This window comes from Protofrankia sp. BMG5.30 (genome assembly GCF_001983005.1).
In the GTDB taxonomy this organism is placed as follows: domain Bacteria; phylum Actinomycetota; class Actinomycetes; order Frankiales; family Frankiaceae; genus Protofrankia; species Protofrankia coriariae.
Genome location: NZ_MOME01000044.1, coordinates 1 through 56,624, shown reverse-complemented (window position 1 = coordinate 56,624; position 56,624 = coordinate 1). Strand labels below are relative to the sequence as shown.

General features: G+C 70.1%; 53 protein-coding genes and 1 pseudogene. 38 read left to right on the top strand and 16 right to left on the bottom strand.

What is annotated here, in order from left to right; genetic code table 11:
• Together BL254_RS20590 and BL254_RS20585 are read left to right on the top strand one after the other, a co-directional pair.
• On the top strand, positions 1-480 hold a 480-nt coding region (locus BL254_RS20590; RefSeq protein ID WP_217699335.1), incomplete at its 5' end, for an integrase core domain-containing protein.
• 9 nt (positions 481-489) lie between these two features.
• On the top strand, positions 490-1,254 hold the full coding sequence (locus BL254_RS20585; protein ID WP_254858344.1) for a hypothetical protein: 765 nt from the start codon (positions 490-492) through the stop codon (positions 1,252-1,254).
• A 107-nt stretch (positions 1,255-1,361) separates the two neighbouring features.
• Here BL254_RS20585 and BL254_RS20580 read toward each other — a convergent pair whose 3' ends face one another.
• Positions 1,362-1,736, bottom strand: coding sequence for a hypothetical protein (locus tag BL254_RS20580; protein ID WP_175648434.1), 375 nt, complete (start codon positions 1,734-1,736; stop codon positions 1,362-1,364).
• Positions 1,737-1,815: 79 nt separating this feature from the next.
• Between BL254_RS20580 and BL254_RS20575 the strand changes: the two genes are divergently transcribed.
• From BL254_RS20575 to BL254_RS28720, 6 genes are all read left to right on the top strand, one after another.
• Complete coding sequence (locus tag BL254_RS20575; RefSeq protein ID WP_047224702.1) at positions 1,816-2,295, top strand: MarR family winged helix-turn-helix transcriptional regulator; 480 nt, start codon at positions 1,816-1,818, stop codon at positions 2,293-2,295.
• A gap of 360 nt (positions 2,296-2,655) precedes the next feature.
• Positions 2,656-4,311, top strand: coding sequence for an AMP-binding protein (locus tag BL254_RS20570; protein WP_076844651.1), 1,656 nt, complete (start codon positions 2,656-2,658; stop codon positions 4,309-4,311).
• A 13-nt stretch (positions 4,312-4,324) separates the two neighbouring features.
• Complete coding sequence (locus BL254_RS26465) at positions 4,325-4,576, top strand: hypothetical protein (protein ID WP_139342422.1); 252 nt, start codon at positions 4,325-4,327, stop codon at positions 4,574-4,576.
• A 175-nt stretch (positions 4,577-4,751) separates the two neighbouring features.
• Positions 4,752-5,537 (top strand): enoyl-CoA hydratase/isomerase family protein, encoded by a 786-nt coding sequence (locus BL254_RS20565; RefSeq protein WP_013871926.1) that lies wholly within the window; start codon positions 4,752-4,754, stop codon positions 5,535-5,537.
• Between the two features lie 1,043 nt (positions 5,538-6,580).
• Entirely contained in the window at positions 6,581-6,802 is a 222-nt protein-coding gene (locus BL254_RS29630; protein ID WP_371391064.1) for a TM2 domain-containing protein, read from the top strand.
• A gap of 238 nt (positions 6,803-7,040) precedes the next feature.
• Entirely contained in the window at positions 7,041-7,337 is a 297-nt protein-coding gene (locus tag BL254_RS28720; protein ID WP_371391069.1) for a DUF2752 domain-containing protein, read from the top strand.
• 152 nt (positions 7,338-7,489) lie between these two features.
• Here the strand turns inward: BL254_RS28720 and BL254_RS20550 are convergent, their stop codons facing one another.
• A complete protein-coding gene (locus BL254_RS20550; RefSeq protein WP_076844638.1) occupies positions 7,490-8,239 on the bottom strand; it encodes a questin oxidase family protein in 750 nt (249 codons plus the stop codon).
• 230 nt (positions 8,240-8,469) lie between these two features.
• Here BL254_RS20550 and BL254_RS20545 point away from each other — a divergent pair, with 230 nt between their 5' ends.
• Positions 8,470-8,922 (top strand): MarR family winged helix-turn-helix transcriptional regulator, encoded by a 453-nt coding sequence (locus tag BL254_RS20545; protein ID WP_047224699.1) that lies wholly within the window; start codon positions 8,470-8,472, stop codon positions 8,920-8,922.
• A 168-nt stretch (positions 8,923-9,090) separates the two neighbouring features.
• Here BL254_RS20545 and BL254_RS20540 read toward each other — a convergent pair whose 3' ends face one another.
• From BL254_RS20540 to BL254_RS20530, 3 genes are all read right to left on the bottom strand, one after another.
• Positions 9,091-10,455 (bottom strand): MFS transporter, encoded by a 1,365-nt coding sequence (locus BL254_RS20540; RefSeq protein WP_076844636.1) that lies wholly within the window; start codon positions 10,453-10,455, stop codon positions 9,091-9,093.
• A 199-nt stretch (positions 10,456-10,654) separates the two neighbouring features.
• A complete protein-coding gene (locus BL254_RS20535) occupies positions 10,655-11,923 on the bottom strand; it encodes an ATP-binding protein (RefSeq protein WP_076844634.1) in 1,269 nt (422 codons plus the stop codon).
• A 168-nt stretch (positions 11,924-12,091) separates the two neighbouring features.
• Complete coding sequence (locus BL254_RS20530; RefSeq protein WP_047224697.1) at positions 12,092-12,499, bottom strand: YccF domain-containing protein; 408 nt, start codon at positions 12,497-12,499, stop codon at positions 12,092-12,094.
• Positions 12,500-12,590: 91 nt separating this feature from the next.
• Here BL254_RS20530 and BL254_RS20525 point away from each other — a divergent pair, with 91 nt between their 5' ends.
• Positions 12,591-13,772 (top strand): epoxide hydrolase family protein, encoded by a 1,182-nt coding sequence (locus BL254_RS20525; protein WP_047224696.1) that lies wholly within the window; start codon positions 12,591-12,593, stop codon positions 13,770-13,772.
• A gap of 14 nt (positions 13,773-13,786) precedes the next feature.
• Here BL254_RS20525 and BL254_RS20520 read toward each other — a convergent pair whose 3' ends face one another.
• The 5 genes from BL254_RS20520 to BL254_RS20500 form a co-directional block, all read right to left on the bottom strand.
• The gene (locus BL254_RS20520; protein WP_047224695.1) at positions 13,787-14,062 is read right to left on the bottom strand and encodes a type II toxin-antitoxin system RelE/ParE family toxin; all 276 of its coding nucleotides are present in this window, start codon (positions 14,060-14,062) and stop codon (positions 13,787-13,789) included.
• Positions 14,059-14,340 carry a type II toxin-antitoxin system Phd/YefM family antitoxin gene (locus BL254_RS20515; RefSeq protein WP_076844632.1) on the bottom strand — a complete coding sequence of 94 codons (282 nt, stop codon included), beginning with the start codon at positions 14,338-14,340 and terminating at the stop codon, positions 14,059-14,061. The genes BL254_RS20520 and BL254_RS20515 overlap by 4 nt, the downstream gene beginning before the upstream one ends.
• A gap of 286 nt (positions 14,341-14,626) precedes the next feature.
• Positions 14,627-15,013 carry a type II toxin-antitoxin system VapC family toxin gene (locus tag BL254_RS20510; protein ID WP_047224693.1) on the bottom strand — a complete coding sequence of 129 codons (387 nt, stop codon included), beginning with the start codon at positions 15,011-15,013 and terminating at the stop codon, positions 14,627-14,629.
• A complete protein-coding gene (locus BL254_RS20505) occupies positions 15,010-15,261 on the bottom strand; it encodes a type II toxin-antitoxin system CcdA family antitoxin (protein WP_235433774.1) in 252 nt (83 codons plus the stop codon). Before BL254_RS20505 ends, BL254_RS20510 begins: the two co-directional genes overlap by 4 nt.
• A gap of 80 nt (positions 15,262-15,341) precedes the next feature.
• A complete protein-coding gene (locus BL254_RS20500; protein WP_076844630.1) occupies positions 15,342-17,582 on the bottom strand; it encodes a protein kinase domain-containing protein in 2,241 nt (746 codons plus the stop codon).
• Positions 17,583-18,624: 1,042 nt separating this feature from the next.
• Between BL254_RS20500 and BL254_RS20495 the strand changes: the two genes are divergently transcribed.
• The 4 genes from BL254_RS20495 to BL254_RS20480 all read left to right on the top strand — a co-directional run bounded on the left by BL254_RS20495 (position 18,625) and on the right by BL254_RS20480 (position 24,188).
• Positions 18,625-20,256 carry an ABC transporter substrate-binding protein gene (locus tag BL254_RS20495; protein WP_076844628.1) on the top strand — a complete coding sequence of 544 codons (1,632 nt, stop codon included), beginning with the start codon at positions 18,625-18,627 and terminating at the stop codon, positions 20,254-20,256.
• A gap of 161 nt (positions 20,257-20,417) precedes the next feature.
• Positions 20,418-21,377 (top strand): ABC transporter permease, encoded by a 960-nt coding sequence (locus tag BL254_RS20490; protein ID WP_047224691.1) that lies wholly within the window; start codon positions 20,418-20,420, stop codon positions 21,375-21,377.
• 19 nt (positions 21,378-21,396) lie between these two features.
• Positions 21,397-22,320, top strand: a complete 924-nt coding sequence (locus BL254_RS20485) for an ABC transporter permease (RefSeq protein ID WP_047224690.1) — start codon at positions 21,397-21,399, stop codon at positions 22,318-22,320.
• Positions 22,317-24,188, top strand: a complete 1,872-nt coding sequence (locus BL254_RS20480) for a dipeptide ABC transporter ATP-binding protein (protein WP_371391057.1) — start codon at positions 22,317-22,319, stop codon at positions 24,186-24,188. The genes BL254_RS20485 and BL254_RS20480 overlap by 4 nt, the downstream gene beginning before the upstream one ends.
• On the opposite strand, the gene BL254_RS20475 is transcribed toward BL254_RS20480, so the two are convergent.
• On the bottom strand, positions 24,137-25,234 hold the full coding sequence (locus tag BL254_RS20475) for an LLM class flavin-dependent oxidoreductase (protein WP_076844626.1): 1,098 nt from the start codon (positions 25,232-25,234) through the stop codon (positions 24,137-24,139). The two genes, BL254_RS20480 and BL254_RS20475, sit on opposite strands and share 52 nt — an antisense overlap.
• 449 nt (positions 25,235-25,683) lie before the next feature.
• Here BL254_RS20475 and BL254_RS29625 point away from each other — a divergent pair, with 449 nt between their 5' ends.
• From BL254_RS29625 to BL254_RS20440, 9 genes are all read left to right on the top strand, one after another.
• Entirely contained in the window at positions 25,684-25,806 is a 123-nt protein-coding gene (locus BL254_RS29625; RefSeq protein ID WP_371391055.1) for a putative leader peptide, read from the top strand.
• Between the two features lie 280 nt (positions 25,807-26,086).
• Positions 26,087-27,508, top strand: a complete 1,422-nt coding sequence (locus tag BL254_RS20465) for an NtaA/DmoA family FMN-dependent monooxygenase (protein ID WP_047224687.1) — start codon at positions 26,087-26,089, stop codon at positions 27,506-27,508.
• A complete protein-coding gene (locus tag BL254_RS20460) occupies positions 27,505-28,689 on the top strand; it encodes an LLM class flavin-dependent oxidoreductase (protein ID WP_076844624.1) in 1,185 nt (394 codons plus the stop codon). Before BL254_RS20465 ends, BL254_RS20460 begins: the two co-directional genes overlap by 4 nt.
• Before the next feature lie 28 nt (positions 28,690-28,717).
• The gene (locus tag BL254_RS20455) at positions 28,718-29,851 is read left to right on the top strand and encodes an LLM class flavin-dependent oxidoreductase (protein ID WP_047224685.1); all 1,134 of its coding nucleotides are present in this window, start codon (positions 28,718-28,720) and stop codon (positions 29,849-29,851) included.
• Positions 29,848-30,000, top strand: a complete 153-nt coding sequence (locus BL254_RS27395) for a hypothetical protein (protein WP_157180605.1) — start codon at positions 29,848-29,850, stop codon at positions 29,998-30,000. Before BL254_RS20455 ends, BL254_RS27395 begins: the two co-directional genes overlap by 4 nt.
• The gene (locus tag BL254_RS20450; protein WP_076844622.1) at positions 29,997-30,737 is read left to right on the top strand and encodes a GNAT family N-acetyltransferase; all 741 of its coding nucleotides are present in this window, start codon (positions 29,997-29,999) and stop codon (positions 30,735-30,737) included. The genes BL254_RS27395 and BL254_RS20450 overlap by 4 nt, the downstream gene beginning before the upstream one ends.
• Positions 30,738-30,840: 103 nt before the next feature.
• Positions 30,841-31,029, top strand: coding sequence for a hypothetical protein (locus BL254_RS27890; protein ID WP_052914890.1), 189 nt, complete (start codon positions 30,841-30,843; stop codon positions 31,027-31,029).
• Complete coding sequence (locus BL254_RS27885) at positions 31,016-31,222, top strand: helix-turn-helix domain-containing protein (RefSeq protein WP_052914889.1); 207 nt, start codon at positions 31,016-31,018, stop codon at positions 31,220-31,222. The genes BL254_RS27890 and BL254_RS27885 overlap by 14 nt, the downstream gene beginning before the upstream one ends.
• Before the next feature lie 70 nt (positions 31,223-31,292).
• On the top strand, positions 31,293-32,060 hold the full coding sequence (locus tag BL254_RS20440; RefSeq protein ID WP_047224683.1) for a hypothetical protein: 768 nt from the start codon (positions 31,293-31,295) through the stop codon (positions 32,058-32,060).
• Between the two features lie 28 nt (positions 32,061-32,088).
• Here BL254_RS20440 and BL254_RS20435 read toward each other — a convergent pair whose 3' ends face one another.
• Together BL254_RS20435 and BL254_RS26455 are read right to left on the bottom strand one after the other, a co-directional pair.
• Complete coding sequence (locus BL254_RS20435) at positions 32,089-33,135, bottom strand: bifunctional lytic transglycosylase/C40 family peptidase (RefSeq protein WP_052914888.1); 1,047 nt, start codon at positions 33,133-33,135, stop codon at positions 32,089-32,091.
• 6 nt (positions 33,136-33,141) lie between these two features.
• Entirely contained in the window at positions 33,142-33,510 is a 369-nt protein-coding gene (locus BL254_RS26455) for a hypothetical protein (RefSeq protein ID WP_139342421.1), read from the bottom strand.
• Positions 33,511-33,764: 254 nt separating this feature from the next.
• Between BL254_RS26455 and BL254_RS20425 the strand changes: the two genes are divergently transcribed.
• From BL254_RS20425 to BL254_RS20385, 9 genes are all read left to right on the top strand, one after another.
• Positions 33,765-34,289: a hypothetical protein gene (locus BL254_RS20425; RefSeq protein WP_052914886.1), complete on the top strand. Its 525-nt coding sequence runs from the start codon at positions 33,765-33,767 to the stop codon at positions 34,287-34,289.
• The gene (locus BL254_RS20420) at positions 34,286-34,660 is read left to right on the top strand and encodes a hypothetical protein (protein ID WP_052914885.1); all 375 of its coding nucleotides are present in this window, start codon (positions 34,286-34,288) and stop codon (positions 34,658-34,660) included. The genes BL254_RS20425 and BL254_RS20420 overlap by 4 nt, the downstream gene beginning before the upstream one ends.
• Before the next feature lie 10 nt (positions 34,661-34,670).
• The gene (locus BL254_RS20415) at positions 34,671-35,408 is read left to right on the top strand and encodes a hypothetical protein (RefSeq protein ID WP_139342420.1); all 738 of its coding nucleotides are present in this window, start codon (positions 34,671-34,673) and stop codon (positions 35,406-35,408) included.
• Between the two features lie 6 nt (positions 35,409-35,414).
• Positions 35,415-36,899, top strand: coding sequence for a hypothetical protein (locus tag BL254_RS20410; protein WP_076844619.1), 1,485 nt, complete (start codon positions 35,415-35,417; stop codon positions 36,897-36,899).
• Positions 36,896-38,377: an SCO6880 family protein gene (locus BL254_RS20405; protein WP_083731254.1), complete on the top strand. Its 1,482-nt coding sequence runs from the start codon at positions 36,896-36,898 to the stop codon at positions 38,375-38,377. Before BL254_RS20410 ends, BL254_RS20405 begins: the two co-directional genes overlap by 4 nt.
• A gap of 14 nt (positions 38,378-38,391) precedes the next feature.
• Entirely contained in the window at positions 38,392-39,912 is a 1,521-nt protein-coding gene (locus tag BL254_RS20400; RefSeq protein WP_076844644.1) for a hypothetical protein, read from the top strand.
• On the top strand, positions 39,909-41,732 hold the full coding sequence (locus tag BL254_RS20395; RefSeq protein WP_076844617.1) for a type IV secretory system conjugative DNA transfer family protein: 1,824 nt from the start codon (positions 39,909-39,911) through the stop codon (positions 41,730-41,732). Before BL254_RS20400 ends, BL254_RS20395 begins: the two co-directional genes overlap by 4 nt.
• Positions 41,729-42,247 carry a DUF4913 domain-containing protein gene (locus BL254_RS20390; RefSeq protein ID WP_047225041.1) on the top strand — a complete coding sequence of 173 codons (519 nt, stop codon included), beginning with the start codon at positions 41,729-41,731 and terminating at the stop codon, positions 42,245-42,247. The genes BL254_RS20395 and BL254_RS20390 overlap by 4 nt, the downstream gene beginning before the upstream one ends.
• 186 nt (positions 42,248-42,433) lie before the next feature.
• The gene (locus BL254_RS20385) at positions 42,434-43,003 is read left to right on the top strand and encodes a hypothetical protein (protein ID WP_175648433.1); all 570 of its coding nucleotides are present in this window, start codon (positions 42,434-42,436) and stop codon (positions 43,001-43,003) included.
• 109 nt (positions 43,004-43,112) lie between these two features.
• On the opposite strand, the gene BL254_RS20380 is transcribed toward BL254_RS20385, so the two are convergent.
• Positions 43,113-43,616: a hypothetical protein gene (locus BL254_RS20380; RefSeq protein ID WP_200902567.1), complete on the bottom strand. Its 504-nt coding sequence runs from the start codon at positions 43,614-43,616 to the stop codon at positions 43,113-43,115.
• A 345-nt stretch (positions 43,617-43,961) separates the two neighbouring features.
• Between BL254_RS20380 and BL254_RS25375 the strand changes: the two genes are divergently transcribed.
• Positions 43,962-49,580, top strand: coding sequence for a glycosyltransferase (locus tag BL254_RS25375; RefSeq protein WP_217699334.1), 5,619 nt, complete (start codon positions 43,962-43,964; stop codon positions 49,578-49,580).
• 63 nt (positions 49,581-49,643) lie between these two features.
• Here the strand turns inward: BL254_RS25375 and BL254_RS20360 are convergent, their stop codons facing one another.
• The gene (locus BL254_RS20360) at positions 49,644-50,372 is read right to left on the bottom strand and encodes a tyrosine-protein phosphatase (protein ID WP_076844640.1); all 729 of its coding nucleotides are present in this window, start codon (positions 50,370-50,372) and stop codon (positions 49,644-49,646) included.
• Positions 50,373-50,557: 185 nt separating this feature from the next.
• Positions 50,558-51,481, bottom strand: a complete 924-nt coding sequence (locus BL254_RS20355) for a CehA/McbA family metallohydrolase (protein WP_047225053.1) — start codon at positions 51,479-51,481, stop codon at positions 50,558-50,560.
• A 571-nt stretch (positions 51,482-52,052) separates the two neighbouring features.
• On the opposite strand from BL254_RS20355, the gene BL254_RS20350 reads away from it, so the two are divergent.
• The 5 genes and pseudogenes from BL254_RS20350 (at position 52,053) to BL254_RS20330 (ending at position 56,580) form a co-directional block, all read left to right on the top strand.
• The gene (locus tag BL254_RS20350) at positions 52,053-53,681 is read left to right on the top strand and encodes an ABC transporter substrate-binding protein (RefSeq protein WP_139342419.1); all 1,629 of its coding nucleotides are present in this window, start codon (positions 52,053-52,055) and stop codon (positions 53,679-53,681) included.
• A 26-nt stretch (positions 53,682-53,707) separates the two neighbouring features.
• A pseudogene (locus BL254_RS28715) lies at positions 53,708-53,926 on the top strand (ABC transporter permease); the annotation flags it as partial.
• Between the two features lie 55 nt (positions 53,927-53,981).
• A complete protein-coding gene (locus tag BL254_RS25370; RefSeq protein ID WP_139342418.1) occupies positions 53,982-54,788 on the top strand; it encodes an ATP-binding cassette domain-containing protein in 807 nt (268 codons plus the stop codon).
• Entirely contained in the window at positions 54,730-55,569 is an 840-nt protein-coding gene (locus tag BL254_RS20335; protein ID WP_052914959.1) for a DUF427 domain-containing protein, read from the top strand. The genes BL254_RS25370 and BL254_RS20335 overlap by 59 nt, the downstream gene beginning before the upstream one ends.
• Before the next feature lie 168 nt (positions 55,570-55,737).
• A complete protein-coding gene (locus tag BL254_RS20330; protein WP_254858340.1) occupies positions 55,738-56,580 on the top strand; it encodes a 2-oxoglutarate and iron-dependent oxygenase domain-containing protein in 843 nt (280 codons plus the stop codon).
• The last annotated feature ends 44 nt before the right edge of the window (positions 56,581-56,624 follow it).

The following is a 56,624-nucleotide window of genomic DNA, read 5'->3' as shown; positions in this document are numbered from 1 at the left end:
ATCCACCGGAACGGAATCCCACCCCGAGCAGTCCACGCGGACCGCGGCGGGGCGATGGTCTCCAAACCTGTGTCCGAACTTCTCGTCGACCTGGGCGTCCACCGGTCTCATTCCCGACCGCGGACCTCGAATGACAATCCCTACTCGGAGGCGCAGTTCAAGACACTCAAGTACACGTTCGATTTTCCGGAAAGGTTCGGGTCGCTGGCGGATGCCCGGGTCTTCTGCGAGGGGTTCTTCACCGCCTACAATCACGACCACCGCCATTCCGGGATYGGGTTCCACACGCCCGCCTCGGTGCACTTCGGTACCGCCAAGCAGCTCCAGGCCCACCGGCAGGCCACCCTCGACCGTGYCCGCGCAGCGCACCCCGAGCGGTTCGCGCGCCGGCCACGGCCACCCCGTCTACCCGAGACCGTGTGGATCAACCAGCCAGTCCCAAGCCAACCGAGTAACGACCAACTGTCTCATTTGACTTGACATCTACCGGTGCGCGGCAAGACGCATGGCTACTTCGACGGGTGGGGAGATGACGGCTGCTTCCACTACACAGGGGAAGGACAAGTCGGTGATCAGCAGATGGTTCAAGGTAACCTAGCCATCCTGCGCCACCAGGAAGATGGACGCGCACTTCGCCTTTTCCGTGCCGCACGAGACGGCGTCCAATACCTTGGGGCGTTCGCGATCRATCCCGATCGTCCGTGGTACACGAGCGAAGCCCCGGAAACCGGCGGCGGGCCGCTTCGCACGGTCATCATATTCCGACTCCGCCCCCAGGGGCCGATGCAGTCGTTCGAGGCACCTCTTCCATCAACCCCCATCATGACCAGCCGTATTACCTCCGTACCAGTAGAGGCATCGAATATCGAACAGTACAGTCTGACCAGCACGAGGGAACTGACCACTGCAGTCCGGCGAGAAGCCGCCCTTGTCCGCTCATACACCGAGCACCTTCGATCTCTTGGCCATGAGGTATGTCGAAAGCAGATCGTGCCTCCCAATGAGCTACGCCCACTCTTCACTGATCTCTACGACRCGACAGCCAGTGAGCTCATTGAAGCCAAAGGTACCGTCACTCGTGAGGCCATCCGCATGGGCATCGGTCAACTCCTCGACTATCGCCGTTTCATCGATCCGCCTCCGCGTCTGGTTCTCCTCGTTCCCTCAAGACCGCGTCCTGATTTGCTGCACCTGTGCGCCGCCGTGGGCGTCACGGCCGTGTGGAAGACCGGCAAAGACTGGCGGCGAACATGACGGTCTTTCCCGGACCGCGTTTTCATGGCCGCGTAGCGACCACCCTTCCGCGCGGACTTGTTCGACCAGGCATCTCGCCTGGCCAGCGGTGGGTGGGGTAGTGGGGCTTATCGTGAGGCTGCTGGTTCGGCGGCGGGCGAGGGATGGTGTGGGGACAGGGCGAAGGCCTGGGCGAGGAGGGCCTGGGAGTGTTGGCGGTCGGCAGGGTTGGCGATGAGGTCCTGGATCATCAGCTCGTCGGCGCCGCTTTCCTTGAGCATCTGCTCCAGCGTGTCGCGGACGTCGTTGGGGCCGCCGGCTATGAAGCGGGGCCATCGGCCGTCCACGATGGTGGTGGGTTCTTCTTTCTGGGCGTCTGTCAGTTCCCGGGCAGCCTCGTCGGCGGACGRCAGCGTCGCGGCGGCGCCGACGCGTCCCAGCCGGGCGTAGAAGCCCTTGGCTGAATTGACCAGGTGTTGGCCTTCGGCAGGCGTGTCACCCACGGTTACGTTGACGGCGAGAATGGCGCGTGGGGAGTCCAGCCCGAAACGATGTCAGGCTGCCGCTTCATAAGATGTGTGGGTGCAGGCGGACGTGACGGACGCGTCGACACTCACGGCCCTGGAGCGGTCCCTGGCCGCGGTGCTGCGGCTGCTCGCCGACCGCGCCATGACGGGTGACATCGCGCGGCGCTCCGGTTACGACCTGCCGCAGGCGTCCTGGTCGCTGTTGGAGCATCTCGACGCCCGCGGTGCGCTGCGGGTGTCCGACATCGCGGCCTGCCACGGCGTCGACATCTCCTCGGTCACGCCCCGTCTCAAGAAGCTGGAACGCGCCGGCCTCATCGCGCGCGGAAGAGTGGCCACCGACGCGCGGGCCTTCCTCATCAGCATTACTCCGGAGGGTGTGCAGGCGCTGGAGAGCGTCCATGCGGCCCGCCGGGAGATCCTTGAGCGCGTCGTCGGCGGCACCGATCCGGCGCGGCTCGCGGCCACCGCCAATGTCCTCTCCTGTATCGCGCTCCGTTTGGCGGACGAGCCCGCGCCGGCCGCGGCGGACTGATCGGCGGCCAGCCGTTTCACCGCGCCGGAAGTCACGAAGCCGAAGAGCTCCCGCGCCGGCGTCTCGGAGCGGGAGCACGGCTCGGAGGAGGCCCCGCCGCGGGCGAGCGATCCTGCCGTTGAGTGACACCGCCGTTGGGCGGCCCTGCCGGAGGGGCTCGTGGGGCTGGGCGCGTGGCCGGGCGAACATGCTTGCCTGAAGCAACTATTTGGTCGAACCATTGAAAACATCGATCTTATGCCACTAAGATCCGGCCATGCTTGCGGCTGGCGTGAGCCACCTGTCGTTCGAGATTTCGGTCCGGCCCGTGCGACCGAAATGAATGTGCGTTCAGGTATCCACGACGAAGCGGAGGTTCTGATGGTCGGTGTGGAGACAGACACGGCTACGCTCACGGTCTACGATCGCTACGACGCTGAGTCGATCAAGAAGTTCCGGGAGAACGGTTGGTGGCAGGATGGCTCGGCCGCCGCCTTACTCGACCGGTGGGCGGACACGACACCGACTCGCCGGTTCGTCTCCGACGGCACCACCGAACTCGACTACGCCACGGTCCGTGAGCGTGCCCGTGGTCTCGCCGCCACGCTCGCGCGCCACGGCGTCCAGCCCGGCGACCGGGTGGCCGTCCAACTGCCGAACTGGGCCGAGTTCGTGGTCTCCTACCTCGCGCTCGCGCGGCTCGGCGCGGTCACAGTACCGATCATGGCAGTGTACCGGCACGCGGAGATCGCCCATGTCCTGCGCAACTCCGGCGCGGTCGCCGCGATCACCACCGGGGCCTTCCGCGGCTTCGACCACGCGGCGATGTTCCGCGCGCTGCAGGCCGAGGCCCCGGCCCTCAGGACCCTCGTGATCGCCCGTGGTGAGGCGGCCCCGGGCGAGCTCACGTTCGCCGAGGCCACCGCCACCGTACCCGGCCCGGACGAGCTGGGCCCGCACCCGGACCCGGACGCCCCGCACGTCATCGTCTACACCTCGGGCACCGAGTCCACGGCGAAGGGCTGCGTGCACACCTGGAACACCCTGGACTTCTCCGGCCGCGGCCTGGCCCACAACGTCTTCCAGCTCACCGCCGAGGACGTCATGTTCATGCCGTCGCCGGTCGCGCACGCCACCGGGCTGGTCGTCGGCGTGCTGGTCCCGCTGGCCGTCGGCGCCGAGACACATCTGCTCGACGTCTGGGAGCCGAACGAGGGCCTGCGCCGCATCGAGAAGTACCGCACCACCGCCACCGCGACCGCGACCCCGTTCGTCCGGATGGCACTGGACGCGGCGCCGGACGCGAAGCGGGACCTGTCGTCGATGCGGTTCTGGCTCTGTGCCGGCGCGCCGATCCCCGAGACGCTGGCCCTGGAGTTCGAGCGGACCTTCACCAACGGTGTGCTGATGCCGCTCTACGGCTGCAGCGAGCTGATGGCGGCGACCTGCTGCCACCCCGGCGACCCGATCGATCGCCGCGCCGGCTCGGACGGTTCCCCCGCGCTCGACGGCATCCGGATCAGGCTCATCGGCCCTGACGGCGAGGTCGGGCCTGGTGAGGAGGGTGAGATCACCTATTCGGGCCCGGGCGCGATCCTCGGCTACTGGCGTGAGCCCGAGCGGACCGCGGCGACGATCGACAGTGGGGGCTGRCACCACACCGGGGACCTCGGCCGATTCGACGCCGACGGCTACCTGCGGGTTACCGGGCGGCTCAAGGACATCATCATCCGCGGTGGTACCAACATCAGCGCCGCCGAGATCGAGGGATACATCCTCGCGCATCCCGATGTCTCCCAGGCTGCCGTCGTCGCCTACCCGGACGAGCGCCTCGGTGAGAAGGCGTGCGCCATCGTCGTCCCGGTCAAGGGAGCGGCACCCACACTGAAGGACATCACGGACTTCCTGCGCTTCGAACGCCGGATCGCCACGCAGAAGCTGCCCGAACGGCTCGTCCTGGTCGACGAGCTCCCGATGACCGCCACCGGCAAGGTCCAGAAGTTCCGGCTTCGCGAGCTGGCCCGGGGCGAGTCCTGAACCGTCCTGAACCATGAAGTTCGCCCTTTCCGACCACCAGCGGGAGGTGCCGGCGTCACGCCTGCTCGGAGCGGAGAGCCAGGGCCTGGCTCAGGTCACGCAGGGCTTCGGCTTCGGCTACCGCCGTGCCCTGCCTGGCCTGCCCTGGCCTGCCCTGTCTGCCCCTGCTCTGTCCGGCGGTCTGCGCGGCAGCCACTCGACGAGATCTGCGGTCCTACACGCGGACCCGGGCGAGTACGGGCATACCTCTGGAGTACGGGCGTAGCGCTGTGGGAACACCAGGGTGTGTCGTTCCCGCGGGCCGGGGCTGAAACCCAGCCGGTCGAGCTCCGGTCACTGTGCCCGCGGACGCTGTAGCCGACGGATCGTGGCCCGCCGCGTACCGCGGATGCCGCGACACGCAAGTGAGAAGTCGATCATTTTCGACGGAGGGTGGAACGATGAGCGGGTCGATCACGCTGCGGATCGCTGACGGGATCGGCCACCTCACGCTCACCCAGCCGGACCGTGGCAACCCGTTCGACCTGGCGTTCTGCACCGAAATGAGTCGTGCTGCCACCGAATGCGACGAGAATGACAAGGTCCGTGCGGTGCTGATCGACGCGCAGGGCCCCTACTTCACGGTCGGCGCGGACCTGAAGACCATGACACGCGACCGCGAGGCCCTGCCCCGCTTCATCAAGGACGCCACGGTCGGCCTGCACTCGGCGATCTCCCGGTTCGCCCGGATGCGGGCCCCGGTCGTCGTCGCCGTACACGCGCTGGCGGTCGGCGGCGGCGTCGCGCTCTCCGCCGCCGCCGACTTCTGCCTGGCCGCCCGCGGCGCACGGTTCTACGCCGCCTACACCGGGATCGGACTGCTCTGCGACGGGGGTGGTTCCACGTTCCTCCCTCGGCGGATCGGCGTCCGCCGCAGCGCCGAGTTCCTCATGCGCAACCAGACCTGGAGCGCCGAGGAAGCCCTTGGACACGGGCTGGTGAGCGAGGTCGTCGACGACGAGGAGCTGGAGAAGGCGGCGTGGTCGCTCGCCACCGAGCTGGCCGCGGGCCCCACCGTGTCGTTCGGTGAGATCAAGAACCTGCTGCTCTCGACGTGGGAGCAGCCCATCGAGGCGCAGATGGAGCTCGAGGCCCGCGCGATGGCCCGCGTCTGCCACAGCGATGACGCCTGGACCGGCGTCACCGAGGTCGCGGCCCACCGCAAGCCGATATTCCAGGGAAGATGAGGAGCCTGCCGGCCGGTATCGGTACGAGGCCGTCCGGTGGAACGGCTTCACGCGGAACAGCCGTCCGAGAACGCCCATCACTAACGGTGTCGACAGAGTTGCCCTGAGCGGCATTGTGAAACCGTCGCGCCGCACGGGCCATGCCGCCCCCCGCGCACCGGGCCGCCGAACGCGACGAGAGCGCGGTGGCGGCCTTCAAGGATCCATGATCACGTTGATATAGTGCCGTACTGCTATTTTGTTGCTTCCGCTGGCGGCTTCGGCTCGGCAGGGGTGCTGTTCGCACGGGGGAGTCAACCTTGCCTGACGAGTATCCGGCGCGAGCCGATGCGGCTGGTTCGATGATCAGACGCTGTTTGTTGGCCTTCCATTGGCCGGGTTGGTCGTCCGGGGTTCCGACGGCGGGCGTCGAGGGCATATACGAGGAACGGTCGCCTGCGGCGGATCCAACTTCCCCTGATTCGGATCGGTGACGCGACGGATGCGGGTGGAAGGCGTCCGGCATCCCGGCTGATCTCGTCGTCGCCGACCGAAATTATTTTGCTCAGTATTTCTGGCAGTGGCACAGGAAATACAAGGGACGGCCTGTCGTGCTGGTTTCAGTGATCCAGCGTCCGGGCCGGCATGTCAAACCCAGTTGTCCGGCGCGGGTAAACGCTGATTCCTTGGGGGAATCGATGACCACACCTGAGAAACCGGACGGTCAGCCGTGGAGTTATCCGGACCAACCCGGCGCGACCGGTCCCGGCTACCCGCAGGACCCCGGCTACCCGCAGGACCCCGGCTACCCGCAGGACCCCGGGTATCCGCCGGGCGCTGGGTATCCGCCGGGCGCTGGGTATCCGCCGGGCGCTGGGTATCCACCGGGTTCTGGTTACCCGCCCGGTCCCGGGTATCCGCCGCCCGGCTACCAGACCGGCCCCGGGTATCCGCCGGGCCCCGGCTATCAGGCTGCTCCCGGGTATCCGCCGGCGCCCGGTTATCCCGTGCCGGGCTACGGACAGGGGCCATACGATCCGGCGGCCCCGTTTGGGCGCCATCCGGTGACCGGAGAGCCATACTCGGACAAGCAGAAGCTGGTTGCCGGACTGCTTCAGATCTTCCTGGGTGGTTTCGGGGCCGGGCGATGGTATCTGGGCGATACCGGTATCGCACTCGCCCAGTTGTTCACCTGCGGTGGTCTCGGAATCTGGGCGCTGATTGATGGGATCATGATTCTCACCGGTAACGTCCGTGACAGTCAGGGCCGTCTGCTCCGTGACTAGTACGGCGGCCACATGTCTGCGTCGGATTTTTCGGAGGCCCGGTGGCCCGGATATCGCCGGGACGGCATCCGGGCCACCGGAATCATCTCCCCTGGGCCCGGTCGGCGCCGGCGTTCACCGCGCGGGGAGCCATGCGATCACGATCAGCGGCCGGCGACGGCTGATACTCGGCGCGTCGGTATGCGTGCTGGGCGTCGGCTATCTTGCCGTTGCCGACCCGCACGATCCCGATGTGCTCATGCCGATATGCCCGACAAAACTTGTCACGGGACTCGACTGCCCGGCGTGCGGAGGTCTTCGTCTGGTTCATGACCTGCTGCACGGCCAGCTGCGGGCCGCGGCTCATGACAACCTCTTCATGCTGCTCTGCAGCCCGGTGCTGGTGTATCTGATCTGGCGGCAGGCGCGCGCGATCGGCCGGGGAGAACATACGCGCGTTCCCGGTTCGCTCGCTTATGGCCTGGCCGGCGCCGCGCTCGTCTGGACGGTTGTGCGCAACCTGCCCGGATGGCCCCTGGCCCCGACATCCACCTGACCGGAGACATTCCAGGCCTCTCAATGTGTCGAACCCATCGCCAGCCTCTGGTCATCGAGCTGAGGGCCACCCCGAGAGCAGGGATGCTGTTGACGCGCGTACACGGATGGATCTGGACATAGATCTGTCCTGAACCGATCCCGTACGTGTATTCATGAGGGTTTTCCGCGGCGGGGGATGCGCTGCTGGACGGCGAGGGCGGCCGCCGGGTAGCGGGGGTCGGGGCGCAGCAGGTGCTCGCGCAGACAGGCGTCGGTGTAGCCGGGCTGGTCCAACAGGCTGCTCAGCCCGTCCCGCAGCAGAGCGGCCGGCGGCGTCGCCGGGTTGATCGGAGCGCGTGGAGCGGCGGCGACGRCCTCCGCGACGGTGCGCTGCCCGCCCAGGCTGGCCTGCCCGGGCAGGGTGGTGAACCGGGCGGCCCAGTAGGCGAGGCCGCGGGCGAGTTCGGTGATCTGCTGGGGGCTGGGGCTGCTGGTCGCCGCGACGCTGCGCACGGCGTGGGCGGTGCGGATCGGCCCGTGGGTCAGCCGGGAGAACAGGCCGGGCAGCAGGCGCGGCCACCATCGGACGAGCACGTCCCGCCACGGGGCGTCGGCCAGCTCGCGGCGGAACAGCGCCTCCCAGTCTCCAACCCAGTCGAAGGCGCCGAGCGCCGGCCGCCAGGAGGATTCCTCGGCCGGGTCGATGGCGAACCGCGGGCCGGGCGGGTCGTTGTGCGCGATGGCGTTGCGGTAGCCCGTCACCCAGGCGGGGATCGCCTCCGGATGGCCGAGCGCCGCCAGCGCCTCGGCGCCCCTCGGACCGTGATTGGCGAGATCCTGTCGTCCCGCCCGCTCGTACCCGAGATCGTCGAGACGGTCGAGCGCGTCGGTGACCGCGTCGCTGTAGGTGATCGATGTCATGCCCTCACATCCCTTCCGGGCAGACAGTTCAGATCAATTTGTGCCAGCGAATATTTTGGATACACAAACTTTACTAGGATTGTAGCGTGCTGTACGACCAGCAGGTGAGCGCGACCGCGCCCGGGCGGGCAGAACCGGCATCATCACCGGCCTCGGCACCGGCACGTCCGACCGAGCCGCCGCCAGGGGGWGCACAGCCGCCAGAAGGCGAGCCGTCGCCAACGGGAGCGGTGTCTCCGACGGAGCAGGATCTCGAGATCCTGCTGTACGTGCCGTTGCTGTCGGCCTACTTCCAGCGCGCCCGCTCGGAGATGCCGCCCGCGCTCCAGGGGATCTTCAGCGAGCATCGGCTCACCGCCCGCCACGGCGCGGTCCTGACCCAGTTGCTGACCGGGCATCAGCTCAGTGTCACCGAACTGGCGGGGCGGCTGGGCGTGACGCTGTCGACCGCCAGTGAGCTCGTCGGCAACCTAAGCGACGCCGGCCTCGTCGACCGTCAGGAGGACCCGGCCAACCGTCGCCGCACCCTGGTCTCCCTCCGCGAGGAGCACCGGCCGGTCGTTCTGTCGTTCATCGCCATCCGCGCGGCACCGCTCCTGCGTGCCATAACCAGCCTCTCCCCCCGCGACCGCGCCGGTTTCGTCGCAGGCCTGGCCGCCTGGAGCCGCGAGGCACAGCCCTGATCCACCGTCGCCAACAGCTCCGGTCCGCACCGCCGGCCGTTTCCCGCGGCCGCGCCACTCGAGATGGCTCCGAAGAAGACGGCCGTCATGGTCGGCGAGAAATATCCGCGGATCGTCAGGGACAGGGTGGCCGGCGGAAGCCGGCCTGAAGCAGCACGATGGTTGTTTCTATGAGGGAAGCGGATCTGCGGACGCCTGTTTGTGGATGTGGGTGGCGGTGGCGGCCTCCGCGTCGGCGATCGCTTTCTGGGCGTCGTATCTGAGCAGGGCCGGGGCGATGGCGGTGGCGACCAGGACTCCGCCGACGCAGACCAGGCCGCCGCTGACGACGGARAAGGCCGGTGACACCAGGGCGGCGGCGCTGCCCGCCTCCAGGTCGCCGATCCGGGGGCCGCCGGCAACGACGACCAGGAACACGCCCTGTAGTCGGCCGCGCATCGCGTCCGGGGTGGCGACGTTGAGGATGGCGGTTCGGAAGATCGCGCTGACCATGTCCGCGGCACCGGCCAGGGCCAGCAGCGGTACACCGACGGCGAGGCTGTGCGTGAGCCCGAACCCGGCGATCGCCCCGCCCCAGACGACGATCGCCACCACCACCGCCCGGCCCTGACGGTTGACCCGGCCAAGCGGACCGGACAGGCCGGCGCCGAGCAGCGCTCCCGCCGCCACCGCCGAGTACAGGACGCTGGCCGTGGTGGCCCCGCCGCCGAACTGGGTCCGGGCCAGTTCGGGGAACAGCGCCCGCGGCATTCCGAAGATCATGGCGATGATGTCTACGACGAACGTCATGAGCACGACCGGCTGCCCGGCGAGGAAGACAAGCCCCTCCCGGACGCTGGCTGTCCCGGCAGGCCGCCCGCCGCCCTGCGGCGGCATCGGTGGGAGCCGGGCCAGCCCGTACAGCGCCGCGGTGAAGGTGGCCAGGTCCAGCGTGTAGGCCAGCACGTAGCCGCCGGCGGCCACGCTCACCCCGGCGATGAGCGGGCCGGCGGTCAGCGCGGTGTTCCAGCCGATCTGCTGGAGGGCGGTGGCCGCGGGCAGTTCTCGCAGCGGCACCAGGTTCGGGATCATCGCCCGCCGTRCCGGCCCGTTGACCGAGACCAGCGCGGACTGCACCGCGATCAGGCCGAACAGCGGCCAGATGGCGCCGGAGCCCGCGCCGGTGGCGTCGACGACGAGCGCGAACAGCAGCAGCCCGGCCGACACCGTGGCCAGCCCGCCGGAGGTGAGCAGGGCGAGGCGCCGCCGGTCGACCGCGTCGGCGATCGCACCGCCGAGCAGCCCACAGGTGATCAGCGGGACCAGCGCGACCAGGCTGGCCAGGCCGACCTGGAAGGACGAGCCGGTGATGTCGTAGACCTGCAGCGGGACGGCGGTGGCGGTGATCTGCGCACCGAGCGCGGAGATCGTGTCGCCGGCCCAGATACGCCGGTAGGCCGGATAGTCCCGCAGCGGGGAGACGTCTGCCAGCAGTTTCCGTGTGACGAAACGTAGCGTGAGCTGAGGTCTGCGGGCCAGCCCACATGCCCTCACCCGGTCTCCTTACTTAGGGTCGCCATTTTTGGTCCGCCGACCGGGCGCGGGCCCTCGGCTGCCGTCGATGACCTGTATACCGTGTCCTGACCCGCGATCCGCTTTCTTGATCATTCCGGATCGATGGATCGGCGCCGGTTTTCGGGGTCGAACCCGGTGTCCAGCACTTCGATCATCCTTTCGGGGCCGTTCACGGTGATCATGGGCCAAACAGTGCCAACGGTACGACGGCAACGCCGTCACGCCTGCGGTAGGCACGCTCGCCCGCGTAGATGACGACGGCATCGATCAGGTCTTTTCCGATCCGGTCGTGAAGCCACCGGAGGTGCCTGGTGTCGGCGTCCTCGACCCGGTCGGCCAGCTTGACCTCGATCCCCACTACTCGGCCGTCCGCATGCTGGACTATCAGATCCACTTCGTGGTCGTTGTTGCGGGTGCGTAGGTGTCCCACGCGAGCCTCGGCGGCCTCGGCGTAGGTGTGGATGCTGAGCGCGGCAAGGTGCTCGAACAGCGCACCGAGGATCGTGCCCGCTGACAGCTCTGTGCTGCCCTGCTCGRCTCGCAGCAGCGCGGCGGTATCGAGTCCGAGCAGTCGTGCGGCCAGAGCGGGGTCGGCCAGTTGGTGCTTGGGGGACTGGCCGAGTCGGTCCAGGTGGTTCCGACTGGGGATCCACGGCGGTATCGCATCGAGCAACCACAATGAGGACAGAGCGTCGCGATAAGCGAGCGTCGTCCCTCTGGCTGGCTTGTTCGCCAGCCCAGCGGTAGCCGCGTCGAGGATCTTCGAGTAGACCGTCGTTGTCGAGGTCGCGGCGGCGTAGGCGGCCAGCCAGGCACGCAGCACCGCCGGCCGGCGGACCGGGTAGCCCTGTTCGGGGAACTCCCGTTGCACGACATTGTCCAGGTACGCGTCCAGCTCCGCCCGACGCACGCGCGAGGGCAGGCCGCGGATGGCGGGAAAGCCCGATGCCGTGATCTCCTCGACGTAGTCCGTCAGGCGGAGCGCGGTGCTCCCGCCGAGATCTCGGTTCCCGTCGAGGAGCGCGGCCAGGCTCATGGTCGGCGTCTCGATACCCCGCTCCGCGATACTCAACGGACGCATCCGCATCGGTACGATCCGTCCGGCGCCCGAGTGGATCACCGCCCCTCGCGGTGCGGAGCTGCCGGCGACGATGAAGTGACCGGGCGGCGAGCCGGCGTCGACCGCACGGCGTACGTGGTCCCACATCTCGGGAAGGCGCTGCCACTCGTCCACCAGCACCGGCCCGGGCAGACGGGTCAGAATCGACGGGTCGGCGGCCACGATCTCACGCTGAGCGGGAAGGCTGAGGTCAATGACCGATGCGGCGCGCCGCATCGCGGTCGCGGTCTTGCCGACCCCCTTCGGCCCATGGATCGACAAGGCGCGAAGATGCGGCTGAAGCTCATCCAACGTGTTGTCGATGATTCGACGCCGATAGTCGATCACGCGACTACTCTACCAATTGCACACCGTCTAGTCTCCCGATCGCACGGCTCCTAGTCTCCCGATCGCAGGGTCGAACCTGGCCCACCTGGCTCGACCCTGCCCGATCCCGTGCTGTCGGGCGTCTGATCGGAGACCTCGCCGAGCCATCGCCAGGAGACAGCGAGATGCTCAGCGGAAGGCGAGGCGGTCGGAGCCGTAGGGGTCGTCGATGCGGACGATCTCCCGGCCCAGCGGCAGCAGCGAGACCGGGATCAGTTTGAAGTTCGCGAGCCCCAGCGGGATACCGATGATCGTCAGGCACAGCAGCAGGCCGGTCGCCAGATGGCCGAGCGCCAGCCACCAGCCCGCGAACACGATCCATATCAGGTTGCCGAGCAGCGACGGCGCGCCCGCGTCACGGCGGTCGATCACTCGGCGGCCAAACGGCCACAGGGCGAAGCTGGCGATACGCAGCGAGGCGATCCCGAACGGGATAGTAATGATCAGAATGAAGCAGATCAGTGCGGCGACGGCGTAACCCAGTGCCATCCAGAACCCACACAGCACCAGCCATATCAGGTTCAATATCAAACGCATACGTCTCATCCTCCTCCTTGAATCCGGGACCGCACGATCGAGTAGCGGACACTTTCGGYACGGGCGGGCCGACGAAGGGACTGGAAATCTCATGGCCGAGGTGACCCCGTACCGTGTCGAGATCCCGGAGGCCGACCTGGACGACCTGCGCGACCGGCTCCGCCGGACCCGCTGGCCCGACCGCGAGACCGTCTCCGACTGGTCCCAGGGCATCCCGTCGGAGTACCTGCGCGACCTGTGCTCCTACTGGGAGCGGGAGTACGACTGGCGGGCGCTCGAACGCAGGCTGAACGCGTTCAACCAGCTGAAGGTGCATGTCGGCGGGCTGGGCGTGCACGTGCTGCACGTGACCTCGCCGCACCCCGGCGCGGTGCCGCTGGTGATGACGCACGGCTGGCCCGGGTCGGTCGTGGAGTTCCTGAACGTCATCGGGCCGCTGACCGACCCGGTCGCGCACGGCGGCTCGGCCGCCGACGCGTTCCACCTCGTCATGCCGTCCCTGCCGGGATACGGGTTCAGCGACAAGCCGACCGGCACCGGCTGGGGGGTGCCGCGGATCGCCGACGCGTGGGCGGAACTGATGACCGCGCTCGGCTACGACCAGTATGCGGTGCAGGGCGGCGACTGGGGTGCGAGGGTGTCGACGGAACTGGCCATCCGCCATCCGGACGCCGTGCTCGGCCTRCACCTGACCCTGCCGCTGGTGGACGTCCGCGCGGCCACGGCCGAGCTGGGGGAACTCGACGAACGGGACACCGCGTCGCTCGCCACGCACCGGCGCTTCCGGTGGGAGGAGGCGGGCTACTCGACCCAGCAGTCCACCCGGCCGCAGACCGTGGGGTACGGCCTGGTGGACTCCCCGGCCGCGCTCGCCGGCTGGATCGTGGAGAAGTTCCACGGCTGGACGGACTGTGACGGCCATCCGGAGAAGATCCTTACTCGGGACCAGTTGCTCGACAACGTGATGATGTACTGGCTACCGGCGGCCGGCGCGTCCGCGGCCCGGTTGTACTGGGAGAGTTTCCGCAGCCGCCCGCAGGGGGTGGTGACCGTACCGACCGGATGTTCGCTCTTTCCGCGGGAGCTGTTCCGGCTGTCCCGCAGCCTGGTCGAGACCCGTTTCCGGGACCTTCGCTACTGGAGCGAGCCGGACCGCGGCGGCCACTTCGCAGCCTTCGAACAACCAGCCCTCTTCGTCGACGAACTCCGCGCCTTCTTCCGCCTGCTACCGCCGCGGGTGGCTTGTGACGATGTACCTGGCGGGCCGCGGTGAGCGCTGGCCAACGTTCAGGTGTGGTAAGCGTCCCTGCGATGGCGGATCGCGGTGACCTCGACGACATGCTTGGTGTCGTCGATGAGGTAGATGACCCGATAGGGCCCGCGTCGTGCCGACCGCAGTGGCGCGAGCGGCGGGTCGAGGGGTTTGCCGACCCGGTGCGGGGCGTCGAGCAGAGGTCCGGTGACGAACTTGTGGGCGGCGGTCGCGACCTTTTCGGGCAGCGTTTCGGCGATGGCGCGGGCGGCGCCCCGGGCGATTCGTAGCCGGTATCGGCCTGCCGTCACCCGCCGCGACCGTGGCGGCGAAGGTAGCCGGCCAGTTCGTCCTCGTTGAGGACGTCACCGGTGTGGAGCTGAGCAAGCCCTTCCGTGACGGCCTGCATGAGCTCGCCGTCGGCGAGGACCGCGATGGTCTCCCGCATCGCCTCGTAGTCGTCGGTGGCGACCAGTACCGCCGCTGGGCGTCCGTTACGGGTGATMTCGAAACGCTCGTGGGTGGTCTGCGCAGCAGCGACAAGCTCGGACAGCCGAGCGCGGGCCTCGGCAAGGGGAAGCGTTGTCATGTACAGAATTCTGGCTCATCTGGGAGTACCTGACTGGGTGAACCATGTCAGCCGCCTGTGGTCCGGCCGGATGGCGGGAAGCCCTTATGGGTGACGAGCCGGTGATATAAGACTTGTCTCTATGGGTCGGGGGGAACCTGATGATGAAACCTCACGACGTGACCAGATCATTAACGGATCATGAAAGCGAGGGGTAAGCGGTCGTTACGGCAGCCACTGGTGTATGCATTCCTGTGATCCGCAATGAGCGTGTGGGTGGTTGGGGGATGGTGCGGGGGTGCGAGGCTCACATGCTCGCGATGGTGACTGGTCGGGTTGCGTGAGCGGTGAGGGCGGTCAGATCCCTGGGGTCGCTGGTAAGGACAAGAGGCTCACGGCAGGTGGCGGCGAACGCTGCCACGATCGCGTCGGTGGCGGTGATGGTTCCAGCGCGTCCGGTCGCGGTGCGTAGTTTCGCTCCTTCGCGGGCAAGGGGGGCGGTGACGTCACGGATCTGGCAGGTGCGCAGTAGCCGGTTGGTGTGGAAGTCACGCCGATGGTCGCCGGTGAGGGCTTCCGCCAGCACGACGGCGGGAAGCTGCGCTGGCCAGCACCCGCGCTGTCGCAGTTCCGCCAGTCGGGCGCGTTGCCCCGCCAGGACGGACAGGCCACCGGCGTCCAGGATCAGGGTCATGCCGTGCGTGCTGTCGGGGCGGCAGGCAGGATCCGATCGGCCCACTCGCGGGCCGCGGCGGCCTCGTGAGCTGGAACGGGGCCGAGCTCGGCGTCCAGTTCGCTGAGGTAGGCGTCCAGCTCGGCGATCTTGGCGCGTCGGTCGAGTTCCTCGGCCAGCGCCGCCGAGGCGAGGCGGGAGATGTTCAGGCCGGCGGCCCGGGCGGACTCCATCAGCTCATCGGAGACGGTGATGTTCACTCTTGCCATGCGCATAATATACACACTCAGCATGAGGTGCTGAGTGGTTGCCCTGTGGTCCGTCCTGACAATCGGCCATCTCAACAGCACTAATAAACGGTGACTCGGCCGCCGGAGGTGCCGGCGGTGAAGATGGCCAGGCAGCGGCCGCTCGAGTTGGCGACGAGCCACAGGTGGTTGACGTAGGTGTTGCTCGAATAGGAGTTTCCCGGTGTCAGGGACGAGGCTGCGGCCACTCGGGAGCCGTCGAAGTCGAGCCAGTAGATCTGTACGGTTTCCGGGCTCTGGTTGCTGAACGTGGCCAGGACGCCGTCCGTGGTGCGGGCGGAGGCCAGGCGTCCCTCGTCCGCGCACGAGTACCGGGTCAGGTTCCCGGCGAAGCTGAACGTATGGGCGGCCGGTTGCTGGTTGGCCGGTGGCTGAGCCGCCGGTGGCTGGTTGGCCGGTGCTGGCGGTGGCGCGTTGTTGCCTGAGGAGCCACGGTTGGTGCCCGCTCCGGGCGCCACCTGCGCGGGCCGGCCGGCCGCTGGTCCGCCGCCCGTAACGGCTGGCTGCCCACCGTCTGCCGAGGCCTCCGGTGCGGTCCCTACTGCCGCGGGGATCTGAGCGGGCGCGTCGGTGGTAGTCGCTGACGGGCCTGGTGATGGGGCAGCGGCCGTCGAGGCAGGGCTCGCGGCAGGCGGTGCCGTGGCGTCGAGGCGTGCATCACCGGATGCCGTGGCCTGGCCACCGGGTCTGTTCGCGGCCGCGGCCAGGCCGATGACGACCGCGACAATGACGGCGGCGAGCGCCGCGGCCCCAACCGCCAGCGGAGCGCCACGCCGGTGCCTGCTCCGCGCCGCCGCCAGAGGCGCCGTGGTGGATCCATGCGTCACGGGCTGAGCGGCGACCGCTTCGTCCTGTTTGATGATCGTTTCGACCCGTGCTGTGATCAGTTCGGCCCGGACGGTGTCGGCTTCAGCGCCTGCGGCTACAGAGCCGGCTCGGACCATGGGCGCTTCGGCCTGGGCGCCGGCCGTGTCGACGACGCCAACCGCGTCTACTGGTGACCTGACGTCACCGGGGCCGAGGTGTGCGTGAGGGCCGTCGTCCGTTCCAGACGCTGGCACGGACGCGGCTGGTGCGGACGCGGGAGGTACGGCGGATCCGGCGGGGCTCCCGCCAGCCAGCGTGGACGTCAGCGCTGGCGCGGCTGCGGGGGGCGCGGCAGGCCCGGTGGGATCCCCACCAGCCGCCACAGGCACGGGTGTGAGCACGGGCGCTGGTGCGGTCGTGGTGGGTGTGGGCACTGGCGCGGCCGGGGCCGGGGCCGCGGGCACGGTGGCCTCCGCGGCCGCGTGTTCCCGCTCCCGATCGTCCCCGGAGATGGGAATGGCTGGCGCCGAGGCCGCGGCTACGGGCACCGCCGCGGGCGGCCGGCCGGCGTCGGGCGGCCGGTCCGTGCTGGTGGCTGCCGCGTGGGTGCGCAGCACGTCGGCCACCGGTGGTGGCAGCCAGCCCGGGCCGGGCCGCAGGAGGGTCGTTTCCTGATCCTGACCGGTGAGCCGGGCCAGCACGTCCGTCAGGGCCGGCCGGGCCGCGGGATCCTTCGCCAGGCAGGCGGTGACGAGTTCGCGCAGGTCGCCGCCGATGCCGTCGAGGGCCGGCTCGCTGTGGACCAGCCGGTAGACCAGCGCCGGGGTGGGGCCGGTCCCGAACGGCTCCCGGCCGGTCACGGCGAAGGCGATGAGCGCGCCGAGGGCGAACACGTCGCACGGTGAGCCGATCTCACCGCCGGTGATCTGTTCGGGTGCCATGAAGCCGGGTGAGCCCAGCACACCGCCGGTCAGGGTGAGCCCGGTGGCGTCGGCCGCGCGGGAGATCCCGAAGTCGATGACCCGCGGGCCGTCGGTGGCCAGCAGCACGTTCGACGGTTTGAGGTCCCGGTGGACGAGCCCGGCCCGGTGCACGGCGGCGAGCGCTTCGGCGAGGCCGGCGGCGAGCGTGCGCACCGACTCCTGGGGGAGCGGGCCCGTCCGGCGGATGGTCTCGGCGAGGGACAGCCCGGGCACGTAGGCGGTGGCAAGCCAGGGGCGCTCGGCCGTCGGGTCGGCGTCGATGACCGCGGCCGTGTACGCGCCGCTGACGGCCCGAGCGGCCTGCACCTCGTGGCCGAACCTGTCCCGGAACTGCGGGTCGTCGGCGAGTTCGGGTCGGACGACCTTCACCGCCACGGCGCGGCCGGCCGGTGAGCGGCCCAGGTAGACGCGGCCCATCCCGCCGGCGCCCAACCGTCCAACCAGCTTGTACGGGCCGACCTGGGCAGGATCGTCCGACCTCAGTGGCTGCATGGCTGGACTCCCACCCGGACCATGATCTGACGAATCCCCCCATGACCGGCGATCCGCCTCGTCCACTACAAGTAGCTGCCCACGGTCTCACGGCCGGGCGCCGTAACGGCCCGACAGTCCAGTCCCCGACAGCCCGTTCTCCGACAGCCCGTTCTCCGACAGAACTGCGTCACACCACGTTGCAACCTGACGCCACATTGCGATTTTCGGACGATCGCTGTCAGCGTTTCGAAAGAGGCCGCGGCGAAGGCGCGGCGGGCCGTCGGTACTGGTCTGGTGGAGTCGGCGCCGGCCCGTTTCGTCGGGCCTGCCGCTGCCGCTGCTGCTGCCGAGCCGGACCGGGCACGGGTCCGGTGGATCCTGGACCAGATGATCGAGGAGGCCGGTGGGCTGGGCGATGCCGCGCGTGACCGGGCACGACCGGTCCGGTCAGGCGATTTTTCACCTTGTCGGTCGACATTGACGGGTGATCTGTGGACGAGTAGCTTCTGGCCCCGAACGTCGGCGTCAAGTTCTGGCTCGCTGGCCGGCAGCCTTGTCCGCGGTCGGGCGCTCCAGATATGAGCCTGGCGCGACGAAGCGGTCGTGTGGGCGCGTGCGTGGTTGTAGGAGGAACCAGCGTGCAGCAGTCGCATGGCCGTGTCTGCGCTGTTTCGCCGTGCTGTGTCACTCCGGCGACGTTCTCACGTCGGCATATCGATCTGCAGYGGGTGACGAGCTGTCTGTGTCGTAGCCACCAGCGCCTGAGCTGATACCAGCTCCGCTCACCGTCGGCCGCGGATGGCCGTGTCCGGTGTTCCCGTGGCATCACCGTGTTGCCGAGCGTGACTCGCGGTGCGTCCTCACCGTCATATGCCGGCTCAATGTCCCTGTCCGTGGTGATCCCGACGTTGTGTGGGTCGGCGTCAGGTGTCCGTCATGCCACGCATTGTTCTGCTCGTCGTTTGTCCGGTGGCTTTGCCATGGTCCCCGGGATTTCAGGGATGCGGGCATACGGCCCCGCCGGTTGCCTCCCTCGGCTCCCTCGCAGGAAAGGACTGTTGTGAATAGATCATCCCGGTCTGGGCCCGCCCGGTGGGCGGTGGCTGTTGCCGCTTTCGCCGCGGCCGCGACGCTGGTGGGTGCCTGCGGTTCCTCCGATGGCGACGAGCCCGCCAGCGGCTCGAGCGCCGGCGCGCCCCGCCCGGGGGGCACGCTGACCTTCGCGGTGGGCTCGGACGCGGGATGTGTGGACCCGCAGCAGGCGGGCAGCAACGACACGGTCTACTCGCTGCGGCAGATCGTCGACTCGCTGACCGACCAGGATCCCCGGACAGGCGAGATCGTGCCGTGGCTGGCGGAACGCTGGGAGATCAGCCCGGACGCGAGGACGTTCACCTTCCACCTGCGGCCCGGCGCGACGTTCAGCGACGGGACACCGGTGAACGCGCAGTCGGTCAAGGACAACTTCGACACGATACCGAAGCTGGGCACGCTGGCCGTCCTGGGAACGGGCTACCTCAGCGGTTACGAGGGCACCACGGTGGTCGACGACCTCACCGCCGCGGTCGCGTTCAAACAGTCGAACGCCCAGTTCCTGCAGGCCACGTCGACGTTCTCGCTGGGGCTGGTGTCGGGGGCGAGCATCGCCAAAACCCCGCAGCAGCGGTGCAGCGAGGGTGTGATCGGGTCGGGTCCGTTCGTGCTGTCGAAGTACGAACCGGCCCAGGCGATCACGCTGACGAAGCGCGCCGGCTACAACTGGGGCTCGTCCCTGTGGACGAAGAAGGGCGAGGCGTATCTGGACACGCTCGCGTTCAAGGTGGTCCCGGAGGCGGGCGTGCGCAGCGCCAGCCTGACCTCCGGCCAGGTCGACGCGATCGGCAGCGTGAGCCGCGCCGACGAGGCGGCGCTCAAAGGCGGTGGCGCCAGCCTGCAGGCACGGGCCAACCCGGGGGTGGTGTTCAACCTGAGCCTGAACAACTCCAGGCCGATCCTGCAGGACCAGAAGGTGCGGCAGGCCATCCTGTTCGCCATCGACCGCAAGCAGGTCGCCGACACGGTGTTCCCGACCGACACCCACCCGGCGACGAGCATCCTGGCGCACACGACCCCCGGCTACAAGGACCTCAGCTCGGACCTGGCGTTCGACGCCACCCGGGCCAGGTCGCTGCTGGACGCAGCCGGCTGGGTGCCCGGCTCCGACGGGATCCGGCAGAAGGACGGCGTCCCGCTGCGCCTGACGGTGAGCTGGTTCGCCAACGCGGCCACCAACAAGCCGACCCTGGAGCTGGTCCAGCAGCAACTGAAGGCAGTCGGTATCGATCTCGTGTTGAAGGAGCTACAGATCGCGCAGGCGGCCCAGCTCCAGCGCTCGGGCGACTTCGACGTGCTGTGGGGCAACCTGACCCGAGCCGACCCCGACATCCTGCGCACCCTGTACTCCACGCAGCTGGCGAACGCGTACCGGCTGCCGCCCACCCAGCTCGACAACATCCTCACCGACCAGGCGGCCGAGCCGGATCCGGCCAAGCGGCGGGACCTGGTGGCCCAGGCCCAGCAGYTGATCGTGCAGAACGCCTACGCCATCCCGGTCGTGGAGCTGCAGACCGAGCTGGGTGTGTCGAAGAACGTCCACAACCTGGGCTTCGAGGCGTCCAGCCGGATTCAGCTGCACGACACCTGGAAGAGCTGACACGGCACCAGCCGGTGGCTGGACGGCAATCTGACCTACTGGAACAGGCTGGGCGGGTGTGCGGGCCCTCGCGCGAGAGATGTTGCGCGAGGGCCGGGACACCCGCGGGCCGTAAGGCATGAGGGCCGGGACACCGGCGTCGGTCGAGAGGAGGGCAGCGGATGCGACGTTACGTGATCAGGCGTCTCGCGCAGGCGGTCGGCGTGCTGTGGGCGGCCTACACGCTGTCGTTCCTGGTGCTGGACTACCTGCCCGGCGACCCGGTCTCGGCGATGGCCGGCGCCGGGATGGACTCCTCCGTCGTCGACCCGGCGCGGCTTGACGAGCTGAAGAAACAGTACGGGTTCGACAAGCCGGTGCTGGTGCAGTACGTCGACTATCTGAGCAGGGCGCTGCGCGGTGACTTCGGCAACTCGGTGTCCACCGGCCGGTCGGTGACCTCCGTGATCGCCGACGCGCTGCCGCAGACGCTGCAGCTCACCGGCATGGCGCTGCTGCTTGCGACGCTCTTCGGTGGCGGGCTGGCTCTGTTCGCGACCTACACCTCGCAGCGCTGGCTGCGGCAGATCCTGCTGTCGCTGCCGTCACTGGGAGTGTCGATCCCGACGTTCTGGATCGGTCTGATGATCGTCCAGCTGTTCTCCTTTCGGATACGGCTGTTTCCGGCCTTCGGCAACGACGGGCTGCGTGGCCTGATCCTGCCGGCGGTCACCCTGGCGATCCCCACCGGCGCGATGGTCGCGCAGCTGCTGGCCAAGAGCCTGCTCACCACGCTGGACGAGCCATATGTGCAGACGGCCCGGGCCAAGGGCGCCGGACGGGCCCGTATCCACCTCGGCCACGCGTTGCGTAACGCCTCCCTGCCAGCACTGACGATCATCGGTCTGCTGGTCGGGCAGCTGATGGCCAACGCCGTCGTGATCGAGACGGTCTTCGCCCGCAACGGCCTCGGCCGGGTCACCGCCGCCGCGGTCTCCATCCAGGACATCCCGGTGGTGCAGGGGGTCGTCGTCTTCGGCGCGCTGGTCTTCGTGCTGGTCAACCTGGTCGTCGACCTGATCTACCCGCTGTTGGACCCGCGGATCGTGGTAGCCGCCACCGCGCGAAGGAGTCCCGCGTGAGCGTGCGAAGGAGTACCCCGTGAGCCGGTCACTGGCCGCCGACCCGGCCACCCGGGCCGGGCTCGAACCACAGGTCGAAGCGACAGCGCCGACGCCGGGCCCGCGGCTGGGCGTGGACGTGCGGCGGCTGTCGCGGTTCTTCCTGCGCCGCCCCGGCCTGCTGCTGTCGCTGATCGTGGTGGCGCTGGTGGCGCTGGCCGCGTTCTGGCCGACGTTGTTCACCGGGCGTGACCCGCTGCTGGGGGTGCCGGCCGACAACTTCCAGCCGCCCAGCGCCCGCCACTGGTTCGGCACCGACGAACTGGGCCGAGACACCTACTCCCGGGTCGTGCACGGGGCGGCGCTGTCACTGAAGGCGACGCTGATCGCTGTCGCGGTTGCGTTCGTCGTCGGTGGGGCACTCGGGCTGGTCGCCGGATTCGTCGGCCGCTGGGTCGAGGACGTGCTGATGCGCTTCGTCGACGTGCTGCTGTCCATCCCGGCTCTGTTCCTGTCGCTGGCGCTGGTGACGGCGCTGGGATACGGCACGGTGAAGGTCGCCGTCGCGGTGGGGATCGCCAGCGTGGCCAGCTTCGCCCGGGTCATGCGCGCCGAGGTGCTCAGGGTGCGCCAGGCCGTCTTCGTCGAGGCCGCGCGTTCGTCGGGGACGCGCTGGTACAGCGTGCTCGGACGGCATGTGCTGCCCAACGCGACAGGGCCGGTCATCGTGCTGGCAACGCTCGACTTCGGGACCGCGGTGCTGGCGGTGTCCTCACTGAGCTTCCTCGGTTACGGCGCCGCGCCGCCGGCGCCGGAGTGGGGCACGCTCGTCTCCGACGGCCGCAACTACCTGGCCAACGCGTGGTGGCTGTCGACGCTGCCCGGCCTGACCGTGGCGGCGACGGTACTGGCGACCAACCGCATCGCCCGCGCACTGGACGGAGAATGGGCCAACCAACGATGACCGATCACCGCACCGACAGCCACGGCCGCACCGACAGCCACGGTGACGCCGACAGCCACGATGACACCTCCGCCGACGGTGCTGGCGGCATCCCCACCGACGGCCACAGCGGTGATCATGATGGTGGTCGCAATAGTGATCACTGTGGCGATCACGGCGGCACCGGCGCGGGCCTGCTCGCGATCCGGGGGCTGTCCGTGTCGTACCGCACCCGCACCGGGCCGTTGCCCGCCGTCCGGGGCGTCGACCTCGACGTCGAGCCGGGCGAGATCGTCGCGCTGGTCGGCGAGTCCGGCTCGGGCAAGAGCACGCTGGCGCACGCGATCGTCGGGCTGCTGCCGGCCGGGGGACACATCGACGCCGGCAGCGTCCGGTTCGGCGGCCACGACCTCGCCGCCCTGTCGGAGCGGGAACTTCGTGCCATCCGCGGTGCCCGGATCGGGCTCGTCCCGCAGGACCCCACCGTCTCCCTCAACCCGGTGAAACGGATCGGCGTCCAGGTGGCCGAGGTGCTGCGCATCCACCGGCTGGCCACCCGTCGTTCGGCTCCGCTGGAGGCGGTCGCGCTGCTGGAGCGGGCCGGCCTCGCCGAACCGGAGATCCGTGCCCGGCAGTATCCGCACGAGCTGTCCGGCGGCATGCGGCAGCGGGCACTGATCGCCATCGCGATCGCGGCACAACCCAAGATGATCATTGCTGACGAGCCGACCAGCGCCCTGGACGTCACCGTGCAGCGGCTGATCCTCGACCACATCCAGCACCTGGCCGACGAGTTCGGCACCGCCGTCCTGCTCGTCACCCACGACCTCGGTGTCGCCGCGGACCGCGCGCAACGCATCGCGGTGATGTCGCAGGGCCGGATCGTGGAGAGCGGGCCCACGGCCCAGATTCTCGACAGCCCCCGCGACCCCTACACCCAGCGACTGCTGCGCAGCGCCCCGAGCCTCACCGTCGTACACACCGCGCATACCGTGCCRCGGGCCCGAACGTCACCTTCGGTAGCTGTCGAACCTTCAGTCGTCGCCGAGCAGTCACTCGTCGTGGTCGACAACCTCGTCAAGGAGTTCCCRCTGCCCCGTACGGCGGGCGGCTCCGCCCGTACGCTACGCGCGGTCAGTGACGTCAGCTTCACCGTCAACCGCCACGAGACGTTGGCCCTGGTCGGTGAGTCGGGTTCGGGCAAGTCCACCACCGCCCGCCTCGTCCTGCGCCTGGTGGATTCGACCGCCGGCCGGATCGTGCTGGACGGTGACGACGTCACGGCCGCCAGGGGAGCGCGGCTGCGGCGGCTGCGCCGGCAGGCCCAGATCATCTACCAGAACCCCTACGCGTCCCTCGACCCACGGTTCTCGATCAAAGAGGTGATCACTGAACCGTTGCGCGCGTTCGGGGTCGGTGACCGGGCTTCCCGCACCGCCCGCGCCCGGGACCTGCTCGACCGAGTCGCGCTGCCGGCCTCGGTCCTCGAACGCAGACCCGCCGAGCTCTCCGGTGGGCAGCGGCAGCGGGTCGCGATCGCCCGCGCGCTGGCGCTGGCACCCCAGCTCGTCGTCTGCGACGAGCCCGTCTCCGCCCTGGACGCGTCCGTGCAGGCRCAGGTCCTCGAACTGCTCGCCGAACTGCAGGCCGACACCGGCGTGGCCTATCTGTTCATCTCACACGACCTGGCCGTCGTGCGGCAGATCGCCCACCGGGTGGCGGTGATGCGGGCCGGGCAGATCGTGGAGACCGGCCCGACGGACGACCTGTTCACCAGCCCCCGGCACGAGTACACCCGCGCGCTGCTGGAGGCGATCCCCAGATGGTCGCAACAGCGTCAGGCCGCCGCTTCGCCCAGCAGCGGACGCACGCCCTCGGCGAAGGCGTAGGCCTCCTCCAGGTGCGGGTAGCCCGACAGGACGAACTCCTCGACGCCGACGGCGCGGTACTCGGCGATCCGCTCGGCGACCTCCTCGTGGCTGCCGACCAGGGCGGTGCCGGCGCCGCCGCGCACCAGGCCGATGCCCGCCCACAGGTTCGGCCCCACGACCAGCCGGTCGCGGGAGCCGTCGTGCAGGTCGAGCATCCGCCGCTGGCCCACCGACTCCAGGGTGCGCAGCCGCCGCTGGCCGGCGGCGATCGCGGCGTCGTCCAGGCCGGCGATGAGCCGGTCGGCGTCGGCCCACGCCCGGGCGGCGGTGTCCCGGGTGACGACGTGGATGCGCAGGCCGAACCGTAGCCGCCGGCCCTGTTCCGCGGCCAGCTCACGCACCCGGTCGATCTTCTCGGCGAGCAGAGCCGGCGGCTCGCCCCAGCTCAGGTAGACCTCGGCCTGCCGGGCCGCGACGGCCATCGCGGCCTCGGACGAGCCGCCCAGGTAGACCTCTGGCAGTGGAGTCGGCGGGTCGCGCAGCACGGCGTTCTCAAGATCGTAGAACTTGCCGTGGTGGTCGAACTCGGCGCCGCTCCACAGCCGGCGCACGATCTGCAGGAACTCCTCGGCCCGCGCGTAGCGGGCGTCGTGGTCGAGCTGGTCGCCGTAGGCGCGCTGCTCGGCACCGCTGCTGCCGGTGACGACGTTGAGCTGCAGCCGGCCGTCCGAGAGCTGTTGGAAGGTCGCGGCCATGTGCGCGGCCAGCGCCGGTTCGATCAGGCCGGGACGGAACGCGACGAGGAACTTCAATCGGCGGGTCTGCGCGATCAGCGCCGCCGTCACGACCCAGGCGTCGGCGCAGTGCGCGCCGGTCGGGGTCAGCACCGCCTCGTAGCCGAGCGAGTCGACGGCCTGCGCCAGCTGGGTGAGGTAGGTCAGTGACGCGGGCCGGCCAGTGCGGGCGGGCTCCAACACCCCGCYGATGCCGAGCCCGTGCACTCCGGAGGCCAGGCTCCGGCCGTCACCCCCGGTTGGCAGGAACCAGTGGTAACGCGTGGTCATAGTACGACCACGTTCGGGCGGGCGTTCGGGGCGCGTGCGGTCATTGTGCTCATCCACCGATCCGATCTTCCGTCAGCCGTGCCCGGCGGAAGTCGATTCGGCCGCATGTCCGCGGCTCTCGTATTCCGCGCGGACGATCAAGCACGGGCGATCAAGATAATCGATCAAGATAATTGATCAGAACCGAATGATCAAACAATGCCAAGTATATCGATGGGAAATAGGCATTGCCGGTGGCTCACGGTGGTACCTTCGAGAAAGGTCATGAGTGTCGGCGGCGGGCTGTGGCCTCGCTGGCCGACGAGGTTCGCCGGCTGGCAGCCTCCCTCGCGGCGGGCGCCCCGAAGACGTGGGGCCGGCTGGGCGTTTCGGTCCACGGGCCGGGCGTCGGGCAGGGCCGGCCGGGCATCGATCGGCGGGAAGTATCGATCGACAGGAGGTGGCGGCGCATGCGGCTGATCCCAGGCCCGTCTGCCGTCCGCATATCCGGGCCACGACGTGGTGTGATCAGTTCGTTTCTGCGCCGGCACATCGATCTGTGCCGTGTCGCCGGCGCGCTCTGTCCACCCTGACCCGAGCCCCGCTGACCTGAGCATTCCTGACATACGCGCTGTCCGCCCGACCTGATCGGGTCCGGCCCGGATCCAGTTCGGGCCCGTCGTACCCGACGATCTGCCGCACTTGACGATCCGCCGCGCCCGACCTGGTCTGTCGCCGCCGACCCTACCGGCTCCCGCGCGTCGTGACCGGGTGGGCCTGTTCCCGCTCGCGCTGACAGCGCCGCTCGTGTTGACACCGCCGCGCCGCCGGCCCACGGCCGCGCCGGCAGCCGTCTGAAAGGGGTATCGGACGATGAGCAGGCCGATCAAGCAGATCCATCTCGCCGCGCACTTTCCAGGCGTCAACAACACCACCGTGTGGAGCGACCCAGCGGCGGGCAGTCATATCGAATTCGGCTCTTTCGTCCATTTCGCGCGGACCGCCGAACGCGGAAAGTTCGATTTCCTCTTCCTTGCCGAGGGGCTGCGGCTACGCGAGCAGAACGGGCTGATCCACGACCTCGACGTGGTGGGCCGGCCGGACACCTTCACGGTGCTGGCCGCGCTCGCCGCGGTCACCGACCGGCTCGGCCTGGCCGGCACGATCAACTCCACGTTCAACGAGCCCTACGAGGTGGCGCGGCAGTTCGCCAGCCTCGATCATCTCTCCGGCGGCCGGGCGGCGTGGAACGTGGTCACCTCCTGGGACGCCTTCACCGGCGAGAACTTCCGCCGCGGCGGCTTCCTGCCCGAGGATCAGCGTTACGCGCGGGCCAGGACGTTCCTGCGGACGGCCTGGGAGCTGTTCGACTCCTGGCGCGGTGACGAGATCGTCGCCGACAGGGAGACCGGGGTGTTCCTGCGCGACCCGCACCCGGGCAGGTTCACCCACCGTGACACGCATTTCGACATCGCAGGCCAGTTCAACGTCCCGCGCAGCCCGCAGGGACGTCCCGTCATCTTCCAGGCGGGTGACTCCGACGAGGGGCGGGAGTTCGCCGCCTCAGGCGCGGACGCGATCTTCAGTCGGCACGGCACCCTGGAGGCCGGGCAGGCGTTCTACGCCGACGTCAAGAGACGGCTGGCCCGCTATGGCCGTGCCCGCGACCAGTTGCTGATCCTGCCCGCGGCGACGTTCGTGCTCGGCGACACCGACGCCGAGGCCGCCGAGATCGCGCACGAGGTCCGGCTCCAGCAGGTCAGTGGTGGCACGGCGATCCAGTTCCTCGAGCAGCTGTGGAACCGTGACCTCTCCGACCACGACCCGGACGGGCCGCTGCCCGCCGTCGACCCCGATCCCGGGGAGCACACGGTCGCCCGCGGCCGGGCCAGCGTGCGCATGTTCGGGGACAGGCTGGCCACCGCGAACCAGTGGCGCCAGCTCGCCGAGGCGAAGAACCTCTCCACCCGAGAACTGATCATCGAGGTCACCGGGCGGCAGACGTTCGTCGGCTCCCCTGCGACGGTGGCCAGTGCGATCAACGATCTTGTGCAGGCCGACGCCAGCGACGGGTTCATTCTCGTCCCGCACGTCACCCCCGGCGGGCTGGACGGCTTCGTCGACACCGTGGTTCCGCTGCTGCAGGAACGCGGCGTGTTCCGTACCGAGTACGAAGGTATTACCTTGCGTGACCATCTCGGTCTTGCGCCGCTCGTCCCTGCCGTGTCAGGCACGTCCGACGCGTCCGGTGCGTCCCCTGCCGGGCCGGGGTCGGCGGCGAGGGCCGTGTCGTGAAGTTCCTGACCATCACCCTGATCGTGYACGCCCCGGACCCGGTCACCGGGGCGCGGAAGTCGACCGTCGACCGGTTCCGCGAGGTGATCGACAACGCGCTGCTGGCCGAGGAACTCGGCTTCGACGGCTTCGGGGYGGGCGAACGGCACGAACGGCCGTTCATCTCCTCCTCCCCGCCGGTGGTGCTCAGCCATCTGGCCGCGCTCACCAGCCGGATCCGGCTGTTCACCGCCGTCACCACGCTGAGCCTGCTCGACCCGGTGCGGGCGTACGAGGACTACGCCACCCTCGACCACCTCTCCGGCGGCCGGCTGGAGCTGATCATCGGCAAGGGCAACGGTGCMGCCCAGCGGGAGCTGTTCCACGTCACCCCCGACGACCAGTGGGACCGCAACGCCGAGTCCTACGAACTCTTCCGCCGGATCTGGCGGGAGGACAAGGTCACCGCCGACCCGCGGTTCCGCCCCGCGCTGCGGGACGCCGAGGTCTGGCCCCGGCCGCTGCAGCAGCCGATCCGCGTCTGGCACGGCAGCGCGACCAGCAGGGAATCAGTCGATCTGGCCGCCCGCTACGGGGACCCGCTGTTCTCGGCCAACGTCACCAACCCGATCGAGCCGTACGCCGAACTGGTCCAGTACTACCGTGAGCGTTGGGAGCATTACGGCCACGGCCCAGCGCTGGCGGCGGTCGGTGCCGGCACGGCCGGCTACTACGCGGAACGCAACTCCCAGGACGCCATCGCCGGCTACCGTCCGGTGTTCGAGGGGTATCTCGCCTTCCAGAAGCGGCTCGGTGTGGAACCGGTGTTCCCGACGTTGGAGGACTTCGTCGAGCGCAGCTCCGCGCTGATCGGCAGCCCGCAGCAGGTCATCGAGAAGGTGCACCGCTACCACGAGCGGTTCGGGCACAGCGTGCTGCACCTGCACGCCGACGCCGGCGGCCTCACCGACGCCCAGCACCGCGCCAGCCTGGAGCTGTTCCAGTCCGACATCGCCCCGGTGCTGCGCCGCGAGATCCCGGACCCGCCCTGGCCGTGGGCCCCGGTGCTCGCCGAGCCGTCCCCGTCAGCCCCGCCCTCCTCGTCGTCTCAGCCGTCCTCGCCGTCGCCGTCGTCACCGAACGCATCGTCATCCGCCGCATCGTTACCGACCGTGGACGGACCCGCGCCCGCCGCCGTCTAGGCCGTGTCTATGAGTAAGGAAGCCTGTCATGGTCACGACTCCGCTCGCCGTCCTGGACCTCGTCCCGATCCCCGCCGGATCGACCGCGGCGCAGGCGCTGCGCAACAGCATCGATCTCGCCCAGCGGGCCGAGCGGTTCGGCTACGCCCGGTACTGGTTCGCCGAACACCACCTCAACCCCGGCGTGGCCGGCACCTCGCCGGCGGTCCTGCTGGCGCTGACGGCCGCGGCCACCTCGACGATCCGGCTCGGCTCCGGCGCCGTCCAGCTCGGGCATCGCACCGCGTTGTCGACGGTGGAGGAGTTCGGGCTCATCGACGCCCTGCACCCCGGGCGTCTCGACCTCGGCCTGGGCCGTTCCGGCGGGCGTCCGAACGAGGTGAAGCGTGAGCCGGCCCTGCTCGGCGCCGGCACGGCCGTCGTGGACGGACGCGCGCCCAACGGGCTGCGCATCCCACCCCGGTTCTCCTTCGAGCATCTGCTCAACTCGCCGCGCTTCGAGCTGCAGAAGGGGCTCCTGCAGCTCCCCGGTGCGCAGTCGCAGAACTACACTGAGCAGATCGGCGATGTCCTTGCCCTGCTGGCCGGCACCTACCGTTCCGCCGAGGGCGAACAGGCTCACGTGGTCCCCGGGGAGGGCGCGCAGGTGCAGGTCTGGATCCTCGGCAGCAGCGGGGGCGAGAGCGCGATCCTCGCGGGGGAGAAGGGGCTGCGGTTCGCCGCGAACTACCACGTCAGCCCGGCCACCGTCCTGGAGGCCGTCGAGGCCTACCGGGCCGCGTTCCAGCCGTCCGACGAACTTGACCGACCCTATGTCAGTGTCTCGGCCGATGTCGTCGTGGCCGAGGACGCCGCCACCGCGCGGGAGCTGGCCGCCGGTTACGGGCTGTGGGTACGCAGCATCCGCACCACACTGGGGGCCATCCCGTTCCCGGCCCCGCAGGAGGCACGCCGGCACGTGTGGAGCGACGCCGACCGCGAACTGGTCGCCGACCGTGTCGAGACCCAGTTCGTCGGCTCGCCGGGGCAGGTCGCCGACCAGCTGGAACAGCTGCGCGACGCCACCGGCGCCGACGAGCTGATCATCACCACGATCACCCACGACCATACGGACCGGGTCCGCTCCTACCAGCTGCTGGCCCAGGAGTGGCAGCGCCGTTGACCACCCACGACCGTATGCGCGCCCGCATCCCCGGCGCTGCCGTTACCGGTGCCGGCGCCGTCGGGGCAGCCGCCGATGCCACCGCGATCGAGGCCGGCATGATCGATGCCGCCGCGATCGGGGCTGGTGTGATCGGAGCCGGCGCGTGAGCCGAATCCCCGCCAGCCGGCAGGACCCTGACCGGCGGCATCCACTGGACAACCCCGCCCGCTGGTCGCTGACCGGGGCGCACGCGCATCTCGCCGAACGGCGTGGCAACGTGCTGCGCTACCCGGTCGACGTCTCCCCGTTCGTGGCACTGCCCGAACAGCCCGACACCGCCGACTGGAACGACATGGCGGCCCTTGCCGGCCCGGGGGCGCTGGTCCCGCTCGCCGGGGTGTCGGTGCCGCCACCACGAGGGTGGGAGGTGGTCAGGCGCGGTGCCGGGGTGCAACTCGTCGGCGACGGTCTCGCTGCCGCCCTCGACGACGAAGCCGTCCGACTCCAGCCGTCGGACGTGCCGGAGATGCTTGCCCTGGTCGCCGCCACCAAACCCGGCCCGTTCCTGCCCCGCACCATCGAACTGGGCACCTACCTGGGCATCCGCCGCAACGGCGTGCTCGTGGCGATGGCCGGCGAACGGCTGCACCCACCCGGCTGGACGGAGGTCAGCGCTGTCTGCACCGACTCCGCCTTCCAGGRCCAAGGGCTGGCGACCCGGCTCGTGCGCGCGGTGGCCGCCGGCATCCGCGAACGCGGCGAAACCCCGTTCCTGYACGCGGCCGCAGACAACACCAACGCGATCCGGCTGTACCTCTCGTTGGGCTTCCGCTTCCGCCGCGAGGCGACCTTCCTCGCCGTCCGCGTCCCCGACCCCCTCCCCGAAAACGCCCCGGCCACCTGACCAGCGCGTGTGTTCTCGTTCCGAGAGTGGCATGAGGGGTGACCGCCCGTGCCGATCCGATGATCGACCAGTGGAAGCGCGAGACATCCTTCGAGGAGAAGCCATGACCGAGGACACCAGCCCGGGCCAGTCGAGGTTCGTCCGCGGTAACGGCCATCTCGACCGACTGCTGTCCGACCCCCAGCTTGCCGCCGACGTCGCCAAGGCGCACGAGGCAGCGGCGGAGGCGGACCGGGTCCACACGAATGAACCTCGCGATGATCCGCAAAGCCGCGCAGATGACGCAGGCTGAGGTCGCCAAGAAGCTCGGAGTCGGCCAGGCCGCCGTCTCTCGTCTGGAGAGCCGTGAGGACATGCTGCTATCGACTTGCTCTCGGCATTTCGCCACCGCCGTGGGGTCGGGGGTGGGCTTCCCCAGTTCCCGCCACATCTGGGCGTTCGCCCAGGCGAGCATCGAACCGAGAAGATCCTCGGCGACCTCGTAGGAGATGGCCTCCTCCTGGGACCACGTCTCCAGCCCGTGGTCCGGAACATCACCATGACAGGGAGACCTGCATGACATCGCCGCAGGGCGAAGGCGCCTATGCCGATCCGATCCTGGACGGCCTTGGCCGGCTTGACCAGGACGTCGCGCAGATCCTTGGGCAGGTGCAGAACGCGCTGCTGGTCGCTCAGCAGATCACCGTATGGGTCGCCGAGCGCCGCCGGCGGCAGATCGACCAAGTGCAGACCACCGGCCGGGTGGACGCGGGTCGCAGCCCCCATCGGGCCGGAGGAGATGACGCCGGTGAGACGGCTCGGCGTCGGGCGGTTGCCGAAGATGCGGTTCGCACCGTATTGGCCGGTGATCCTGCCCGCGCCGAGATAGTGATCAATTCAGAGGGATTCGGTACGGTGGTTCATCGGCTTCCGCAGGTATGCCGGACGCTGGGGCTGACATCGGTGGAGACTGTGGGCCGGGCGGTGTTCATGTTTAGTCAACCGCGGGGCTTGGGCGACGTCAGCACCGCTAATGCGGCAGCGGTGTTGCACGACCGGCTGGGTTGGCTGGTGGATTCCAGCGGTATTCCCGGGCGGCTGGCCGGGTATCGGGTCGATCCCCTCGTCCCGGCCGGTACAGGCAGGGACAGGTCGCAGCGCTCCCAGCCGACGTCCACGCAACGGTCGCCACGGGATCCGGATCCGGGGCAGGTGCGGGCCACGACCTACCCGGGACCTCCCCGCCCGGGAGCGCGGTCGCCGGGCGGGAAGGGAGCGCAGGCGCAGCCGGCGGCGGCGCCTGTCCGGCGGGCGTTGCCCACGACCGTCAGCCGGGGTCGCTGACTGTCAGCTGTCCGGGGCGGGGTGGGTTTTATGGTTCGTTGGGGGTGATTCTTCGGGTGCCGGCGTAGTGGTCGGTCCAGTAAGGGTCGGTCGTCCAGGCGACGGTTTCGACGGTTTTCCCGGTGCGGGGGGCGTGGATCATCTGTCCGTTGCCGAGGGCGATCGCGACGTGGCTGAGCGGTCCGTCGATGTGGAAGAAGATCAGGTCGCCGGGGTGGATGTCGTCGCCGGCGACCGGGGTGCCTTGCTGGTATTGGTCGCCGGTGTAGTGGGGGAGCCGGATCGTTCCGCCGCTGGCCTGGTAGACCGCGTACAGGGTGAGCCCGGAGCAGTCGAATCCGGCCGTTCCGGTGTCGGTGCCGGTGGTGGGGCCGAACTCGTTGCCGCCGCCCCACACGTACGGGGTATCGGTCCATGCCTGCGCGGCGGCGGCGACCCGCTCGCCGAAGCCGCCGCCGGCGGGCGGGGGAGTGGGGGCGGTGTAGTCGGCGACGGCGGCGGTGATCCGGGTGACGTAGTCGCGGGTTTCCCCGATGGCGGGGAGGCCGCCGGCGGCGCGCACGCAGCCGAGCCCGCAGTTGTAGGCGGCCAGCGCGAGGCTGACGGGGTCGCCGGTGAGGGTGCCGTCGGCGATTCCCGCGGTGGTGTCGGCGAGCAGCGCGCACAGGAACCGGCCCTGGGCGGTGATCGCGTCGGCGGGGTCGAACGGGCTGGCGACGCCGTTGCCGTCGGCGTCGATGGCCCAGGTCGGCCAGGTGCCGGGCATGAACTGGGCGATGCCCTGCGCGCCCGCGGCGGAGACCGCGCGGGGGTTGAAGCCGGATTCCTGGGCGAGTTGGGCGGCGAGCAGCGCCGGGCTGAGCTGGGGGCAGCGGTCGTCACCGGCACCGGCTCTGATGATCCAGTTCTGGTAGGTGTCGGGGACGGCGGTGGTGCGTAGCGGCCCGCCGGGGGTGGCGGTCGGGGTGTCGGTGCGGTCGTGCAGGACGGTGACGGCGAGCAGGAGCGTCAGCGGCAGGCCGACCAGCCCGGCGGCGCAGGCGACGGCGGCCAGGGCGAGGGCACGGCCGGGCATCGGCGGTCAGCCGCTGGTGGTGTAGGAGTCGACCCGCCATCCGCCGCTGTCGGCGGCCAGCCGGCAGAACACGATCCGGGTCTCGGGGATACCGGTCCAGCCGTCGGCGCCGTGGGGGGTGACGGTGACCCGGACCGCCCGGTGGGCGTCGACCAGGCTGTCGGGGGGCGCTTCCACGGTCAGGACCGTGGTGGTGACGGTGGTGGCGGCCCGGTGGGCGGCCCACTGGGCCCAGCGGGCGTCGACGTCGACACCGTTGATCGGTTGGGACAGGCGGGCGGTGACGTAGGGGCGGGCACGGTAGTAGGCGGCTCCGGGCCCGGCGTCGACGGCGGTGTCGACGGTGTGGATCGCGGTGGCGAACGCCGCGCACACGGCCGCGGGATCCCCCTGGGGCGGGGCTGGCGGGGTGCGTGCCGCTGTCGGAGCCGGGAACGCGGTCGGGGTGGGCGGGCGGCCGGTTCCGCCACCGCAGCCGACCACTACGGGAAGCAAAACAACAAACAAAAGCCGTGTTTTTCTCATAGAAAATCCAACTCTTGCCCCCTGTGTCGCTAATAGAAACAGTTTTTGTCTTTTCCCTTATTCTGACGGTACGTGTCGTGGCTAGCGCAAGGGGTGATCTTCACGTGTCGGTGCTGACACGCACCGGCCGTGCCCCACGGCCCCGTCACCGGCGGGCGGGCGCGGACGTTGTTCCCGTTCAGCCGCTGGTGGTGGTCGCTGGCTGCCACGGGGGTGCGGGAGCGACCACCGTAGCCGCGCTGCTGCAACCGGCGATCGACATCGGTGTGGTCACCGACTGGCCCCGGTACGCGGCCAACCGTGGGTTCGCCGGCCGGCCGCTGGTCCTGGTCGCCCGCGGCACCGTGCAGGCGGTGGCGGTGGCCGGGCGGGTCACCGCCGCGGCCCGCACCGCCCACGTCCACCCCGCCGGGCTGGTCGTGGTTGCCGACGGGCCGCTGCCCGAGCCGCGCGGGGTCACCCAGCGGCTGCGGTTGCTGGCCGCGCACACCCCCGTCCACCGGCTGCCCTACGTCACCCGCTGGCGTTATGTCGCTGATCCGCTGCGCGGCGAGGTACCCACGCCGCTGGCGGCCGCGGTCACGGTCACTCGCAGCGCTCTGAGCACAGAAGGAGACACCCATCCGTGAGCCGGTTCCTGGCCTCGCTGTATCTTGCGGTCGGCGAGGCTCCCCGCAATCTCCTCGCCGATCCCCCGGCCCCTGCTGGCCAGCCAGCACCCGCCGGCCCGCCGACCTGGCAGATCCCCAATCCTCCGCCGGCGGCCCCCGAGCAGGTCACCAAGGTCACCGACTGGTTCATCGCCCTGGTGAAGTACGGCGGGCTGGCCGCCGGGGTGATCGGTCTGTCGATCTGCGCGATCCAGATGATGGTCGGGCGGCGTAACCGGCACGCGATGTCCGCGGACGGCGCGCTCGGGGTGCCCTGGACCCTGCTGGGGGTCTCCCTGATCGCGATGGGGCCGATCCTGCTGTCCACCATCCTCACCCTCGCCAGCTAGGCGGCCGGGAATGGCTGACGGGCGTCGTTTCCCCACAGGTGTGCGGCTGCTGGCCGCGGCCGGGCTGGTCGCGGTCGGGATCGCCGTCGGGCTGCTCCTCGGTGGCCGGGGCGGCTCCCCGGCACCGGCGCCGTCCCCGACCGCGGGTACGGCCGGCCCGGTCCCGGCAGGCAGCGGGCCGGTGCTCCCGGATCCGGGCCTGCCCGTCCTGGGCTTCTCCGACCTGACCTGGCTGGACTTCCACGGTCTCGCCCTGCCGGTCTCGCCGACCGCGGGCCCACACACCCTGGCCGACGACCGGGCGTCCGGGTTCGCGCACACCCCGCTGGGCGCGGCCCTCGCCGCGATCCACATCGCTGTTCGTACGGACGCCGCTGTCGGCGCTTACATCTTCGAGCCCACCATCGCCGAGCAGGCAACCGGTGTCGACCAGCCCGCCCTGCTGGAACAGACCCGGATGACCGCGGCGCAGCGAGCCGTTCCCGCCCGGCTGACCGGACGGTTCTCCGGCCAGGGCTACCGGTTTGTCGGGGTCCGCTTCGACGCGGCCGCCCCCGACCGGATTGTGCTGTATCTGGCCACGGACGCCGAGGGCCCCACCAGCACCACGGTGTACGCCACCGTGCGCATCGAGCTGCGCTGGGAGCGGGGGGACTGGCGGGTCGTGGCCCCACCCGGCGGCCTCTGGTCCACGGTCAGCACCCGGATCGCCTCTACCGCGGGCTTCCAACTGTTCCCCCGGAGATAAGAATCCATGGCCCTTCCAGACCTCGACAACACCTTCCCAGGACTCGGCAACCCGTCGCTCCTCGGTACCCCGGCCGGACAGTTGGCAACCGCTGCCGAGCTCGGCGGCGCCATTGTCAAAGCCGGCGCCGGTAAGGCTGTCGAGAAGGTCAGTGACAGTACGTTGAGTTCGTTGGAGGACACGCTGGCCAAGGGGCTGGCGTGGATGGTGGACACCACCTCGACCTGGTGGGTCAAGGCCCCCTCCATCCGGGTGCAGCAGCCGGTCGCGCCCGGTACGGACCCGGCGAGCGCGCCCCCGATCGAGGTGGTCGCCACGATCCGGGGCTGGATGTGGCCCATCGTGATCACGGTGGCGTTGTGCGGGCTGACGATCCAGGCCGCGCGGATGGCCCTGCAACACAGACCCCAGCCGCTCCTCGACATCGCTCGTGGTCTGCTGCTGGTGGGGCTGACGACCGGGATCGGGGTCTTMGTCGTCCAGCAGAGTCTGGATGTCGGGGATGCGTTCTCCGACTGGGTGCTGTCCACGGACGGCCAGCAGTTGGCGCCCACGATGAAACACGTCCTCGGGGTGGACGGGGAGAACCTCGCCGCCACCGGATTCGTGATCGTCTACTGTCTGATCGCGCTGGTGGTCTCGATCGTGCAGGCGATCCTGATGATGTTCCGGGAGGCCAGTATCCCGATCCTGACCGGGATGCTGGTCCTGGCCGCCGCCGGCGGGTTCCTGCCGTCGACCCGCCGCTGGATGCCGAAGATCGTCGGCTGGCTGGTCGCGATGGTCTGTTACAAACCGGCCGCGGCCCTGGTCTACGGGGCGGCGTTCAGCTACCTGCACTCCTCGCAGGCGGGTACCGACCCGGTGACCGCGGACCGGGACCGGTTCATGGGCCTGACCATGATGATCCTGTCGCTGGTCGCTCTGCCGGTGCTGATGCGGCTGTTCACCTGGGCGGCGGGGGAGACCGGCGGCGGCAGCGGGGGAGGAGCGCTGGCCGGGGCGGCGGCCTCCGCCGGAGTGCTGGCCGTGACCGCCGGGATGGCGTCCCGGTCAGCAGGCCGTTCCGGCGGGCCGGCCGGGGAGCACGCCGCCTACCTGGCGCAGACCGGTCCGGGCGGCCCACCACGGGCGCGGCCGCCCGGTGCCGACGGGTCCGGGCCGTCTCCCTCGGGGGGTGGTCCGTGGGCGCCGCCCGCCGGGGGCCAGCAGCCCGCCCCGGCCGGGGAGTCTTCTCCCGGCGGGCCGGCGGGTACGCCGCGGGGCGCGTCGTCGGCGTCCCCGGCGGCCGGTGCGGGCGCGGCCGCCGGTGGCCGGGCGGGGGCCGGGGCGGCGGCGGGAGCCGGGGCGGCCGGTGGTCCGGCGGGCATGGCGGTCGCCGCGGCCGGGCAGGCCGCCGCCGGCGCGGCCCGGGCGGCCGGGAACGCCGTGACCGGGCAGGAACCGCCGGCCGGGGGCGGGGCACCGCCGGCCGGGGGCGGCCGGCCGTGAGCGAGAACGAGCCGCGGATCCGTACCTACGGGGGGTGGCGGCGCAGCCAGCAGGTCGGCCTGTTCGGTCTGTCGTCCGCGCAGACCCTGGGGCTGCTGGCCACCCTCGCCCTGCTGATGATCGTGGCGGCGTTCTCCCCGCTGGCTGCCGGGATCCTGCTGCTGCCCGCTGCCGTGGCCGGTGGGGGGATGTGGGCGCGGTGGGACGGCATCCCGCTGGTACACCTGCTCGTCCAGCAGGCCCGGTGGGCGGCGGCGCGCCGCGCCGGCTACGACCGGCTCGACGCCGCCCTCGCGGTCGAACATCCCCAGGCGTGGACCCTGCCCGGGGTGCTGGCGCCTACCACGCTGGTGTCCGCCGACGACGGTGCCGGCGGGGACTACGGGCTGGTGTGGGATCGCCGCAGCGGGCTGGTGACCGCGACCCTGGCCGTGGCCCCGGCCTCGACCTGGCTGGCGGACCCCGTCGACGCCGACGGCTGGGTGGCCAACTGGGGTGGCTGGCTGGCCGGTCTCGGTTACGTTCCCGCGATCCGCTGGGTCGCGGTCACCGTCACCACCGCCCCCGATCCCGGCTCCACCCTGGCCGACAGCGTCGCCGCCCGCCTCGCCGCGGACGCCCCGCCGTTGGCCACCGAGCTGATGGGCGAGCTCGTCGCGGCCGCCCCGGCCGCGGCCGCCGACGTCGACACCTACGTGTCGCTCACGTTCGATCCGCGGCTGGCGCCGTCCCGGCCGGCGGATCTGCCCGCGACCGCGGCCGAGTTCGGTCATACCCTGACCGGGCTGGAGTCCTCCCTCGGCACCTGCGGGGTGGCGGTGCTGGGCCGGRCCAGCGCGGCGATGATCGTCGGGGTGGTACGCACCGCCTACGACCCGCACGCCCGCGGAGAGATCAACCGGATGCTCGCCGGTGACAGCCCGGACCTGCTGAACTGGGCGGAGGCCGGCCCGGTCACCGCGGTGGAGTCCCGCGGCCAGTACGACCACGACGGGGCGTGCTCGGTGTCGTGGTCGTGGCGGGAGGCCCCCCGCCAGCAGGTCCCCGCGCACGTGCTGGCCCGGCTGATCGCCCCGGGCCGGTGGCCACGACGGGTCACCCTGCTCTACCGGCCACTCTCGGCCGGGGACGCCGCCCGCGTGCTGGAACGGGAGGTCACCGCCGCCTCGTTCCGGGCGACCTACCGGGCCCAGACCGGCCGGGACGCCACCGCCCGGGACACCGCCGACGCCCAGCGCGCCCACCGCGCCGCCGCCGAGGAAGCTCTCGGCGCCGGCGTCACCCTGATGTCCCTGTACGTGACCACGACCGTGCTCGACGCCGCCGAGCTGCCGGTGGCGGTGGCGGACGTGGAGTCCCGCGCCGACGAGTCCAAGATCCGGCTGCGGCGGATGTACGGCAGCCAGGCCGCCGGGTTCGCCACCACTCTGCCGTGCGGGATCTGCCCACCGGTGCTCTCCCGCCGCTGGCCCCACTGACCCAGGAGATCGGGATGTCACCACGTCACGCCACCCGGAAGCAGACCCTCACCGCGCCCCCACCACCCCCCGCCCCGCCGTCACCGGCCCCCGGCGCCGTAGTCACCGCGGCGGATGCCGGCCCGGTCGCCCCGGCCTGGGGCTGGAAAACCCCCGGCGCGGGCCGCGCCGCCCACGTCGAACAGACCATCGAATACCAGGGCACCACCGTGCAGGTCTGCGGGCTGTACCCGTTCGTCGCCGGCGGCGGCTCCCCGGCCCTCGGCGTCCCGATCGGCCGGCACCTGCTGTGGGGCGAGGTCGTCTGCCTCGACCCGCTGCTGTGGGCGGACGCCGGCCTGGTCACCAACCCGGGCATGTTCCTGCTCGGCCAGCCCGGCACCGGCAAGACCGCCCTGGCCCACCGGCTGATCACCGGCATGGCCGCGTTCGGCACCCGCACCCTCATCCTCGGGGACACCAAACCGGACTACACCCGGCACGTGGAAGCCCTCGGCGGGCAGGTCATCCGCGTCGGCCGCGGCCTCGACCGGATCAACCCGCTGGACGCCGGCCCGCTCGGGCAGGCATGGGACCGCCTGCCCGCCGAGCAGGCCGCGGCTCTGCGCTGGGAGGTCCGCGGCCGCCGGCTGTCCCTGCTGCTCGCCCTGGCCTCCCTGGTGCGCGGCAGCCGCATCGGCAACGCCGAAGAAGTCATCCTCGGCCGGGCCGTCGACCTGCTCGCAGACCGCCACCGCGGCCGGCCCGCCCCGACCGTGCCCGACGTCCTGCATATGATCGAATCCGGGCCGGACGAGCTGCGCGCCGCCGCCCGCGCCCCCAGCCCGCAGGCGTACGCCACCCGCGTCGACGAGCTCGTGCCCACCCTGGCGCTGCTGACCGAGGGATCACTGGCAGGGGTGTTCGACGGACCCACCAGCACCTCCATCGATCTCGACGCCCCCGCCGTCTCCGTCGACATCTCCCGGGTGGGCGCCGCCGGAGACACCCTGCTGTCCGCCGCGCTGCTGTGCACCTGGGCCTACGGATTCGGGGTCGTTGACGCCGCCGCCGCCCTCGCCGACGTGCACCTGGCGCCCCGCCGCCACCATCTGGCCGTCATGGACGAGCTGTGGCGGGCGCTGCGCGGCGCCCCCGGGCTGGTCGAGCACGCCGACGCCCTGACCCGGCTCAACCGGGCCAAGGGCATCGCGTCGCTGATGGTGACCCACTCACTGGCCGACCTGGACGCGCTGCCGACGGAGGAGGACCGGGCCAAGGCACGAGGGTTCGTGGACCGCTCCGCGATCCTGATCTGCGCGGGGCTGCCGCCCCGCGAACTCGACCGAGTCCATCAGATCGCCCCGCTGACCGTCCCGGAACGGGCCCTGGTCGCCTCCTGGTCGGCGCCGGACTCCTGGCAGCCCGGTGCCCGCCACCCCGGCCGCGGCAAATACCTGATCAAAACCGGGGGGCGGCTGGGTATCCCCGTGCAGATGACCCTGCGGCCCCGGGAAGCCGACCTGTACGACTCCGATCAGGCGATCCGCCGGTGAGCTCCCCTCACGGCCCCCGCGGCGGCCAGCTCCTCGCCCCCTGGCTCGCCGTCGGCGCGCTGTGGACGCTGGTCGCCGCCGGCTGGCTGATCTGGGCCGCGGCCCGCCTGGCCGCCGCCCTCGGYGGCGGGCACGTGCCCGGCTTCGGCAGCCGGTTCCTCGCCGCGCTGGCCGCCGCCGACACCGCCACCACCTGGCCCGGGGTACCCGCCGGCTGGCTGGCCGTCACCTTCACCCTCACCGCCGCACTCACCGCCGCCGCCGTGACCGGCGTGATCCTGCTGGTACGGCGGCTGCGGCCCCGCCGGCAGCCCGGCGGCTGGGCGCTGGCCGGACCGTCACTGGCCACCACCCGCGACCTGGCGACCCTCACCCCCGCCGGCGCGGCCGCCCGGGCCCGCGCGCTGCGCCCCTCCCTGGCCCCGCTGCCCCGGCTGTCCGAAACGGACCGGGGCTGGCCGATCGGGGACCTGACCCCTGGCGGCACCCCGCTGTACGGCTCGGACGAGGACGTCGCGGTCGCGGTCATGGCCCCCCGCGCCGGCAAGACCACCGCGCTGGCCRTCCCGGTCATCCTCGACGCCCCCGGCGCGGTCGTCGCCACCGCGAACAAGGCCGACCTGTGGGCCACCACCGCCGCCCTGCGCGCCCAACGGGGCACGGTGTGGGTGTTCGATCCCCAGCAGATCGCCTACACCCCACCCACCTGGTGGTGGAACCCCCTGACCGCCGTGCGCGGGGTCGAGGACGCAGACCGGCTCGCCTCCCACTTCCTCCAGGAGATCCGCGGCGGGCAGGCATCCCGGGACTTCTGGGCCGCGGCCGCCGGAGACCTGCTCGCCAGCCTGCTGCTGGCCGCCGCCACCAGCGGCCGCAGCCTGATCGACGTCTACGAATGGCTCAACGACTCCGCCAGCCCCCGGCCCGCCGACCTCCTCGACGACCACGGCTACCGGGCAGTGGCCGCCGGCCTGCGCGGACGCCAGGCCGGCGCCCCGGAAACCCGCGAAGGCGTCTACGAAACCGCTCGGGCCGCCGCCCGTTGCCTGCGCAACGACCAGATCCTCACTTGGGTCACCCCACCCGCCGACCGCCACACAAAAGGCAGAAAAAGGGCGCTGTTCGACGTCGACCGTTTCGCCGCCAGCAGCGACACGTTGTACCTGCTGTCCAAGGACGACGAAGGCGCGGCATCACCGCTGGTCGCGGCGTTCACCGACCAGGTCATGCGCGCCGCGGTCCGCCGCGCCGAAGCCGCCGGCGGCCGCCTCGATCCCCCCATGCGGATCATGCTCGACGAGGCCGCGAACATCTGCAAAATCGCCGACCTGCCCCGGCTGTACTCCCACCTGGGCTCCCGCGGCCTGGTCACCATCACGATCCTGCAGTCCTACCGGCAAGGCGTCGGAGTATGGGGAGAACAGGGCATGGACGCCCTGTGGTCCGCCGCCACCATCAAACTCGTCGGCGCCGGCATCGACGACCCCAAACACGCCGAAGACCTCTCCCGGCTCGTCGGCGAACACGACATCGAAATCTCCTCGGTGTCACACAGCCGCGGCGGCCCGTCCACCCAGGTTTCGCTGCGCCGCCAGCGGATCCTCGACGCCGCCGACATCCGCGCCATGCCCAAGGGCACTGCCCTACTACTCGCCACCGGCATCCGCGCGGCCGCGGTCCGCCTACGCCCCTGGTACACCGGCCCACACGCCACCGCGATCACCACCACATCCGCGCAGGCCATGGCCACCCTCACCGCCCACGCCACCCCCACCGCACCCGGCCCCGTCAGCGAGATGGGAATGGAGACGACGCCATGACCAACCCCACCACCGGGCTGACTGGCGCATTGGCGGACCTGGCCGCCCGGCTCAGCTCCCTGGAAACCCTGCTGGCCGACCTCGACGCCCGCACTACCGCCACAGACCCTGTTACTGCTCTCCCGGCGGTCAGCGACAGCAGCCAGGACCAGGAGGAGCCCCTGGAACCGGCGTTCGCCGGCGTCACCGACTGGGTCGAGCAGTACTTCCGGGTGGCCTACCCCCGCTCAACCGGCGGGGAGTTCCGCTGGTGCGCCCAATGGTGGGACCACCTCGAAGCCGTCATCCGCCTCGAAGCGCTCTGGCGGGCCTGGGAACACGCCCGCACCGATCCCAACACCGGCATCGCCACCTGGCACACCACCCTGCTCGACCCCCAACTGGCAGTCCTGTGCGGACCCTCCGGACCGTTCCGCGCCTGCCGCCCCGACCGCCACGAACCCGACCGCCCCCTACCCGTCACCCCCACCCCACCCGGCCACTTCAACCCTGCGGCGAGCGGCGAGGACAGCTGACATGCCATACGGCACCGCCCTCCGGGCTACCGGCCGTCCACCTGGCTCCGCTGAGACTGATCCTCATCTCTATCATCTGTATGCCAACGGCCCAGACTTCGGGATTTCCGAGAGATGAATAGATCGTCGGGACGTTCCTGGCCCGGATGCCCCAGTCTGAAGAAAGCTGAAGAAGGGATCTTCGTCATGCTCTGGCCCGCCCTCCAGGTGCTCTCCCACGGAGAGCTGACAGCCGACCAGCTACGGCGGCTGCTCGACACGCTCCGGCTCGAAGAAGCCCCCCGCACCGAAGGCCCCGGGACGGCGGGGAGYATCGCGCACCGCTCCTTCACCGACGACACGGGCACCCGCCTCGTCTTGGAGCTCGCCCGCACCAGCGAGTCCGGCTGGGCGCTCGCCCTCTTCTTCGATGGTGAACCACCTTCTACCGACACCATCGAAGGTCACCGGGTGCTGCTCCGCGACGCCGTCGAACGGCTCGGCCTCACGCTCATCGAGATCACCCCCGCTACCACCGCCGACGAGGTCCTCGTCGTGCCTCCACCGCCGCCCGRCATCCCCGAGTCCACCATCGGTGTCTCCTGGGATCTCCCGTACGACAACCTGGACCAGATGTGGCCACACGTTGGCCTGCGCAAGGACGCCCCCCGGGAAGTGAAGGAGGTCAAGCTACGCGAGGTGATGCGCACCCCGGTCTGGTCCGCCGCCCCCCCGATCCTCCGCCGCCAAGCCGAGGCCTTCCTCCGCGACATCTGACCCCCGCCTGAGCGGGACCGGCCTAGCGACGCCCCGCCTGGACCGGACTGGCGTGGAGATGAGGCGGGGCATAGAGCAGCGAAGAATCGAGAAGACCGAGAACTCACCGCTACTCACCGACAAACGTCTGGTCCAGCAACTCCTTGGCCAGGTCCGTGGCGAGGCGCGCCAGCTCATCGCCACTCTGGCCGGGACCGAACGCGGCCCCCGGGGAAAGCCGGGCGGCCAGCTCCTTCAACAGGCTGGCGACGATCATCGCGCGTAGCTCCGTGATGACCACGTTACGGGACAGTTCGCCGGGTAGCCGCTCATCCAGGCCCCGGTCTCCGGCGAGTCGCCGCCGCAGGTCCGCCGCCCGTTGCGGAAGAGGAATCGGTTCCGCCTGCCGGCCCACATACAGCCTCGCCGCGAGCGAATGCTCGAACGGATCAAGCGCTCCGCGCTCCGTATCGGACTGCCGCGGCGTGTCGCCGCTCAACACAGCACGCAAATTCCGGAGTGCGACATCGACTCGCGCCGATGGGTTCTCCGCGTCCGACATCGCGTCGAGCACCCCGATCGCGGCGTTCCTTAGCCGCGTGTACTCGGCCCGGATCACGTCATCCTGCAACATCGCTCCTCATCTTCCCCAGCCTGTCATGGATGCCCATCCGCGGCCCCGACGCCCGTGCCGCTCTCCGCTCCCTTCAACAACGCAAAAACAACAAAGGCATAGATTGTCGTATGTACGCCATTAGATAATTTTTCTCTCTAAATATCATGATAGCTGAATTTTTAGTGATATCCTCGAGTCTCCCCCTGGTCGAGGTCACCGGCTTCACTGCCCGCAGCCAGCAAGGAGGGCACTCGTGTCTTCGCGGTCGCGCACATCAGAGACGAGACCCACCCCTACCTCGATCTGTACCCCTGCCACGAGCAGAACTCCATCGACACGACCTGGCACAACGGTCTGGTGACCGTGGACGGCGAGCTGATCAACCGCTATACCGGCCGCTGCGTTGGCTGCGGCGCCATGGGGGAGTTCCTGTTCGGCCTGCCCGTGCGGACGGTTATCCCGCACTGCGGGAGCTGCGGCGTTGCACTGGACGTTCTGCAGCGGTCCCATGCCGACGGCGGCCGTGACACCGGCCCCGCAAGTGGACGCGACACCCGACCTGGCCGCCGGTTCTCCATCTGGCCAGGGACGACCGTCACCTCTCCCGAGATCGCCGGCACTGCATACGTCGTCACTGATCCTCGGCCAGTGTCGCTGGAGATCGCCCGGGCCGGCGCTGAGGAAGATCTGCGCCTGTCGGATTTCGACCAAGACGTAACCGCCCTTGAGTGGGTAGCGGACGGCACGGTGCTGCGGGTGGAGACGCGGGCGTTCGGGCCGCAGCACTTCCGTCCCGTGGAGGAGACCCCCGCACCCGGCTACATGGGGGAGACGGAGGTGCGCTCCGGCACCGCCGAGGACCCGCACCTGGTACGGCTGGCACGGACGGACATGCTTGCGCGCACCTGGCTCCACGAGATCACGGACATGATGCAGGAGCTCGCCACCGTCCAGGAGGGCTCGGAGCAGGGCGTCGTGCCCGAGCACCTGGTCCCGGAGGAGGCCCCGAGGAGCGACCAGTGCGTGCTTGCCCGCATGCGCGAGTACGCGTGGCTGTCGCGCAAGTGGGAGGCGGCCCGTTCCGACGAGGAGCGGTCCCGCTGGAAGGTCGAGCTCGCGGGCACCGCCAGGGACATCGAGCCCCGGGGACACACCCCGCCCTCGCCGCCCTGGGCGGGCGCTGCCACGCAACCTGGCGCCRCCACGCAGCCTGGCCCCACGAGTAGCGAGGCGCTGCGCGCGCGGTACGTCGATGCCGCGGACGAGGAGCTGCGGGCCGCCTACGTCCAGGAGCGCGAGCAGCTGCTCCACGACTACCAGCGACGCCTGGCCGAGGCGCACCCCGCCGACCGTGAGGCGGTCTGGCAGGAGTTCGTCGAGGAGTGGGCGCAGCTGGCCCGGCGGCACGACGCCGGCCGGTTCAGCCTGYGCATCCTCGCCTACTGCACCGAATGGGACCCCCACAGGGGCGGCATCGTGGCCGTCAACCAGAAGCTCGTCGAAGGGCYCGCGGCCGCCGGCCACGAGCTCTTCGTCCGCGTCGGGCACGAGGTGCCGCCGGACGCCTCCGGCGACCGCATCCACCTCATCGGGCCCCGGCGGTATGACCCCAACCGCGGCGAGCAGGAACAGCTTGTGTACGACGGCGAGGACCTGCCGTCCGACGTGGACGCCATTATCGGACACAGCCGCTACTCCGGCCCCGAGGTGCTGCAGGTGCGCAACGAGCTGTACCCGGACACGCCGTTCGTCCAGGTGATCCACATGGTGACCGGCGCGCTCGCCCGGGTGGCGAACCGGCCGGACCTGGAGGTGGAGTTCGAGGGCATCGAACGCCGCATGGTCGCCGCCGCCGACATGGTCGCGGCGGTTGGCCCGGTGCTGGAGAACGAGGCCCAGCGGCTCGCCGCCACCAACCCGGGCGATCACGTCCCTGCCGTCCACCAGATCATCCCTGGAGTGCCCTTCAAGGAGCAGCAGCTACTGCCCTGGGACGGGGAGCGGACGCGCCACGTGCTGCTCGTCGGCCGCGCCGACGCCCCGCAGAAGGGGGCCCACCACGCCGCGCTCATGGTCCGCCGACTGCTGGAGGAGGGTATTGACGTCCAGCTCACCGTGCGCGGCGCCGCTCAGGAGACCGTGGAGGAAGTGAAGGAACGGCTGTCCAACATCGCCGGCCGGGAGGTTGTGGTCAAGCCGTTCTCGATCGATCGGAACGAGATCCTGGCCGACATGCGGCAGGCCGACGTGATGGTCATGCCCTCGCAGGCGGAGGGCTTTGGGCTGGTCGGACTGGAGGCCGCGGGCGCGGGGTTGCCCGTCCTCCTGCCCACTACGAGCGGCGTTGGGGCCTTCTTCGGCGACCCGGGCTGCTTCCCGCCCGAGATCACCCGGCTCAGCCTGGTCGAGCAGGGCTTCGAGGACCAGGTGGACGTTCCGCGCTGGACCGACAAGCTGCGGGAGATCCTGCTCGACATTCCCACGGCGCGGGAGAACGCGCTCACCCTGCAACGGCTCCTGCACGAGGCCAACACGACGTGGGTGGGCGCGGCCGAATCCCTGGCCGCCGCGATCCAGGCGATGCCGGATCGCAGCGCGCCGCGCCCCCAGGCGCCCGCGCTGCCCGCGATGGCGGGGGAYGGCTGGGTGAACTGCGCCCAGGGCCACGCGCACTGGGGCCGGTTCGGCGCCGCCGGGCTGCTGCCCATATACCGCGCCGCGGACGGCCAGGTGGACGTGCTCATGCATTATCGGGGAGCGGACACCGACCAGGGGGGAACCTGGGCGCTGCTCGGAGGCGCGCGCGACAGCCACGAGTCCGCGGCGGAAGCCGCCATCCGCGAGACCGCCGAAGAGAGCGACCTCGATCCCGCCCACGTCCGCGTCGAGCGGGTCATCCGGGACGACCACGGCGGCTGGTCGTACGACACCGTGATCGTCTCGGTCGACCGGCGGGTGCCGGTCCGGCCGGTCGAGGGTGAGTCCGTGGCGCTGGCCTGGGTCCCGCTCTCCGAGGTCCAGAACATGAACCTTCACCCCGGCTTCGCCACGAACTGGCCGAGCGTCCAGGCTGAACTCGACGCCGTGCTGAACGGCGAGCCGTCCACCACCGCCGCCACGCCCCCCACCAGCGCGCTCCCGCTGCCCGCGCACCCGGTCACCGGCGCGCGCGTGGTCGCCAGGGGGACGCTCGGCCATGGTGATGGCATCGCGAACAGGGAGCTGGTCACGTTCGACGACGGCACCCGGGCCGTCTATGAGAAGTACGCACGGACCGAGGACGCAAGGGTCAAGGTGCTCGACGCGTACGTCGGCCGGGCGGTGGGCGCCCGCGTCCCGCTGTCGCACCCGGTGGGGCTCCGCGAGGTCTACACCGACCACATGCCTGGTGAGCCGACCTTCGCTCGCTATCAGAACCTGACCGAACTGGCGGACCGGGGGGTGGCCGCGACCCGCGACGGCGTGTTCCTCGGCCTGCACTATGCGCTGACCGCCACCCACAGCGTCACTGTCGACCAGCTCGTCCTCGGGGCATGGCAGAGCCTGATCGCGATCGGCGACAGCGCCGCGTCGCATGGTCCCCTCCCGGACGCCGCGAACCCGTTCGTCCGCACCTTTTACCGGCAGATCGAGCCGCACGTGTTCTCCTGGGTGGACAACCCGATCCCCCCGGGCGACATCGCGATCATGCGGCGGCAGCTCGACAGCCTGCGCCCCCTCTTCGAGCAGCTCGGTCGGCCTGACCTGCACGACGTGGTTATGGAGCGGTTCGGCCAGGTCGCGGAGCACGCGACCGGAACCGATCCGCTGCTGCCCAGACCGCCTGGTGACCACGTCACGCTGCCCGAGTCGACGCCCGAGCCGCGCTACCCTCTGCCCCCGCCGCCGGGCTCGCAGGAGCGGATCGACCATCAGCGAATCGGCGAGGCGCTGCTGACCGACGACGGTCGTATCACCGACACTAGCCAGGCCAAGACCATCGCCATCCAGGCCATCGCCGCGCGGATGCGGTCTTCGACGCCCGAGCTCGTCCTCGCGGCGTTCGGCCTGGTCGTCGGCACCAACATGGGGCACCGCCTGGGCGACGGCCGCTACGTCCTCGTGCCGCACCACGAGCAGTACCCCTCGATCGGGGCCGACGTCCTCCGCGTCGACGAACTCGACCTGGCCAACCCCCGACACCGCCCGAACAAGGTGGTGCGCATGGACGACCCGCGCGCCGAAACCCTGGTCCGCTGGATCGCGGTCAGCGAGGTGATGGGGGCCTGGTCGTACGGCTCCAACAACAACGTGCGCGTGCTGGCGCTGCAGGAGGCCGCCAAGGAGGAGTTCGGCCTCACCAGGGTGCTGGAGTGGCAGACAAACCCGAAGGTGCGCGACGCTGTAAGCCGGGAACTCGCTTACAATCGTAACGCACTGCRGGATTTCCTGCGTACCCAGTACGAGCTGACCCAGGAGGTCCTCGCCAGCCGCGGCATCACCGAAGTGATCGCCTATCGGGCACTGACCTGGCAAGAGGGATCGGTACAGCCAGAGTGGGCCGGCCTGAACGTCGGCGACACTTTCGAAGCGCGCCACCGGCCGCTGGCAAGCTGGGCGGCGGACCGCCAGATCGTCGCCGATTGGCTGGAGAAACGCGGCGGCCGCGCCGTGATCCTGGCCGACCGCAAGCCCGCGCGGGACATCCTGTCCATCCCCACAACCGGCATCGGCTTCTTCGCGCAGAAGGAGTTGGTCACGCTGCCGGGCGACCGCCTAGTCACGCTGGATGGCGTCTTCACCGGCAAGGCCCCGGCGGCTGCCGCGGAGCAGACCGCGGCGAGCAACGTCACCATCGGCGTCCCCGTCCTGGACGACGCCGCGGAAACCCTGGCAGACGATGCGGCGACAACACTGGCGAACGCCGGCGAGGCGCCGGAGAGCCCGGCGAACGACACGGCAGAAAGGCCGACGCCGGTTCTCCAGGAAGCCGGCGACCGATGGCGGCCCCTCACGATCACGACCCCGCTCGACCCCGCCGACCCGCTCGACAGCCGGATCATCCGGATCCTCGACGGCGAGGAGGAGTTCCCAAGCTGGTGGCCGCGGGACGACTCCGGCTACGCCATCACCAAGCGCGACCTGGACTTCCTCGGCATCAACCCGGTCCAGGTCAAGTGGATGCTTACTGGCGAGGCGCCCATGGGCATGACCCCGGCGCTCTACCAGCGGTTCGGTACGGAGATTCTGGAGGCGCTGCGGCGCGACGGTATCGAACCGTCCCAGGTCGACATCCGCCTCAAGGGGACCGGCGCCGTCTTCTTCGCCGGAATCCACAAGACGCTGCCGCGCGAGGAGGACCTGGTCGGCAGCCCGGAGGCGACGCGGCGCTTGCGGGAGTGGTTCGGCGACAGCCAGGACCGTCCCCTGCGCCGCCCGTACGACTCCATGTGGCGCCTCGGCCTGGAACCGGTGCCCAGCGACGTCGACCTCGACATCAACAGCACCGCCGTGGTTCGGGCCGCCCGTGCGCACTGGAGGGCCCATCACTCCGACCGGTACCCGGGCGATTTCATGGGCGGCCACGGATACCTTGACAAGCAGACGGTGATGGGCGCCTTTTCGGCGCTGGCCGAGTGGGCAAACAGGTGGGAAGGGGAGTTGGGCAGGCCGCTGTCCCTGGGCGTCTTCGAGTCCAGCGGACCATTCGACGCGTCCCTGCTCGGCCGCGCCCTCTCCTCCCACTTCCGCGACACCGACTGGATCATCCACCGCCCCGACACCCCCATGGCCTGGCGTACCCCCAGATCCAAGATCGCCGTCTCGCTCAATTCACAAGGGGCCGCGCTTGAGTCGTCATCCCCGACCGCTCCTGCAACTATTACTGCGCTTGCCTTTCCCCGCAGTCTCCGGAACAACCCCAGCCGTACTGATTCAGATTCTTCCCCGCAGCCCCGTCCTCCCTCCAAAATGCAGCGCAACGATCCCAGCCGCGGACGATAAGGCGTGCTGTAACGGACGGCGATATTCAGTTTCCCCCACAGGTCGCGGGTTCGCGGGACAGATTCAGGGATGCAATAGCTGTCTACGAAGTGCTGTCACCAGGCCGTCGTCAACGCCGAGTTGCTCAGCGGCATAGCCATACACCGACCCGTACCGCGTAATCAGGTCGGCTAGGAAGAGCCGCATGATCTCAGCAGGGGCGCGGCCGTAGGCGGGCCACCTGAGAGTCAGGTCGGGGTAATCAGCGTTCCATTCAGCGACCRGGCGTTCGGTGGCTAGATCGGTCAAGGTAAAATCGGCGACGATGTCGTCCTCGTGCACCCCGAGCAGAGCAAGAACCAGCACGGCCAGCAGGCCGGTGCGATCTTTGCCGGAGTGGCAGTGAAAGACCAGCGRAGCGGTGCTGTCGGCAATGATATTCAATGCACGCCGCAACTCCTTGACGCCGTCGTGGGCGACTTCGGTGTACCTGTCGGCCAGGAAACGGGCGGGCTCGACGTCCGAGTCCAGGCCTGCCTGATTATACGGCTGATGCTCGATACTCAGGTTGTGGTAGGACAGCCCCTGATAGTGCGGGACGCGTCCACTGYGTTTGATCTCCCAGGGATACCGAAGGTCGATTACGGTACGGATATCTAGAGCGAGGAAGCGATCCCAGTCCTGGCCCCGCAGCTTACCCAGCGAGTCGGAACGAAACAGCCGGCCCCAGCGCACCGTGCGGCCATCAGCGGCCCAGTAGCCACCCAGATCCCGGAAGTTGTGCAGACGCTCAAACGCAATATGTCTCCTCACATGGGTCACCTTACGACGACCCGCACTGACCGCCGCTGTTCTCCCAGCTCCCACGTCCTCCTTTCCTGCCTCCCGCACCCTCGACCAGGTCGGTGATCCCCGTCTTCCGGCGTCRCCGAGGCATCCCGCTCCCGGGTGGCCGCCAGGCCRCCCACGCTGGCCGCGTGCCGCTTGGCGGGGCGTCGCTACGACCGTTTGACCCCGCCCGGTTCCAGGCGGATCGGGTTGCTCCAGGCGCGTCCTCCGGTCCTGTCCTCGACGGTGACCCGGCAGTATCCGCATTGTTCGAACATCGCGACGGGCAGGGAGCCCTTCGTCAGCGATTCTCCCTCGATCACCTGTGCGCCCGGAGCGCCTCCGGTGACCAGTATTTTGCGCACCGGTGAGCAGCTCACCGTGACCATGCCGTCGTGGAACTGGATGTCGTGTAGGTCGGGTCCGGTGCTCGAGTAGTAGTGGCCGGCCTTGAGGGCCGCGAGGAGCGCTTCCGGGGTGAGGGTGTCGGCGCGTACCTGGACCCAGGCCGCACAGCCCGGCGGGTCCTGGGGCTGGAAGTGCGCGTCGTCGGCGGCGTAGGCGCCGAGCCGGTGCCCCCGGTTGAGCAGGATGTCGGTCAGATGCCAGCTGTCGCCCCGGTCCTCGCGGGCCGAGAGCGCGTTGTGGACCTCGACCGCGTGGGCTGCGTCCAGGCTTTCGGCGTCGGCGAGGGTGAGCAGCGAAGCCGCGGGGTGGGCCATGCCGATGAACGCGCCCGCGGCCCGGGCCCGGCGGGCCAGGTGCGGTCCGCTCTCGCCGGGCTCGGGAGGCGGGAAGCCGAGTGGCAGCCCTACGGCGACGATGTGCCACTCCGAGGAGAACTCGGTGCGCGGGGCATGCAGCTCCGCGCCCAACAGCGTGGTGAATCCGGGGGCGCGCAACGGCCGGGTGTCTGTCAGCGGGAATCCGTACCTGGCCCGGAAGTGATCGGTGATGGCCAGGAAGTCATAGCCGGCCTCCCGGTAGCGGCGCCCGATCTCCGCCGGCGGCAGTGCCCCGTCGGACCGGTCGGAGTGGGTGTGGAGGTTGCCCCGCCAGAAGCGGCCGGGCCGGTGGAACGGCAGGTCGATCACGGGTACTCCCTGGACTACGGGCAGCCGGCCGGTTGCCGAGGCTTCCCGCTCCCGGGCGGCCGTCAGGCCGTCCGGGCTGGCCGTCTGCCGCTTGGGGTGGGGCGTCGCCGGACGGTCCTGCCGCATCCACGTTCGATCGTATCCGTTTTTTCCGTGTTCACGAAGTCGGTGGGTCGCTGACAGGTATTGCCCACTTGACTGGTTGGGATGGTCATGGTGCCGTTGATGGTGTATGGAGAACAGTTCTCCTGGTCACCCGGATACACATCGACCTCATGCGGATGACCTGCGGGCGCTGTCACCGCGGCTGATCGGCTGCCGCCTGTACGGCCCCGTCTGCGCAGGCCCGGCGGTTCACCGTCAGCAAGCACCACGCGTTCCACCGTCTCCCATGTGCCTCCCGCCGTGCCCGAGTCACATGGTCATTTACGCGGGCCGCCGCCGGACACGGGGGTTCGTGGCACAGGTCCTGATCCGCCGCGCTTCACTCACCCTTCCGCGGAGGACCCTCGTGAGAAAATCGCCGACCCGGACAATGCCGATTCAGCCGACAGCGCCGGTTCAGACGGTCATGCCGATTCGGACGACCGGAACAGCCGGGATGACGGCCGCGTCCGCCGAGCATCCGGTGCGGGCGCTGCTGACTCGACGCKGCCTGCTGGCCGGTACCGGCGCCGGCGGGCTTGCCGCGCTCCTCGCGGCGTGCGGCGGTTCGACGGGTGACGCGGACGCCGCCGACTCCTCGGCGTCCTCGGCCGCGGGCGGGAAGCGGGGAGGCGCCGTCACCCTGAGTGCTCCGCCGCCGCCGACCGCGCTGGATCCGGTGACGATGTACGACGGCACCGCGATCGCCCTGGTCCAGCTCGTCGCCGGCTACCTGATCTGGCTGGACTCCGACTTCCAGCTGCAGYCCCGGCTGGCGACCGCGTGGACGTCGTCGGAGACGGGCCGGACCTGGTCGTTCACCATCCGCCAGGGAGCCGTCTTCTCCGACGGCACACCTTTGGACGCGGCCACGGTGAAGGCGTCGTTCGACCGTCTGCTCGATCCCGCGAACAAGTCCGCGGCGCTGTCGGCGTTCGACACGGTGCTCAAGGCYGGCGGTGTCTCGCTGGCGGGCTCCGACACGGTCGTGTTCCGCCTCGAGCGGCCGTTCTCGGAGTTTCCCTACCTGGTGTCCGCCGGCAACTACAATGCGCTCATCCTGAAGCCGGACTACCAGGTGGGCACGTTCGCCCAGAAGGCGATCGGCACAGGCCCGTTCCTGCTGAACTCCTATGACAGCGGCACGGGCGCGTCGTTCACCCGCAACCCGAGGTACTGGGATTCCGGGAAGCCGTATCTCGACGGCGTCCGGGTGGCTTTCTACAAGGACGAGCAGGCCGATCTGCTCGCGTTGCAGAGCGGCGCCGTCGACGGGCAGATCCTGTCGGACGCCGGCCTGGTGGGCCCGGTCGCGGGCGGCGGCTCCATCGCCGTCGACAAGGTGAACAGCACCGGCCTGACCGCGTTCACGCTGCGCGTCGACAGGCCGCCGTTCACGCGGAAGGAGGTCCGCCAGGCGGTCGCGTACGCCCTGGACCGGCCGGGTGTGCTGACCAGCGTGCACAACGGGGTCGGTGTCCTGGGCAACGACCATCTCTTCGCGCCATCGTTCGCCAGCGCGCCGACCGATCTCCAGCAGCGTGCCAGGGACGAGGCGAAGGTCAGGTCGCTGCTGGCCGCCGCGGGCGTGGACAACCTGCGTTTCACTCTCAGCTTCGACCCGCCGAACAGGTCCTACGCGCTGGTCATCCAGGACCAGCTCAAGCAGGTCGGAATCACCGTGGACCTCGACCAGCAGACCTCCGGGGCGTTCTACGGGGGCGACCAGAACACCGACACCCCGTGGCTGTTCACGACCGCGAACCTGGTCGACTGGGCGGGCCGGCCCACGGCGAGCCAGTTCATCATCCCGATGGTGAAGAGCCAGGGGTGTGGAACGGCTCCAAATACGCCAACCCGGTCGTGGACGCGGCGGCCACCGCCTACGACGCGGCCACCGACCCGGCCGAACGGAAGAAAAAGGCGGAAATCATCGCGCGGGCGCTCAACGAGGACGTGCCGGTCATCGTCAGCGTGTGGAACGGTGCGGTCCGCGCCTACCGGACCGACCGGATCAAAGGACTGCGGGCGCACCCGTCGGCGTTCCTGGACCTGACGACCGTGATCAGGGCCTGATCGGGTGTGGCGCGTTTCCTGGTCAGACGGCTGCTGACGATCCCGGTCACGCTGCTGGCGGTCAGCCTGCTGGTGTTCGTCGCGACCGAGCTGATCCCCGGTGACGTCGCCCGGGCCGTGCTCGGCCGGGAGGCGAGCCAGGCGTCCGTGGACGCGCTGCGCCACCAGCTGCGGCTGGACCAGCCGCTGCCCAGCCGGTACCTGCACTGGCTGGGCGGGTTCGTCACCGGTGACTGGAGACAGTCCTACACGCTCGGGGTGGCGGTCCGGCCACTGACGAATGCGCGGCTCGGGCACGGTCACCGACCTTGCCGGCCGGGTCCAGCTCGGCCCTCGCCTCCTGCCGCTGCGGACCGCCCGGCTGTCCGGCGGGCAGAAACAGCGGGTGGCCATCGGCCGGGCCTTCGCCGGCGAACCCGAACTGGTCGTCTGCGACGAACCGGTGTCAGCGCTGGACGTGAGCGTTCAGGCCGCTGTGCTGGAGCTGCTGGCGGCCGCGCGGGACACCGGCGGGGTCTCCTACCTGTTCATCTCCCACGACCTGGCCGTCGTGGGCTACCTGGCGGACCGGTTGGCCGTCCTGTACCAGGGGCAGATTGCCGAGGTCGGTCCCACCTCCGCCGTGCTGTCCGGCCCGCACCATCCGTACACCGACAGCCTGGCCGGGGACGGTGTGCCGGGCCAGGTGTCTGGCCGTCCGGATTCGGTGGGGCGGGCCGGCTGCCGGTTCGCCTGGACCTGCCCCCACCGGCTGGACGGCCTGTGTGACCGGGTGGCTCCTCCCGTCCGGCTGCTGTCCGGGCCGGTCGGAGCGCCTGCGCACACGGTCCGTTGCCACCTCGAGCCGTCTGATCTGCCCAGGGCTGCGTCGACACCGCTCGCCGGGTCAGGTACGCGGGTTACGCGGGTACTGCCAGCCACGGCAGGAGAGAGCGTGACCTCCGGACGCCCTGTCGCCGCGGAGACGTCGGCGAGCCCGGCACCGGCACCAGCACAACGACATCGACAAACGGAAAGGGAGTCCGGACATGAGCGGCACGACATCGACCGGAACATCAACCGGCTCCATCGCGACCGAGACAGGTGAGCGGGATCCTTTCTCGCCGCGGCCGCGCGACCTGCGCCCCGTGCGGACCGAGCCGAACGGCCGGCGGATCCGGGTGCTCTTCAACGGGCAGGTGATCGCGGACAGCACCCGGACGCTGTACGTCTTCGAGACCGGGCACCTGCCGGTGTACTACTTCCCGCGCGCGGACGTCCGATTCGACCTGCTCACCCCCACTGACCACCACACGCGCTGCCCGCGCAAGGGCGACGCGTCCTACTTCACCATCACCGTCGGTGATCGCAGCGCCGAGAACGCGGTCTGGGCCTACCCGGATCCGATCCCCGACGTGGCCGAGCTCGCCGACCACGTCGCCTTCTACTGGGACAGGGCCGACGCCTGGTACGAGGAGGACGAGGAGGTCTTCGTCCACCCCCGCGACCCCTACAAGCGTGTCGACGCGCTGCCCTCGTCGCGGCACATCGAGGTCCGCGTCGGCGGCGAGCTGTTGGCCGACACCCACCATCCGACCCTGCTCTTCGAGACCGGGCTGCCGATCCGTTACTACCTGCCCAAGCTCGACGTGCGATGGGACCGGCTGACACCGGCACCGACCCGCACCCGCTGCCCGTACAAGGGCGAAGCGCGGTACTGGTCCTACGAGGGACCGGACGGTACGCGGATCGACGACATCGCGTGGAGCTACGCCGAATCCATTCCAGAGATCCCGAAGATCGCTGCTCTTGTCGCGTTCTTGAACGAGCGGGTCGACCTGACCGTGGACGGTGTCCGCCAGCCGCGCCCCAGCACGCCCTGGTCCTGACCGGCGTATCGGCCCCGTACTTCACATATCTGTCCGTATTTGTTCGCATCTGTCCATATCTATTGATATTCATCCCACGGTCCGTTCGCGCCTTGTCCTGACAATTCGCTCCCGATCTCGACATCCCGGCACCGCAATCCCCGAGACATCCCCGGAGGGACATCCGCCATGAGCGACACGATTCCCGTCATCGACTTTCAGGCGGCCCTCGCCGAGGACGCCCCCGCCGACCTGCTGATGCGGATCCGCGACGCGGCCGAGAGCATCGGACTAATCCAGGTGGTCAACCACGGCGTCCCGCTGGAACTGATCGAGGACTTCGAGCGGCGGATCGGGCGCATCCTGCGGCTGCCCCATGCCGAAAAGGCCTCGCTCGCCAGCCCCACCGGGCATCCCTACCGCGGCTGGCGCCAGTGGCCCGACGACTTCGGCCGCCTGGAGCTCGAGCGGTACTCGATCGCCCAGTTCGACAACCCGGCCGATGCCACCGCGGCCGGAGTCGGCCGGCGCTGGCTCGGGCTCCACGAGGACGCCAACGTCTGGCCGCCGCAGGACCCCGACCTGCGCGAGGTCGCCTTCGCCTACACCGACGCGGCCATCGGCCTGGCCCGCCGCGCGCTGGGCCTGTACGAGCGCATCCTCGGCCTGCCCGCCGGCAGCTTCCCGCACGACGAGCCCCCCTACACCAGCTTCGTCGTCAACGACTACCCGACCTGGACCTACCCGGACACCGCCTCCGACGAGGACAAGCTCCTGCTGCTGGAACACACGGACACCTCGGCCGTGACGATCCTGCACCAGAGCGGCGACTACGCCGGGCTGCAGGCGCAGCTACCCGACGGAAGCTGGATCCCGGTGCCTGTCGTGCCCGGAGCGCTACAGCTGTTCTCGGRGAYGATCCTCACCCGCTGGACCAACGGCCGGCTACGTCCCGTCCGCCACCGGGTCGTGGCGGGCGGCACGGTGAGGGAGTGTCTCGTGATCAGTGTTTCCGGCGGATTTGATCAGTAGGTCTCAGCGGACGGCCAGCGGTCACTAAACGTGATTGCCATCGC

Excerpts from the sequence above, each read along its gene's own strand:
- BL254_RS20565 (WP_013871926.1), top strand. The coding sequence starts at position 4,752 with ATGAGCGGGTCGATCACGCTGCGGATCGCTGACGGGATCGGCCACCTC.
- BL254_RS28720 (WP_371391069.1), top strand. The coding sequence starts at position 7,041 with ATGCCGATATGCCCGACAAAACTTGTCACGGGACTCGACTGCCCGGCG.
- BL254_RS20465 (WP_047224687.1), top strand. The coding sequence starts at position 26,087 with ATGAGCAGGCCGATCAAGCAGATCCATCTCGCCGCGCACTTTCCAGGC.
- BL254_RS20510 (WP_047224693.1), bottom strand. The coding sequence starts at position 15,013 with ATGACCCTGATCCTGGACGCCGGTGGCCTGTCCGTCCTGGCGGGGCAA.
- BL254_RS20505 (WP_235433774.1), bottom strand. The coding sequence starts at position 15,261 with ATGGCAAGAGTGAACATCACCGTCTCCGATGAGCTGATGGAGTCCGCC.
- BL254_RS20500 (WP_076844630.1), bottom strand. The coding sequence starts at position 17,582 with ATGCAGCCACTGAGGTCGGACGATCCTGCCCAGGTCGGCCCGTACAAG.
- BL254_RS20415 (WP_139342420.1), top strand. The coding sequence starts at position 34,671 with ATGGCTGACGGGCGTCGTTTCCCCACAGGTGTGCGGCTGCTGGCCGCG.
- BL254_RS20455 (WP_047224685.1), top strand. The coding sequence starts at position 28,718 with ATGGTCACGACTCCGCTCGCCGTCCTGGACCTCGTCCCGATCCCCGCC.
- BL254_RS20440 (WP_047224683.1), top strand. The coding sequence starts at position 31,293 with ATGACATCGCCGCAGGGCGAAGGCGCCTATGCCGATCCGATCCTGGAC.
- BL254_RS20380 (WP_200902567.1), bottom strand. The coding sequence starts at position 43,616 with ATGTTGCAGGATGACGTGATCCGGGCCGAGTACACGCGGCTAAGGAAC.
- BL254_RS20335 (WP_052914959.1), top strand. The coding sequence starts at position 54,730 with ATGAGCGGCACGACATCGACCGGAACATCAACCGGCTCCATCGCGACC.
- BL254_RS20490 (WP_047224691.1), top strand. The coding sequence starts at position 20,418 with ATGCGACGTTACGTGATCAGGCGTCTCGCGCAGGCGGTCGGCGTGCTG.
- BL254_RS20530 (WP_047224697.1), bottom strand. The coding sequence starts at position 12,499 with ATGCGTTTGATATTGAACCTGATATGGCTGGTGCTGTGTGGGTTCTGG.
- BL254_RS27890 (WP_052914890.1), top strand. The coding sequence starts at position 30,841 with ATGACCGAGGACACCAGCCCGGGCCAGTCGAGGTTCGTCCGCGGTAAC.
- BL254_RS25370 (WP_139342418.1), top strand. The coding sequence starts at position 53,982 with ATGCGCGGCTCGGGCACGGTCACCGACCTTGCCGGCCGGGTCCAGCTC.
- BL254_RS29625 (WP_371391055.1), top strand. The coding sequence starts at position 25,684 with ATGCGGCTGATCCCAGGCCCGTCTGCCGTCCGCATATCCGGGCCACGA.
- BL254_RS27885 (WP_052914889.1), top strand. The coding sequence starts at position 31,016 with ATGACGCAGGCTGAGGTCGCCAAGAAGCTCGGAGTCGGCCAGGCCGCC.
- BL254_RS20400 (WP_076844644.1), top strand. The coding sequence starts at position 38,392 with ATGTCACCACGTCACGCCACCCGGAAGCAGACCCTCACCGCGCCCCCA.
- BL254_RS20435 (WP_052914888.1), bottom strand. The coding sequence starts at position 33,135 with ATGCCCGGCCGTGCCCTCGCCCTGGCCGCCGTCGCCTGCGCCGCCGGG.
- BL254_RS26465 (WP_139342422.1), top strand. The coding sequence starts at position 4,325 with ATGAAGTTCGCCCTTTCCGACCACCAGCGGGAGGTGCCGGCGTCACGC.
- BL254_RS20390 (WP_047225041.1), top strand. The coding sequence starts at position 41,729 with ATGACCAACCCCACCACCGGGCTGACTGGCGCATTGGCGGACCTGGCC.